Raw genomic sequence first — 57,671 nt, 5'->3', positions numbered from 1 at the left:
AACAGCAGGATGACGGCGACGGCCGACGATACCGGCCAGTCGCGATTGGCGAAGAACTCGTTCCACAGCGTCTTGCCGATCATCAGCGTCTGCGATCCACCGAGCAGATCGGGAATGACGAACTCACCGACGGCTGGAATGAACACCAGCAGGCAGCCGGCGATGACGCCCGGCAGCGACAGCGGGAAGGTGATCTTCCAGAAAGCGCTGGTTGGCGGACAGCCGAGATCCTTTGCCGCCTCGATCAGGGAATAGTCCATTTTCTCGAGAGCGGAATAGAGCGGCAATACCATGAACGGCAGATAGGAATAGACGATACCGATGAAGATCGCCGTGTAGGTGTTGAGGATGATCAGCGGCTGGTGGATGACCCCGGTGGCGAGCAGCAGCTGATTGAGCAATCCCTCGGGCTTGAGAATGCCTATCCAGGCGTAGACGCGGATCAGGAACGAGGTCCAGAACGGCAGGATCACCAGCATCAGCAAGGTTGGGCGGATCGTCGCTGGCGCGCGTGCCATTCCATAGGCGATCGGATAGCCCACGAGCAATGTCAGGACCGTCGAGATCGCGGCGATGATGACGCTGGTCACATAGGCGTTGAAGTAGAGCGCGTCCTGCGTCAGCCAGGTGTAGTTGTCGAGGCTGAGTTGTTTCAGCTGATCCAGAAATCCGGAAATGCCGCCGCTGAAATCGAGTGCCGGCGTATAGGGTGGAATGGCGATAGCCGTCTGCGACAGCGAAATCTTGAAGACGATGACGAACGGAATGAGGAAGAAGAACAGCAGCCAGACATAGGGGATGATGATGACCAGGCGGCCAACGAAGGCAGCGCCCAACCTGGCGAGGGCGGATTTGCCGGCATTGATTGCCGGAGAGGCTGATGTGGTGGTGACGGTGGCGCTCGACATGGTCGCCCCCTACCGCGTCAGCACGACGCCGGCGTCGGGCCGGAAGGAAACCCAGGCGCGGTCGTTCCAGCTCAATGGATCCTCGGTGATGCGAGCCGCGTTCATGGTGCTCGCGCGCACCACCTGGCCGTCGTCCAGCCTGACGTGATAGACGGTCATGTCACCGAGATAGGCGATGTCGTAGACCTCGCCCTCGATAGCGTTGACGGCCTCGGCCGGCTTTCTCGACGACACCTTGATCTTTTCCGGCCTGATGGCGAAGGTGACGGCCGTCCCGGCACTGGCAGCGCCGGCATTGTCGGTGCGGATGGTGATGCCATTGCCGGCATCGATGCTGGCGGCGCCAGCCTCGCCACGCGCGATCTTGCCCTCGAACATGTTCACATTGCCGACGAAACCGGCGACGAAGCGCGACCCCGGCGCCTCGTAGACTTCGGCCGGCGTTGCCACCTGCATCACCTCGCCCTTGTCGATGATGGCGATGCGATCGGCCATCGTCATCGCCTCTTCCTGGTCGTGGGTAACGACGACGAAGGTCAGGCCGAGGTTCTGCTGCAGGTCCATCAGTTCGAACTGCGTCTCTTCGCGCAGCTTCTTGTCGAGAGCGCCAAGCGGCTCGTCGAGCAGCAGCACTTTCGGCCGCTTGGCGACCGAGCGGGCGAGCGCGACGCGTTGGCGCTGGCCGCCGGACAGCTGGTGCGGCTTGCGCTTGGCGAACTGCTCGAGCTTGACCAGCTTCAGCATCTCGGCGACGCGCGACGCGATCTCGGGCTTCGGCATGCCGTCCTGCTTGAGGCCGAAGGCGATGTTGTTCTCGACCGTCATATGCGGGAACAGCGCATAGGACTGGAACATCATGTTGACCGGCCGGCGATAGGGCGGGATGCCGCGCAGATCCTGGCCATCGAGCAGGATGCGGCCGGCCGTCGGCTCCTCGAAACCGGCGAGCATTCTGAGCAACGTCGACTTTCCGCAACCCGACGCGCCGAGCAGCGCGAAGAACTCGCGCTCGAATATGGTCAGCGACAGTTTGTTGACGGCGGTGAAATCACCGAACTTCTTGGTGACATTGTCGAACTGGATGTATGGCTTGGCGTTCGGGTCGTTCCACGGCGCAAAATCCCTGCGGATGCTGCCAAGCGATTTCATGTCCCACTCCGTGCTGATTCCTGCTTCTTGCCCCAGAAAAGAATGGTCCCGGCAGGTGGCTGCCGGGACCATGTCGGATTGCTTACTGGCCAGTGACGATCTTGGTCCAGGTGCGCGTGATGACGCGCTGGGTCTTGGGATCGTATGGCGAGACCGTGTAGAGCTTCTTTATCGTCTCGGCATCGGGATAAACCGAAGGATCATCCAACAGCGCCTTGTCGACGAATTGCTGCGAAGCCTTGTTGCCGTTTGCGTAGAGCACGTAGTTCGACGACTTGGCGATAACTTCCGGCTTCATCATGTAGTTGATGAACTCGAGCGCCTCGGCGACATGCGGCGCATCGGCGGGGATCGCCATCTGGTCGAACCACATCTGAGCGCCCTCCTTCGGCACGGAATAGCCGATCTCGACGCCCTGCTTGGCCTCGACCGCGCGGTTGCGGGCTTGGAACACGTCACCCGACCAGCCGACCGCCAGGCAGATATCACCGTTGGCGAGGGCGTTGATGTATTCGGAGGAGTGGAACTTTCGGATGTAGGGCCGGACCTTGAGCAAAGTCTCCTCGGCCTTGGCGATATCGTCTGATGACGTGCTGTTCGGGTCGAGGCCGAGATATTTCAACGCCGCCGGGATGATGTCGGCCGGGGAGTCCAGCACGTAGACACCGCAGTCCTTCAATTTGGCCAGGCTGTCCGGATTGAAGAAAACATCCCAGCTGTCGATCTTGTCGGTGCCGAGTGCTGCCTGCACCTTCTTGATGTTGTAGCCGATGCCAACCGTGCCCCACATGTAGTTGACCGAGTATTCGTTGCCGGGATCGTATTTGGCGGTGCGCTCGGTAACCGTGTCCCACATATTGGAGATGTTCGGCAGTTTCGACTTGTCGAGCTTCTGGAACACACCGGCCTGGATCTGGCGCGCGAGGAAATTGCCGCTCGGCACGACGACGTCATAGCCGCTGCCGCCGGCAAGCAGCTTGGTTTCCAGGATTTCGTTGGAATCGAACGTGTCGTAGACGACCTTGATGCCGGTTTCCTTGGTGAAATCGTCGATGATCGAACTGTCGATATAGTCCGACCAATTGAAGACGTTGACGACGCGATCCTCGGCATGACCGCCGACGGTGAAAAGCGTCAGAAATACCGAAGTCGCCGAAAGCCAGAGCGCTTTGCGGATCATGCTATTCTCCTTTGGTGAGTGTTCCTTCGCCGGCTCGTCGCGGTTCCAGCGCGGCCGGGCATTTGTTTCAGGCTATTGAGCTTTCCAAAAGGCGACAAGCGTGAACTGCCAACGCTATGCAGGCAGTTCGATAAGCGGCAGGCGTTGTGTCGTCGCTGGGACTCGTGTGGCGTGCAGATGCCGTCATAGGCTTTCGCCGTGGCGCAGGCAGAGATACGACGATGTGGTCCGGTCTCGATCTGACCGGCAGGGAGACTTGGCAAGATACGCCTGTCTTGTTGTTGCCGTAATCTCAGCCTGCCCGCGCGGCCGCGACATTGTCAATGGCAAAGCTGCGCGCCACATCAATTAGGCGATGGAACTCCGGTGACCCCTGCGCGCTCGGGCCGGGTCTGGCGCTTGAATTCGAGCCCGATATGAACGAGCAGCGCCGTGACAACCACCGCGCCACCGATGATGGTGCGCACCGATGGCACCTCGGAATGGATGAGCCAGACCCATATCGGGCCGAGGATCGGCTCGAACGTGCCGAGCAGTGCTGCTATTGCCGCCGGGATCAGCCGCGCGCCGGTGGCGAAGAAGGCGAGGCCGAGGCCCAGATTGACCACGCCGAAGACAAAGAGAAAGCCCATGTCACCGGTCGACACAGTGAATGTCGATGCCTGCGAGGCGGCAAAGCCGGCCGCAAGCATGGTGCCGAGGCAGGTCGCCGGCGTCATGCGCACGCTGGAAAACCGCCGGGTGATGACGGTGGCGATCGAGAACATCACCGCGATCAACAGCGCCAGCCCGTCGCCTATCGGCGAGACGGCGCCATCAAGCGATTCCGACACCATGATGGCGACGCCGGCGATGACGGCGGCAATCGCCAGCCAGGTCGCGACACCAACCCTTTCACGGAACAACGCCCAGGCAAACAGCGCCGCCAGCAGCGGCACGCCGGCCTGCATCAACAGGATGTTGGCGACGGTGGTGTAGGCAAGTGCCACGACGAACGCCGTCGATGCGGTGGCGAAGCAGACCCCGACGGCAAGGCCGGGCAGACCCATGTCGCGGAACATTTTCAACATGCCGCGCCAGCCGTCGCGCCAGACCATGAAGCAGATCAGGAAAGCCGCTGCCCAGACGGAGCGCCAGAAAATAACCGTCCAGCTGTCGCCGACCGTGATGAAGCGGGCGATGGTGCCGCCGAAACTCCACATCAGCGCCGACAGGAACACCAGCAGGAAGCCGATGCGCTCCTCCCGCTGTGGGACGGTCGAGGAAACAAGGATCGGCGACGATGCGGTGTCGGTCATGGGCGCGACTGTCGGGCTTTTGTGGACGGGACGATGCGCAAGGGACGACGAAAAGATGCTCTGTTCGCGTAACGCAAAAAATGCAGGCCGGGCGTGAGCCAGCGACCGGCGACAATTGTGGCACCCTGCCACGGCGTTACTGGAAGTCGAAGGCACTTAAGCCGGTCACCATCTCGTCGAGGCCGAGCGGACGCGTCACCGGCGGCTCGGCGCGCGCCAGGCAGCCGACGCGCTCGCAAAGCCGGCAGGCGGGCCCGACCGGCGTCGCCGCGACACTGCCGGCCTTTGCGGTGACTGCCGCGCCGGGCAGTGCGGCGCCATAGACGATGTCGTCGCGAAAGCCGATGTCGCAGCCAAGCAGCAGCGCCGTGCGGCGCGGGCGTTCCGAGAACGCGCCTTGCGGTCCTTCCAGCGTGCGGGCGATGCACAGGAACTCGGCGCCGTCGGGCATTTCCACCGCCTCGACGAAGATCTGGCCGGGCTGGGTGAAGGCGACATGCACCGGCAGCTTGGGACAGGCACCGCCGAAGCGGCTTTGCGGAAAGCCCTGGCTGCCGGCCTTGCGGAAGCGGTTGCCGGCATTGTCGACTTCCAGCATGAAAAACGGCACGCCCGAGGCACCCTGCCGCTGCAGCATGGTCAGCCGATTCGCCGCCTGTTCGAAAGAGACACCGAAACGCGAACGCAGGACGTCGATATCGTAGCGGGCGCGCACCGCAGCCGCATGAAAGGCCTGGTAGGGCATCATCAGTGCATGCGCCGCATAGCGGCCGAGTTCGAAGCGAGCGAGCCGGCGAGCCTCGTCGGTGGTCAGCTTGAGCGCCTGGATCTCGCCGGCGACCGCGACCGTCATGCGGATCAGACAGGCCTCCATCGCGACTTCGCGTAACTGGTCGAACGGCGACAACCGCTCGGACAGAAACAGGCGCTGCGAGTGGCGGTCATAACGACGACGCCAGTTCGGCATGGTGGAGACCGGCAGCACCTTGACCACGATGCCGTATTCGCGCTTCAGCCAGGACTTCAGCGCGCCGAACAGATCGTCGCCGGGGTCAAGCACCGAGGTGAACGCCGCGGCCTCCTCCTCGAGGGCTGCGAAATGGTTCGGCCGGCGCTCGAAAACCTCGCGCACCTCGTCTATCGGCAGGCGGGCTCCGGAAAGTGCGGTCGCCCGGCCCTCGCGCGCCAAAAGCTCGTTGAGGTCGGAGAGGCGCTCGGCCTGTTCGCGATAGGCGCGAAACAGCTTTATCACCGCTGCGGACGCGTTTGGCGCCGCCTCGGCAAGCTCGATCAGCTCCTGATCGCCCGGCAACTCGCCGACCAGCAGAGGATCGGTGAACACCTCCTTCAAGGCGGCAACAGACCCCCTTGCCTCGCCCTGCAACTCGTGCGGATCGACCTTGTAGACGGACGCCAATTTGAGGATCAGCTGCACCGTCAGCGGCCGCTGGTTGCGCTCAATCAGGTTGAGATAGGACGGCGAAATGCCGAGGCCCTCGGCCATTGCCGTCTGAGTCAGGCCCTTGGCGTTGCGGATGCGGCGGATGCGCGGTCCGGCAAATATCTTCTGGTCAGCCATCGACTGTCCTTGACAGGAATTTACACAAGTTTCGCGGCAATCTCACTGCGCCGCTCTTTACAATCATGACAAATTTACAGCGTGCCTCTGTCAAACGCAACACAGATTTTCCCTTATATTTCGCCGATTTCCTTGATTTTTCTGGCTCATTTCGCGCCGGAATGTAAATTCAGTCATATTCCGGAGCACAGATGGTTGATGCCCGGACACGAGTGCAGCAATCCTTCGGAGTGACCAATGACTGATTTTTACAACCTCGTCCCATCGGCGCCGGAAGGTCGCTTCGACGGTATCGAACGGCCCTATTCCGCGGAAGATGTGAAGCGGCTGCGCGGTTCGGTGCAGATCCGCCAGAGCCTTGCCGAAATGGGCGCCAACCGGCTGTGGAAACTCATCCACGAGGAGGACTTCGTCAACGCGCTCGGCGCCATGTCCGGCAACCAGGCGATGCAGCAGGTGCGCGCCGGACTAAAGGCGATCTACCTGTCGGGCTGGCAGGTTGCCGCCGACGCCAACACCGCCTCCGCGATGTATCCGGACCAGTCGCTCTATCCGGCCAATGCGGCGCCTGAACTGGTCAAGCGCATCAACCGCACGCTGCAGCGCGCCGACCAGATCGAGACGTCCGAGGGCAACGGGCTTTCGGTCGAGACTTGGTTCGCGCCGATCGTCGCCGACGCGGAAGCCGGATTCGGCGGACCGCTCAACGCCTTCGAGATCATGAAGGCATTCATCGAGGCGGGCGCCGCTGGCGTCCACTATGAGGACCAGCTGGCGTCGGAAAAGAAGTGCGGCCATCTTGGCGGCAAGGTGCTGATCCCGACCGCGGCGCATATCCGCAACCTCAACGCCGCACGCCTGGCTGCGGACGTGATGGGCACGCCGACCCTGGTCGTCGCGCGCACGGACGCGGAAGCCGCCAGGCTGCTCACCTCCGATATCGACGAACGCGACCAGCCTTTCGTCGACTACGGCGCCGGGCGCACCGTGGAGGGCTTCTATCACGTCAGGAATGGCATCGAGCCCTGCATCGCCCGCGCCATCGCCTATGCGCCTTACGCGGACCTGATCTGGTGCGAGACCTCGAAGCCGGACTTGGCGCAGGCCAAGAAATTCGCCGAGGGCGTGCGCAAGCATCACCCCGACAAACTGCTCGCCTACAATTGCTCGCCATCGTTCAACTGGAAGAAGAACCTCGACGACGCGACGATTGCCAGGTTCCAGAAGGAACTCGGCGCCATGGGCTACAAGTTCCAGTTCATCACGCTCGCCGGCTTCCACCAGCTCAATTACGGCATGTTCGAACTGGCGCGCGGCTACAAGGCACGGCAGATGGCGGCCTATTCCGAGTTGCAGGAAGCGGAGTTCGCGGCCGAGGCCAACGGCTACACCGCGACCAAGCACCAGCGCGAGGTCGGCACCGGCTATTTCGACGCCGTGTCGATGGCGATCACCGGCGGCCAGTCGTCGACCACCGCCATGCATGAATCGACCGAGCACGCGCAGTTCAAGCCGGCCGCCGAATAGCGAACAGAAGAACGCAGAGGAAACGCCCGACAGGGCTTGGGACACAAGGAGAAGAGCGATGGCATCGATAAGCCGTGTCAAGGAACGCGCCGAGGAACAGTCCACGACGATGAGCGTCGACCAGCAAGCGACGATCCGCATGCTGGCCAACGATCTGCACCGCCTCAACCAGTCGGTGATGAAGGCGGTCGAGGCAGGCGTCTCGGTGGAGCTCGTGCGCTCGGCACGTCATCACGGCGGCGACGGCAACTGGGGCGATCTGCTGATCCCGGTGATCGTCACTCAGCAGGGCCATGGCTGATCGCAATCCGTGCAACCGCCTCTTCACCTGCGCGCTCTGCGCAGGTGAATTTTCTTTTTATGAAACGCACGTATGGACAGTTCAGTACAGTAGCGTTGCTTGAAATTCACTGCTCCCAAGCATGATTTTGGGGTCTTTTATTTCAACTTGACATGGACCACGATCTCACGCCAATTGCTCCCCAGATTCAACTCTGCATTGAAATAGGGGCGAGCTTCTTGGTCGACTTGTGTGCCCAGTGAATCGTGAAGACGAGACTCCAAGACATCTGAATTGGGTGGCCCGCGACGCAAGCACCGAGGCGATCCGTGATCCGTCGCAGGTGCTTGTCGTCGGCAAATCGCCCATCAATCGCGTGGTGATTTCGAAGATCGTCGAGCGATCCGGGCTCAAGCCAATCTCAGAATCTCCCGACACCGCGGCAAGGATCTTGCGGTCCCTCATTCCCGGCGCGGTTGTCCTTGACGGCGGCGCCGACAACAAGGACTGCGACAATCTGATGTCCAGCATCGGCGCGTTGCGGCGCGCCTCGGGCAAATCGCTGCCACCAGTGATCCTGCTTTCGACCAAGAATGGCACTACGGAAAGCCTGGGCCTGTCTGACATCATCGACGTGGTGGTCGCCAAGCCGATCACGCCCGAACGGCTGCAACCGGTGATCGATCGCTTGGTCGGCCGCTAGAGCGTAGGGCGGTTTCCTGGGATCAGCCTGCGTTCACGATGCTTGCTACCAGCCCGGGCAGTTGTCCGAGATCGGATATCTGGCGGAATCTCGATTCGGCCACCGGGGCCTCGACATGCTCGAGCACCCAGGTCAGTTCATGCGGCACATGGACACCCCAACCGCCGGCCTCGATGGCCGGCACCACGTCCGACTTCAGCGAATTGCCGACCATCATGCTTTTTGCCGGACCATCGCCATGCCGGCTGAAGATCCTGCCATAGGTGGCGGCATTCTTGTCGCTGACGATCTCGATCGCGTCGAACAATTCGCCCAGGCCCGACCCGGCCAGCTTGCGCTCCTGGTCGAAGAGGTCGCCCTTGGTGATCAGCACAAGGCGGAATGCGCCGGCAAGCTTCTCGACCGTCTCGCGCGCATGCGGCAAGACCTCGATCGGATGGCTCAGCATCTCGAGGCCGGCATCGAGGATCTCCGATATGACCGCCGCAGGCACGAGACCTTGCGTGACCTCGATTGCCGTTTCGATCATCGACAGGGTAAATCCCTTGATGCCGAAGCCATAGACGGCAAGGTTGCGCCTTTCGGCTTCCAGCAATCGTGCCGAGATGTGCTCCGCTTCGGCATGATCGGCAAACATGGCGGCAAAGCGCTTCTCCGTCAGGCGGAAGAACTGCTCGTTCTGCCAGAGTGTGTCGTCGGCGTCGAAGCCGATCGTCGTCAGTTTGCCGTCGTACCTCATGCAATTTCTCGATTGGGATTGAAGGCCGAAACTAAGCCGATCGGCGTGATTTTCAACCGTGTCAGCCAAAGCCCGACGCGGCTCCCCTTCCCTTCCATGGGAGGGCACGGCTATACTCCACAATCCGCAACCCAATCTGGTGAATGATGCCGCCTGCAAAAAAGGAAGTCCGTCCGTCGAGCCGCGGAGGACGTGCCCGCACGCCTGCCTTCGTGAAAAACCAACGGGGCGTCAAGAACTGGAAGGAAGTCAGCGCCTGGCTGGAATGGCGCGGCATCGAGGACATCGAGTGCATCACGCCTGATCAGGCTGGCGTCGCGCGCGGCAAGATGATGCCATCGAAGAAATTCACCTCCAACACCTCGCTGGCACTGCCGTCGGCTGTGTTCATGACGACGATTTCCGGCGGCTACCCCGAGGATGGCAACGGCTTCCACTACCCGGAAGACGACGGCGACCTCAAACTGATGCCGGATCTGTCGACACTGACGGTAGTGCCCTGGGAAGAAGACCCGACGGCCGCGGTCATCTGCGACCTCGTCCACCAGGATGGCCGCTCGGTCGAGTTCACGCCGCGCAATGTGCTGAAGCGCGTGGTTGCCGCCTATGACAAGCTCGGCCTGAAGCCGGTGGTGGCGCCCGAGATCGAATTCTATCTCGTGCGCAAGAACCCCGATCCGGACTATCCGCTGACCCCGCCGGTCGGCCGGTCCGGACGCGCGATCGGCGGCGGCGCCGGTTATTCGATCGCCGGCGTCAACGAATTCGACGAACTGATCGACGACATCTACCATTTCTCCGAAAGCCAGGGCCTGGAGATCGATACGCTGATCCATGAGGAAGGTGCCGGCCAGTTGGAGATCAATCTGCGCCATGGCGACCCGATCGAACTGGCCGACCAGGTGTTCATGTTCAAGCGCACCATTCGCGAGGCGGCGCTGAAGCACGAGATCTATGCCACCTTCATGGCCAAGCCCATCCAGGGGCAGCCTGGCTCCGCCATGCATATCCATCAGTCGATCATCGACAAGAAGACCGGACAGAACATCTTTTCGGCCGCCGACGGTTCGGAAACCGACGATTTTTTCCACTTCATCGGCGGCATGCAGAAGCATGTGCCGAACGCGCTGGTGATGTTCGCGCCCTATGTCAATTCCTACCGCCGGCTGACACAGGCGGCGTCGGCGCCGGTCAACAACAAATGGGGCTATGACAACCGCACCACGGCGTTTCGTGTGCCACGCTCGGATCCGGCGGCACGGCGCGTCGAAAACCGTATCCCCTCCTCTGACGCCAACCCCTATCTGGCGCTGGCGGCATCGCTTGCCTGCGGGCTGATCGGCATCACCAACAAGGTCAAGGCCGAGCCTCCCGTCCTGACCACCGCCAACGCCGATGAGATCGACCTGCCACGCGGCCTGCTCGAAGCCGTCGACCTGTTCGAGGGCGATGAGGAACTCTGCGCGCATCTGGGCAAGTCCTTCGCCGCGACCTATGCGGCCATCAAGCGCGCGGAATTCGAGACGTTCATGGAAGTGATCAGCCCGTGGGAGCGGGAATATCTGCTGCTGAATGTCTAAAGGAATAGCGAATAGCGAATAGCGAATAGCGAATAGAAATGATGAGACAGGCGACACCAGTCTCGATCAACCCTCACTCCTCAATTCTCCCTATTCGCTATTCGCTACTCCCTACTCGCTATTCGCTTTCTCACTCCCTTCCAAATCTCCGAGTCTTCACCGCATCATGGCCTACCAATCCCCAATTTCTCCCGGCCGCTCCTGGTATGAGGACAGCGCCGGACCAAGACCCGAATACCCAAGCCTCGATGGCGACCGGACTTGCGACGTCGTTATCATCGGCGGCGGCTTTACCGGTCTGTCGGCGGCAGCGCATCTGGCCAAGGCTGGCACCAATGTCGTGCTGATCGAGGCGCATCGCTTCGGTGATGGCGCTTCCGGGCGCAATGGCGGGCAACTTGGCACCGGCCAGCGTTCGTGGGTGGAGGATCTGGAGGCCGAGTACGGTTTTTCCCGGGCCAAGGCGCTGTTCGATCTCGCCGAAGAGGCGAAGGCCCATCTCCTCGAATTCGCTGCTGCCAACCAGATCGACATCGACTATATGCCGGGCCAGCTCTCGGTGGCGCACAAGCCGCGCTACGTCGACGATTACAAGGCGCATGCCGAGATCATGGCGAGCCGTTTTTCCTACCCGCATATCTCGTTCATGGATGCCAGGGAGACGGCGGAGCGGCTGGGATCCACCGCCTATTTTGGCGGGACGCGCGACACCGGCACTGGCCACATCCACCCGATGAAGCTGGTGATCGGTACGGCGCGGGTGGCAGCGCTTGTGGGCGCGCAGTTGTTCGAGGGGACGCCATCGACCGGCATCATTTCCAGTGGCGGCAAGGTCAAGGTTTCGACGCCGAGAGGCACGGTGACAGCGCAGAAGTGCCTGATCGCGGTCAACGCCCATGGCGGCACGCTCGAGCCGGTGAGTGCGGCGCACATCATGCCGATCGGGTCGTTCATCGGCGCAACCGTTCCTCTGGGAGCGAACTCGAACGTGTTGCCGGGCGGCGAGGCGGTCGACGATTCCCGCTTCGTCGTGCGCTATTTCCGCAGATCGAAGGACGGGCGGCTGCTGTTTGGCGGACGCGAGATCTATGGCGTCAACGATCCGAAGGATATCCACATCCATATCCGCCGCCAGATCGCGGAACTCTACCCAACGCTCAGGGATGTCGAGATCACGCATGGCTGGGGCGGCTATGTCGGCATCACGGTTCCGAGAAAGCCGTTCGTGCGCGAAGTGATGCCCAATGTCATCTCCGCTGGCGGCTATTCCGGCCACGGCGTCATGCTGTCGAACTTCTTTGGCAAGCTCTATGCCGAAACCGTTGGCGGCAACCGCGACCGGCTAAAGCTGATCGAGGACCTGAAAATCCCGCCGTTCCCCGGCGGCCGGCGCTTCCGCACGCCGCTGCTGTTCCTGGCGCTCAACTGGTTTGCTCTGCGCGACAGGATCTAGCGCCTTCTCCGTTCCAATGGAATCGGGACCGGTTCCATCTGTCGGCTGAAGCGTGATCTCTGACGAAGCTGAATGCCATTGCGCTCCGGGCTGGATAGGATCGCTCTGAATTCATGTAATATTCCTGTAATATTTGTTGCCGTGGCGGCACATTGCGGAATCCCCGGCAAAGGTGCAGAATCGGGTGGGAAGGCGTAGTGATGCCACAATCGCCGGCAACAGATGCCGGTTGTGGGCGACTGACGGGGAATTCCGCGGGCTTTCCCGCTTTGGTTTCTTGGGACCGATGCAGATCTGGCGCCAGATTCTTGGCATTCGATTGAAAGAACATCGGCCCGCTTATGGAGGTGGCAAGAGTGAGAGAGCCCTTCAGTTTCGGTACGCCGGAACGTCGGCGCTTTGCCATGCAGTTCGGATACGACATGCGGCCGTCCTTCTGGCAGGAGGTCCGTTCGAACTCGCATCTGGTGATCGCCGCGATCGGCACCGCCGCACTGCTTGGCGTCGCCGCCGTGGCGTTATGGCTGACATTGCCGGCCAGCGACAGGCAAGCGGCAGCGAGCTCCGAGCAGACCATTCCAACCATTCCGGTGAAGACGACGAAAATAGCCCCGGTGGGGGCCGCGGTCGCCGCGGCAGCCGTGCCGCAGACGCACAAGTCCGACACGGTTTCACCGACCGTCACGGCCGCGGAAGCCAACGTACAAGCGCTCGCGGCCAATGATCCGCGCTGGACCGGTTCGCAGCCGAAGGCTGCATCCGCTTCCGACTCGACTGCTCCGAGCCAGGTGGCGAACCAGGCTGAACAGGCACCGGACAAGCCGGCGGCGGCATTCGCGCAGCCGGCAGCCGATACCGATGCCACCGCTGAACTTGCCAAGGTTGCCGCGCCCTCCGCGGCGGCGGGCAGCCATCCCGATGGCGCACAAACCGCCGCCATCCCCGCGGTGAAGCCGCCAGTGCCGGCTCAGCAGCCAGCGGCAACAGAAGGCGACGGCAGCCGGGCCAAGGCGAAGCCTGGGAAGGTCGCAGCCGCCGGAACGGGGCGCATCCTGAGGGCCGTGACCATGCGGAGCGGCCCGAAGAAGAATGCCGCCGCCATCGGCACGGTGCCCGCCAGAACCTCGGTGCAGGTGATGAACTGCAAGCAATGGTGCCAGATCACCTACAACGGCAAGACCGGCTGGGTCTACAAGAGCTACATCAAGACCGGCGCCTGACGCCCCACCGCTCCGCGCGGGGCATGTCCGTTGTTCTGGTGCATGTCACTCTCCCAAAACCGGGGCCACTTTCGGGCCACATACACCAGGCTTTCAGATGCAACGGCCGCCGTCGACCTCCAGCGCCACACCGGTGATGAAGGCGGCTTCGTCGGAGGCCAGCCAGAGTGCGGCGTTGGCGATGTCGAGTGGCGTCGAAAGCCGCCCGAGCGGGATCGATGCCCGGAACTTCTCACGGATTTCGGGTGTGTCGGCGCCCATGAATTTCTCCAGCATGCCGGTCTCGCCGGCAACCGGGCAGAGGCAGTTGACGCGGATGTTCTTCGGCGCCAGTTCCACCGCCATCGATTTGGTGGCTGTGATCGCCCAGCCTTTCGACGCATTGTACCAGGTGAGGCCGGGCCGCGGCCGCAGACCCGCGGTGGAGGCCGTGGTCAGGATGACGCCGCCGCCTTGCCGCTCCATGATTGGCACCACGGCGAGTGCCGCGTGATAGATCGCCTTCATGTTGACCGATGTGATCAGGTCGAAGGTTTCCTCGTCGACATCGAGCATGTCGCCGTTACGGTGGGTGTAGCCGGCATTGTTGACCATGATGTCGATGCGGCCGAAGGCGCTTTTGGCGGCATAGACCATCTCGTCGAATTCGGAGCGCAGCGAAACATCTGTCTGGGTCCAGATCGCCGCTTCACCGATCTCGCTGGCGACGCGCTCGGCGCCCTTGGCATTGAGATCGGCGACGACGACCCTGGCGCCCTCCTCGGCAAAGCGCCTGGCGATGCCCTCGCCAAAGCCCGACGCAGCACCGGTGATGACGGCAACCTTGTTTTCCAGACGCATGTTTTTACCGCTCATGATTGGTGACGATCGACCGGCACGCCAATAATGCACATCCGTGCAATGCCATGGCTTCTGACCGGGTTGGTCGAAAGATGTGCGGCCATCGCCGATTTCTCCTTTGGCTTTCGCCTCGATCCCGCTCTATGCTGCAACTGCGAAGGCTTCCGGAGCCGCGCCTGTCGACAAGCCTCCAGGTCATCGGACTGTCAAGGGGCAGGCGCATACACCCAGATGTGACACCATGGCACTGGAAAATTTAAATCGATTAGATTATATCAGCCGCGTCAGAGCGACCGGCGTCAAAGCGGACAGACCATGACCAGCCAGATCATCCCCGTCGACCCTTTCGACTTCATCATTTTCGGCGGCACCGGCGATCTGTCCGAGCGCAAGCTTCTGCCGTCGCTCTACTATCGCCAGCGCGACCATCAGTTCTCCGAGCCGACGCGCATCATCGGCACGTCGCGCTCGAAAATGAGCGACGAGGAATTCCAGGCGTTCGCCAGCCAAGCGATCTCCGAGCACGTCAAACCGGCCGATATCGACGCCAAGGAACTGAAGACCTTCCTGGCGAGGCTATCCTACGTCTCGGCCGATGCAACGACCGGCGCCGGATTCGACAAACTGAAGAAGGCGATAGGCGACAGCGACCGTATCCGTGCCTTCTACCTGGCGGTGGCGCCGGCGCTGTTCGGGGATATCTCGCACAAGCTGAAAGAGTACAATCTGGTCACGCCGAACTCCCGCATCGTGCTGGAAAAGCCGATCGGCCGCGACCTTGCCTCGGCGCGAGCGCTAAACGATCTGGTCGGCGACGATTTCCACGAAAGCCAGATCTTCCGCATCGATCACTATCTCGGCAAGGAGACGGTGCAGAACCTGATGGCGCTGCGCTTTGCCAACGCGCTCTACGAGCCGCTGTGGAACTCCGCCCATATCGACCACGTGCAGATCACCGTGGCCGAGACCGTGGGACTGGAAGACCGCGTCACCTATTACGACAAGGCCGGTGCGCTGCGCGACATGGTGCAGAACCATATGCTGCAGCTGTTGTGCCTCGTCGCCATGGAAGCGCCGTCGTCGATGGATGCCGACGCGGTGCGCGACGAGAAGCTGAAGGTGCTGCGGGCGCTGAAGCGCATCAACGGCAACGAGGCGCCGAAGCAGACCGTGCGTGGGCAGTACCGCGCCGGTGCCTCGTCCGGCGGAGCTGTAAAGGGCTATGTCGAGGAGCTTTCCCACGACAGCAACACCGAGACCTTCGTCGCCATCAAGGCCGAGATCGGCACCTGGCGCTGGGCGGGCGTTCCGTTCTACCTCAGGACCGGCAAGCGGCTGGCAACCCGGGTTTCGGAAATCGTCATCGAATTCAAGCCGATCCCGCATTCGATCTTCGGCGACAGCGCCGGTCCGATCTTCGCCAACCAGTTGGTCATCCGGCTGCAGCCGGACGAAGGCGTCAAGCAGTTCATCATGATCAAGGATCCGGGTCCGGGCGGCATGCGGCTGCGCCAGATCTCGCTCGACATGAGCTTCGCGCAATCCTTCGATGGCCGCGCGCCGGATGCCTATGAGCGGCTGATCATGGATGTCATCCGTGGCAACCAGACCCTGTTCATGCGCCGCGACGAAGTCGAGGCGGCGTGGAAGTGGATCGACCCGATCCAGAACGCCTGGGAAAGCGCCAGACAAGAGGCGCAGGGCTATACGGCGGGCACCTGGGGACCCTCGGCCTCCATCGCACTGATCGAACGTGACGGGCGGACATGGCACGAGAGCAATTGAACAGCGCCGCTTACAGCTGGAACGGCTTCGCCGGGCGCCAGGAATTGGCGGCCGCCCTTGCCGGTCATGTCGCCGGCCGCCTGACCAAGGCAATCGCCGAGCGCGGCACGGGGCTGCTCGCCGTCTCCGGCGGCACCACGCCGGCAAAATTCTTCGCCGCTCTTTCGGCGATACCGATTGCCTGGGACAAGGTGATCGTGACGCTGGTCGACGAGCGCTTCGTGCCGGCCTCCTCGCCACGTTCCAACGCCGGGCTGGTGGCCGCCAATCTCTTGCAGAACGCGGCCAAGGTGGCGCGCTTCGTGCCGCTCTATCACGAGGCCACCAGCATCGAGGATGCGGCTTCCTCCGACAATGCGGCGCTCCAGTCATTGCCCTGGCCGCTCGACGTCGTCGTGCTCGGCATGGGGCCGGACGGCCATACCGCCTCGTTCTTTCCCGATGCCGACGACCTGGAAAAATTGCTCGATCCGTCCTGCGACAGGATCGTGCTGCCGGTTCATGCGTTGAGTGCGGGAGAGCCGCGGCTGACCCTGTCGCTGGCGCGCATCGTCGATGCCGGCTTCATCGCGGTGCACATCGAAGGCGAGGACAAGCGCACCGCCTTCGACGGCGCGGTTGCACCCGGACCGCGGAAACCAATCCGCGCCGTGCTCGACGCCGCGCATAAGCCCGTGGAGATTTTCTGGGCGCCCTGATTTGAACTTGCTGAGGGTCCCGGCGGACAGCCGGATTGTGTTCCGGGACCTCGCCTGAAAGGACCGACACCATGACCGCCAGACGCGACATCGAAGCCATCACCGAGCGCATCCGCGAGCGTTCGAAACCAGGCCGGGAGCGGTATCTTAGCCGCATAGCCGAGGCGTCGAACCGCACCGCCAACCGGGCCGTGCTGTCGTGCGGCAATCTCGCCCACGGCTTTGCGGTGTGCAGCCCCTCGGAAAAGCTGGCGCTGGGTGCGGATAAGGTCCCAAACCTCGGCATCATCACCTCCTATAACGACATGCTGTCGGCGCATCAGCCTTTCGAGACTTTTCCGGCGCTGATCAAGGACGCGGCGCGCGAGGCCGGCGGCATCGCGCAGGTGGCCGGCGGCGTGCCGGCTATGTGCGATGGCGTGACGCAAGGCCAGCCCGGCATGGAGCTGTCGCTGTTTTCGCGCGACGTGATCGCCATGGCCGCGGCGATCGGCCTGTCGCACAACATGTTCGACGCCGCCGTCTATCTCGGCGTCTGCGACAAGATCGTGCCGGGGCTGGTGATCGCCGCCCTCACCTTCGGCCATCTGCCGGCGGTGTTCATTCCGGCCGGGCCGATGACCACCGGCCTGCCGAACGATGAAAAGGCCAAGGTCCGCCAGCTCTATGCCGAGGGCAAAGCCGGACGCGCCGAACTGCTGGAGGCCGAGTCCAAGTCCTACCATGGGCCGGGCACCTGCACCTTCTACGGCACGGCGAATTCCAACCAGATGCTGATGGAGATCATGGGTTTGCACACGCCGGGCGCTTCCTTCGTCAATCCAGGCACGCCGCTGCGCGAGGCCTTGACGCGCGAGGCGACGAAGCGGGCACTGGCGATCACCGCGCTCGGCAACGCCTATACGCCGGTCGGCCGGATGATCGACGAGCGCTCGATCGTCAACGGTGTCGTCGGCCTGCATGCCACCGGCGGCTCGACCAATCACACCATCCACCTGATCGCCATGGCGGCGGCGGCCGGCATCGCCATCACCTGGCAGGATATTTCCGACCTTTCGGAAGCGGTGCCGCTGCTGGCGCGGGTCTATCCCAACGGTCTCGCCGACGTGAACCATTTCCACGCCGCAGGCGGGCTCGGCTTCCTGATCCGCGAACTGCTCGACGAAGGCATCCTGCATGAGGATGTGCAGACGGTCTGGGGCGAAGGCCTGCGGCCCTATGCGGTCGAAGCAAAGCTCGGTGCCGACGGCAGCGTCGTGCGCGAAGCCTCGCCACGCCAAAGCGGCGACGAGAAAGTGCTGGCGCCGTTCAGCAAGGCGTTCCAGGCGACCGGCGGTCTTAAAGTGCTGTCGGGCAATCTCGGCCACGCCGTCATCAAGACTTCCGCGGTGAAGCCGGAGCGGCGCATCATCGAGGCGCCGGCCAAGGTTTTCGACAGCCAGCAAGGGCTGAACGAGGCGTTTAAGACCGGCACGCTGACCGGCGATTTCATCGCCGTCATCCGCTTCCAGGGGCCGAAGGCCAACGGCATGCCGGAACTGCACAAGCTGACTACCGTGCTCGGCATCCTGCAGGATCGCGGCCAGCGCGTGGCGCTGGTCACCGACGGGCGCATGTCTGGAGCCTCCGGCAAGGTGCCGGCGGCGATCCATGTGACGCCGGAAGCAGTCGAGGACGGGCCGATCGCCAGGATCCACGAAGGCGACATCATCCGGCTCGACGCCGAGGCCGGGACACTCGAGGTGCTGGTGCCGGCCGGGGACTTTGCACTGCGCCGGACGGCCGATGCCGACCTGATCGGCAATGAATTCGGTTTCGGCCGTGAGCTGTTTGCCGGCTTCCGGCAATTGGTCGGCCGCGCCGACCATGGCGCCAGCGCCTTCGGCACGGCTTGACGGAATCACCATCCTGTCCATGAAAAAGGGCGGCTCATGGCCTCGGCTCATGGCCGCCCTTTTTTGCTGCCGGTCAAATGGCGGTCACGGCGTAACGGTGATTTCGCTCCGTTCGCCGGCCTTGACCGTCACCGGCATTTCCTTCTCATGCCCCGCATCGGACATGTGTCGGACAACCACATAGTCGCCGGCCGGAACGGTCTGCTGCCAGGTATCGCCATAGTTCAGGCCAAGCGCCTTGCGCTTGCCCTCAATGTCCTTTTTCGGCGACAGGATCTCGATCGAGTAGGCACCGGGGGCCGACATGGCCAGAACGCCGGCATCGAGCGGCACCTTGATATCCATGACATCACCGACCTTGATGCTGAACGGCTGCTCGACGACCGCCAGGTCAAGCGTGGTCAGCGCGACATAATCGTCCGGCGGCAGCCAGAACTTGCTGTCCGGTCCATAGGAATGCTCGACGCTGTCACGCGTGCCATCGATTTTCTTCTTCGCCTTGACGATCTCGAAACCGAGGCCGGGACTGTCGGCCTTGTCACCGCCGGCGATATAGACGGCGTTGAGCATGACATGGCCGACACCAACGATGACGTCCTTCTCGATCTTCTGCCCGGCGGCGAGCTGGATGGTTTCGGTGACGCTGCCGGCGCCAATCTGGACCGTGACCTTCTGTTCGCCCGCCGGCACGATGATTTTGGTGTCGCCATAGTGGGTGGTGCTGCCGCCCGGATAAGCGAAATTGAGGCTGGCCGCGTCACTGATGTCGGCGCCCTGGCTCGGCCGCGGATGAATGAGCATGGTGCCCGCGTTCAAGGTGAACAGCGGCTTGTAGACCTGACCGGCCTCGATCTTGACCTTCTGCTCCACCTTGGCATCGTCGTCGCGTGCGACGACGATGTAGTCGCCCGGTTCGAGATTGCCATTGTAGGTGCCATATTCGGTGGTGACGGAACCGCCACGCGAGCCATCGGCGTCCGCCTTGTAGATCTCCCAGGCGTTGCCGTCGGTGATAGGCTCGCCACCTTCGGCCATCACCACCGTCGGCTGGAAATTGAATTCAGGCTTGGCCGGTTCCGGTGCGGGCGCAGGAGCGGGAGCCGGTTCTGGAGCGGGTGCCGGCGCTGGTGCCGCCACGGTCTCGACAAGCGCCTCCTGCAACGCCTTCTCGTCGGAGGCCTGGATGTATTTGCCGCCGGTGTTGTCGGCGAGGCAGGCGATCTGCTTGCCTTCGTCGGCGGTGAGGCCGAAGCCGACGACATCGGCGGTGAAGTCGACGCCGGATGCCTCAAGCTCCTTGCCAAGCGCGCAGGGGTCGCCACCGCATGTTTCGAGACCATCGGTGATCAGCACGACGGTGGCCTTGTCCTCGGTGTATTTCAACGCCTCGGCTGCTTGCTTGACGGCAGAGGTCAGTGGCGTCTTGCCGAGGAATTTCAGGCTGTCGGCGGCGGCCGAAATGGCACTTGCCGAACCTGCCTGTGGCGGCACGATCAACTGGATATCGTCGCAGCTGCCCTTTTCGCGATGGCCATAGGCCATGAAGCCGATTTCGTCGTCGGTGGGGACCGATTGAAGCACGGTTCGCAGCGACTCGCGGGCGATTTCGAGCTTGGGCTTGCCGTCGATCTGGGCCCACATCGAGCCGGAGGCATCGAAAATGACGATGACCTTGTTCGCGGCAAAGCCGAATGTCGTCATCGACAAAAGGAGGATCGCCGCAGCGACGCTCCGTGCAAGTCCCGCCATCGATATCTCCTCAAATCCGCCCTGATCCGGGCGGCAAAGCTATTTGACGCCGCGCCGGGACACAAGCCCGCGCACCTATGCGTAGGGCTCCGAACTCAGGTTGACAAAGGACCTGACGACAGCCAGTTCGGCGGTGTTGGCAGCTTTTGTGCCGGATAGGAATTTTTTCTTGATTCCGTGACCTCAGCTGTGGTACATGTTCGTCCATGGTGCTGATTTGCGCCAGCGACCCGCCGCACAGGCGGGTTTTTCGTTTGATGCTCCGTCAGCCAATGCGCCGGCGAAGGCTGGGAGGGAACCCGTTAACCCGGGTTCGTTGCCCTGGCCCGGTGCGCCGGGGCCGAATGCCAAACTTTTCAACGGAGCGAAAACCCGCTCAGTAGGTCGTGCGGCGCTCTTCCGAGGGCGGCCTGCCGAATTGCAGCCGGTAGCTCTGGGCAAAGTAAGAATGCGAGGTGAAGCCGGTCGCGATCGCCACGTCGAGGATCGGCATGTTGGTCTGGCGCAGCAGTTCGCGCGCCCGTTCCAGCCGCAGCCGCATATAATAACGGCCGGGCGTGACGCTGAGATGGCGCAGGAACAGGCGCTCCACCTGGCGCACCGACAGGCCGGCGGATTTTGCCAGCTGCACCGCCGACAGCGGCTCGTCGAGGTGGTCGGCCATCAGTTCGACAATGCGCCTGAGCTTCTCCGACTTGCCGGTCAGGTCGCGTTCCGGGCCGACACGCTGGCGGTCTCCGGCCGAGCGGATGCGTTCGTGCTGAAACTGGTTGGCGACGCCATTGGCGAGGTTCGAGCCGAAATCGCCGCGCACGATCTCCAGCATCAGGTCGATCGAGGTGGTGCCGCCGGCGCAGGTGTAGCGCTTGCGATCGATCTCGAAGACATTGCCCGTGCAGTTGATGTCGGGGAAGCGCTCGACGAAGCCGGCGCGGTTTTCCCAATGGATGGTGCAGCGATAGCCTTCGAGCTGGCCGGCCTCGGCAAGCAGGTAGGAGCCGACCGACAAGGCACCCAGCGCATTGCCGCGCCGGCCCCAGCTGCGCAGCGCCGCCAGCACCTTGCTCTTGCCGGGAAATTCCGTCGTCAGCCCGACGGAAACGAAGAGGATATCGACCGGCGGCAGGTCGGCGACGGCGTAGTCGATCTTGAGCGGCAGGCCATTGGAGGCCATCACCGGATCGCCGTCGGCCGACACCGTGGTCCAGCCGTAGAAGTCGCGGCCGAGCAACCGGTTCGCCGACCGGAACGTATCGATCGCCGCGGCCAGCGAGAACATGGAGAACTTGTCGACCAGCAGGAAAGCGAACTGCCTGCCGCCTTGAACGGGATCAGTCATGACCGGCCGTTCTGAGGGAACACTGGGGTTCGGCAAAGTTGCGGCTTTCTGGCGGGTCAGAAGGACGGCCGTTTCAATCCGGCCGCAAGGTAGGCCGAGGCTAACGTATTGGCCATCAGCATGGCAATGGTCATCGGCCCGACGCCGCCGGGCACCGGCGTGATGGCGCCGGCGGCCTTGGCCGCTTCGGCATAGGCGACGTCGCCGACGAGGCGCGACTTGCCCTCGCCCTTTTCGGGTGCGGGAATGCGATTGATGCCGACATCGATGACGGTGGCGCCGGGCTTCACCCAATCGCCCCTGATCATCTCCGGCCGGCCGACGGCGGCGACAAGAATGTCTGCGGTGCGGGCAAGTGCCGGCAGGTCTTTGGTGCGGCTGTGGGCGACTGTGACGGTGCAGTTGGCGGCAAGCAAGAGGTTGGCCATCGGCTTGCCGACGATGTTGGAGCGGCCGACGACGACGGCATTGAGGCCGGACAAATCCTTGCCGCGCACCCGCTCGATCAGAAGCATCGAGCCGGCCGGCGTGCAGGGCACGAAGGCAGTCTCGAGTTCACCGGTGCCGAGCTTGCCGACATTGATGAAATGGAAGCCGTCGACATCCTTTTCCGGCGCGATGGTCTGGATGATCTTGCCGGCGTCGATATGGGCCGGCAGCGGAAGCTGCACCAGGATGCCGTTGATGGCCGGATCGGCGTTGAGGTCGCCGATGATGTTCAGCAATGCCGGTTCGGAGGTTTCGGCCGGCAGCGTGTGCTGCACGGAATGAAAGCCGCATTCCTTGGCGGTGCGCGATTTGGAGGCGACATAGACTTGGCTCGCCGGATCCTCGCCGACGATGACCACGGCAAGACCGGGTTTGGCCTTGCCTTTGGCGACAAGTTCGGCCGTCAGGGTCTTGACCGTCCGCACAACGTCTTCGGCAACGCTCTTACCATCAATCACTTCGGCCATGGACCACCCTCAACACCAAAATGCCCAAGCGCGCCGCTTCCGGAAGCGACGCGCTTTTTGATCTTTCACAGCGTGGCATCTTCACGAAAATTCCAACACGCAATCCCGCCAAAGCGCCGTCCCATGCCGTTTACGCGAAACCGGCATGTTTTTGTACGACAGCGCGAAGAATTTTGTGGCTCAGAAGTACCGGCGGCGCGCTCGGCTCTCGGTGAGTTCGCGGACCGCTTCGCGGAATTCGCGCAGGCTGGCGCGGATTTCCTCGATTGGCGCTTGCGGTTCGACGTCCTGCTCGGCCTGCCGCGCCTCCACAGATGGCTCGCGAGGCTGGGTCTCCTGCTGCGGCGAGGTGGGATGTTGCGGATAGAGCGCGGAAGCAGGCTGAGGCGGATAGGGCAGCTGCCCGGCATTGGGGGCCGACATGGACTGCGGGTAGCCCGGCTGCTGCGTGTAGGCCAAAGGCTGCGCGTAGGGATAGAGTTGCGGGCCCGAATACGCTCGCGGCGGCACCATGTGCGCAGGCTGAGGCGGCTGCGCCATCTGCTGGGCATAGGGAACAGGATTACCGGACCGGACGGGCGGCGGCGGCGGGTAGGCCGCCGCGACCTGCTGCCGAGGCGTAAAGGCCGGCGCCGACTGGGGATAGGGGGAGTACGCCGGATCTTGCGTTGGCTTCCCGTTTTCAGCGGAGACCCACTCGGTATCGAAGGGCTCTTCCGGGGACGGCTTGCGGGACACGGCCTTGCGCAGCCTCGACAGCAGCGCGCTGACTCTGCCGGGGCCTTCGTCCGGCGTGATCTCGGTCTGCTGGACAGGCGGTGGTGTTACGGGCGGTGGCGGCGCAGGTGGTGGTGTCGATGGTTGCGGAGCAGGTGGTTGCGGCGCCGGCGGGGGTGCTGCCCGATATGGCTTGTCCTCGTAGGGCGTCCGGCGCTGGTCCGCGCCGCGGTCGCGGCGCGAGCGCGAATTGGCGGTGTCACGCAGGCTCTCATAGGCGCCACGCATGGCGCCGAGGCCAATGCCGGAGGCAAAGCCCAGCAACAGGCCGGCAAGCGCCACCACGACCCGCGACGGCCCGTTCGCCTCGAGCGGCGCGAAGGCCTTCGAGATCACGTTGATGTTGGCGGTGTTGATGTCCTTCTGCTCGCCGGTCTCCTTGGCGCGCAGCAGGTACTGTTCGTAGACGGAACGCTTGGCGGTAGCCTCGCGCTCCAGTTCGCGCATCGACACCAGATCGCCGTTGACGTCGCCGCTGCGAACCTTGAGCTGCGCCAGACGAGAGGCGAGATCCTGTTCGAGCTGGACCGCGCGCTTGAGGTCGACCTGCAGCGACGAGCCGATGCGGCGCAGCTCGGCTGCGATGCGGTCGCGTGCACCGGCAAGCTGGGCATTGAGCGCCTGGAGTTCGGGGTGGCGCGGGCCGAACCGGATGGCGGCGCGATCAGCCTCCTGCTTGAGCGACGCATATTGCGAACGCAGATCGCTCATCGTGTTGGAGTTGATCTCCTCCGGCAAGGTGCCGGTGAGAACAGAGTTGACGTCGACCGAACGCGCCGAAGCGGCCCGGGCATTCAGTTCCAGCGTGCGGGCGCGGGCAACCGATAGCTGCTCGTTGAGCTTCAGCATCTCGTCGTCGCTGATGAGGTGGCCCTGCGCGTCGACAAGGTCGTGCGAGGCCCTGAAATCCTCGACCTTGCGCTCGGCCGCCTCGACGCCCTTGCGCAGTTCGTCCAGCCTGGCCGTCAGTTCGTCGGTGGCGCGGCCTGCGGTATCCGACTGGATCTGGCCGAAAGTCTGCAGGAAGACATCCGTCATCGTGTTGGCGATCAGTGCCGATTTCTCGCCATTCTGCGTGGTGGCGCTGACGGTGATGACGAAGGTCTTGCCGCCGCGTTCCACCGAAAGGCTCTCGGCCAGATTGCCGACGGCAAGCGCCCGGCGACGGGTGTCGTCGACACCACCTGGCCCGTCATTGCGTGACAGGACGGAGCGGATGAGCGACATGACGCCGAGGCCGCCGCTGCCCTGCCCATTGAATTCCGGGTCGTTGACGAGATTGAGCTTGTCGACGACCTTGTTGAGAACAGTGCCTGATGTCAGCACCCGGACCTGGTTTTCGACGATGGCCAGCGTCGCGTCGGAAGCGACGACCGACTGGGTGAGGTCGCGATCGGTGAGCTTCAGGTCGCGCGGATCGACGATCAGTTCGGTGGTGGCTTCGTATTTCTTCGGCGTCGACAGAGCGATGGCAATGCCGAGGGCGGCACCCAGTATCGTCGTCGTCACGATCAGCGCCTTCGACTTGCCAACACCACGGACGACCTGCATCGGATCGATCAGCGGCTTCCACTGCTGGCTGTCGGCGCCGTCGTTGTGGGATGCCGGCGCATTGCCTGAACGATAAGGTTCGGATGCAGGATCGGGGCTATAGGCGCCCGCGGTTTCCGCCGATTGTGTCCGTGGCGTGGTTTGCGCAGGGGTCACCGACGAGGCCGTCTCATAGCCAGCCTGATACCCGTCCGTTGCGGCCGGATCCGACAGCTTCAGGTTCGTCCGCGTTTCGCGTTGTGAACGGGCGAGACGATGACGCGTGGCGGCATCCTCGCGCCATGACGGGTCTGCCCGGTCCCCGATCGAGACCAGGGACGCGTCGGGTTCGTCGCCGCGCACAGCCTGGCCTAGCGCCAGCAACGAGCGCTCGCGCTTCCAGTCTTCGCGGTTTTCCCTGTCGACCATCGTCCGGAACTTTACCCTTGGCGACCTGCGAACGGCGATTGGCCATTCGTTAGCCCACGCTAAACTTACAAGCCCAGAATTCCGCGAAGTGGGAACTTCTTTTGGCGTCAAATGGGCAGAAATAGGCGAACTGGGCAGTTCGTTTGGCCATGGACTCGTTGGTTTGGAACTTGGCACTGGTATGGTTAAGGGGCCGTTAAGCCAGGCCACCCAGAATGCTGTCCCGCTGCGAAGTCAGAGGTCGGCTGGCGTATTCTCTTCCCAGAAGGCGGGCGTGAGTAAAATTGGATATCTTGGCGTGCCGTCATGCAACCAACGATCAGTATGTGATCGTCACGACCACCGTATCCGTATAGACGCCGGCCGAGGGCGTCGTCTGCGGCGGCACCCGGCCATACACCGTCAATGCTTGGACGAGACCGTTTCCGGTACCGGGCACCGTGCTTCCGGGCGTCGCCGCATCGCCCCATGGTTGCGAGCGTGCCGTGTCCTTGTAGAGGCCATAGGTAACGGTCTCGGCACCCTTCGACATTTTGCGCGCCGTCGGGGCCGAATTTGTGGTGCCACCATTGAGGGATACGGTGTAGGCCGTGCCCGAGGTACAGGTGACGGAAACCCCGCCGGTGGCGTCGACATTGGCGCTTAGCACCCCTTTGGCGCCGAAGTCGATGTTCTGGACCGTGACGAGACAGTTCGCTGCCACGGACGCGTTCACCGTAAAATTGGTGGTGGTTGCGGTGCCCGCCGACGTCGTACAGTCACTGCCGAGACTATAGCGATAACGAAACGGTGTGTTCGCACCGGAAAACGTCGAAAGATAGCTTCCGGGAACAGCCGTCGACTGTCCGCCCAGAACAGCGCCGTAGATGGTAATTGCCCCCGATCCTGATCCCAGAGCGTTCAGCGTCAGGGCATAGGCCGGCGAACGGGCGGCATAGGGCCAGCTGTACGAACCCCAGATAACGCTGCGCGTCGAATCCGAATAGATCTGATAGTTGAGTGGATTGGCTCCGCTCAGCATCTGACGCGCCGCAGCGGACGTTGCTCCGCCGCTGCCCTCAGCGAGATTGGGACAGATCAGGATGCGCTGCAGGCCAATCCCGGTGCAGTCTACGCTGATCGAAGCTGTTGAGTTAGTCTGGCTGCCAGATAGGGTGTCGACGCTTCCGAAATTCAGGTTGGAACTGCTGAAACTGCAACTTTGCGCAAAAGACAGCGAGGGCAACACCAAGAAGAGGACAAAACCGACGGCACGAAGCATGGTTGATCCTTGTCTCACAAGCATTTCAGATCGTTGATCACGACCTGTTTTCCCGGCACTGGCTTGTAAGGAAACTCGGCGCGACAGGTCTTTCCGTCACTCAGATCGATGACGATTGCGTTGTGCGCCCTCAGCCCGCGAATGTAGGCTTGGCCGTCATAACCGACGAAGAAGTCTTCAGAGCTGCCCTCAAGCTTGCCGGAAAGGCCGGCTTGCAATGGCGCCCCGCCCTTGTCCGCAATGGTAACCAGCGCGGCCCGCGGCGTTTCCGAGACTCCGAATTTCACAACCACGCCGCTACGGTCGGCGGGCACGACCGTTTCCCTAGTGGCCGGAACATCGGCGTCGACCGGCAGATTCTTCGGATCGATCGAAATCGTGTTCAGTTCGTAGGAATTGAGATCAGGCACAAGAATACGGCCACGACGGTCGGTCTTGCCGACAGGTCTGTTCTGACGTTCAACCTCCACTCCCGGCGTGCCAACATCCACGACGGCAAAGGCGTCGTCGATCCGGTTGGCTGCGAATACGCTGCCGCCGGCCACCGCGATTGCGCCATCCATCCGCGCCGTCGCCCGAACATCGTGATCATACTGCTGGACGCCGGCCTCGAAGCGCGCGAACGGAGCGCGATAGCTGACCGCCGCCGAGCGGTTGGGAACGTCTCCTTCCGATGTCCGCGCACGCCAGCCGATGCTTCCGTTCTCAAGCCGCTCTGCCTTGGCGACGTCGGCCACGACGTTCACACCATTGGGGCCTTGCTCTACTCCCGTGGAGGCGGTGATACCTTCGCCGAAGGGGATCGAAACGCCGGCAAAAACACCAAAACTTTTGCGATCCTCAAGATCAGTGAACGCCGTAGCGTAGAGCGTGCTCCGCTTGAATATCTGCTGGCTGTAGGAGAGCCCGACAATCTGGCTCTGCTCGCCTTCGGCATCCTCCAGGTGGGTGTAGGAAAGGTTGAGACTCGACAGATCGAGCGGCATCGGCACGCTCAGCGTTACCTGATCGATCGCACGCGGAACGCCGGGACTGAAGATCGGAAGACCATCCGGTCCCGAGAATTCTGGTTCGGCCGTCACCGAGGCGATGTCCTCATAGTCTCCGAACGCCCTTTGAACCCTGCCGTACAGCGACCATCCCTCGTAGGTGAGTTCCAGCGACGCGTTCACCAACGAGCCGGTGTCTCCGTCGTGGTGGCTTCCCGCAACCGCAACCGAAGCAGCGCCATACGGTCCGAGCGGAAAGGCAACACCCAATCCCCCGTTGAGCAGCTCTTGACCGCCCTCGAAATGGCCCTCGAGCGTCAGCCAGTTGGTAAGCCCGTAGCGGGCGGTGGCGACGCCCATGACGCGCTGGTCGTAGTCGTTGGATTCGACGCCGAAATTTCGGCGCGGAAGTCCGGCCTCGGCCGAAAAATCAAGCAGGCCCTGTCGCAGGAGCATACTGGATGCGTAGAACGGAAGCGTTGCCGTGGTTTCCCTTCCAAGACTGTCTCGCAGCACCACGCGTGCCTCTCCGGCTCCCGTGAACACCGGCACGTTGATGACCTGGAATGGCCCTGCCGCCACGTCGCCAGCGTAGGTGCGCACGTTTTGGGTATAGACCTCTAGGGTCGAAGGCACGGCTGCCGTGCCTTCAAACGAGGGGAGTGGAAGGGTGACCAAATCCGAACGAAGGGAAAAATTGCGCTGTGCCTGGATGCCGCCGAGAAAAACAGGTCGGGTCCATGACAGGCCACCGGAAACGAAATCTCCCGCCCTGTAGGTGACCATGCGGTCAGGGTCCGAATAACTCCAGGTGGTGTTCAGCCGGGTGAAGTCCTGGAGCTCGCCGTCGGAATAACCGGTGATGAATGACTGGGCCAGCGTTCCGTACGGGCTGAAGGCGCGTGCATCGAAGGCGCCGGAGACGCCCTGAAACAACTCGACGTTATCATCGAACAGCGTGTTGGAGCTTGCAAAGAGGGAATAGTTGAGGACGGCCCCGTAGTCCGATTGCGGCTTCAGCCGATCCTGCTTTTCGGCCGGGCCGACATCGATCGTGCGGGCGGCGCGACCGTCATTGGTGGTGGTGACATAAAGCCGCTGCGCCGTCTCATCGACGCGAAAGGAGATGCCCGGCAAGCGATCAAGCCTGGCGAGGCCATCGGCGTCGATCGCCTCCTCGCGTGGTTTGAGGCCGACCTCCTGCAGTTCCCCTGGGGCGGCCGCAAGGCCGCCATCGGGCAGTTCCTTGAAGTTGCCGATCATCTTGGATGAAATGTCGTTGATGAACACTTCCAAATAGAGATCGCGCCCAGCGGGCCGAGCCGAATTGGAGATGTCTTGTGCCGGTGCGTCCGGAATCTCTTGCGAGTTCACCTGCGACGAAGAGCAAATCACAAGAACGCCGGCAGCCGCCGTGCTAGCGACCCTGAACGGCGACTGTGGCATCGAATGGTCCAAAATCGCTCTGCGCCTTAAGCGTCACGGAGCTTCCGGACAGCGATTTGCCGCTGCCGATCGGCCATTGCATTGATGCCCCACCCAAAACGTAGCCAACAAGTCCGCTGCGGCTCGCTAGTTTTTTACCTCCCTGGTTGAGAGTGATGTTTGACAGTCTCAGTCGGCTATCACCGTCGTTGCGTGCCTTGAGGATCAGCCCACCGCCGGCGCGCGAAAGACTGAACGACACGTTCGGCGTCGAAGCGTCGGGACTGCGGAAGAAGACCGGGATCGAATACCGCAGGACCAGGGTCACGGTCCCGGCCTGTCGGCGCGAAGGGTCCGGCAGCTCATCGACGACAACGCGATAGCTTTCCTCGGTTCGAACCGGCGCCTTGCCGACCCGCAGGACCCGGACCACGTAGTCGGCGTCGGGGCCGAGTTTGGTTGAAGGCGGGCTGGCCACCACGTCCGACGTCGGCTCCAGCCGTTCAACGCCATCCACCTGCGTCCATCTGAAGACGCGGACTTGTACGTTGATCGGCCGCTTCGCGTCATTGTGGAGGTTGAGAACCGCAGCACTGTCTGGTGCAATCAGTTCGAGATTGGTCGGGGCTACCCTCAGCGAGGCGGCTTGTGAAAATCCGGCGCACAGCAGAACAAGGGCCGCCGCGCCAATGCTTGAAAGCATGGTTCGCATGTCGTTCTCGCTTCGCTGTTGTCAGTAGGTAACGGTGATCGCGACGGTGTCGGTATAAACGCCGGCCGCCGGTGTGGATTGCGGCGGCACCCGTCCGTAAACGGTCAAGTTCTGGACACTGCCGTTGCCGGTTCCCGCGACTGTGTCGGTGCCGACCGTAATACCCCAATTTTGTGTGCGAGCCGTGTCCCGGTAAAGCGCGTAACTGATTGTCGCCGCCGCCGGGCCGGTCATTTTGCGAGTTGTAACGGTCGCGCCGGCGCCGCCACCGGCACTCAACCCGACATTGTAGGTTTGTCCGGTCGTGCATTGCACGCCTATCGTGCTGGTCAGATCGACATTGGCATCGATGACGCCCCTCGTGCCGAAATCCAAATCGCTGGCGGTCTGAACTTTGCATTCGGCCTGGATGGTGATGCGAACGGTCATGTTGCCGGTCGCCGTCGCGGCGAACGCCGGGCCCGGCGGCACGATCGCGGCAAGCGCCGCAATACTCGATGCGAGAGATCTCCTAAGCATGCACGGTTCCCTTCTTCAGAGTGCCCTTAACGCATGCCACTACGCCCCTTTCACCTGTCGCGGGTGCCCCCCAACGTGATGACCAAGCGTTGGTCAAAGCATATCGGAAGGGCTTTTCAATACAACCGCTTATTGAGACGCTGACTTTTTGACTTCCTTTGCATTAGCAATACCTAAATTATTAACAAATGAAACTTTCAAAGCGGAAATTAGGAACTTGATTCCGCGCCGCTAGCGTTGGATGAGCCGCAACGGAGGCGTCGAACCAGCCTATTAACTGATTGGTCTAATCAAGCTGAAGGGCGGGACAATGCGTGGTCACTGGTACCCGCGCCCGAGCCTGGGAGATCGCGCTTTGGATCCTCGACCGGAAGTACGAGGAGAAACGCGACGGATAATCTTCACGGCCGGGCCGATCAAGTCCGAAACCGATTTTGCCAGATCAGCGGGCGCGGATAGACCGGCAAAAAGCCCGCCGCTTGCCAACAACACAGCCTTAAGCTCCAGAACGGCACGTTAAGCTTTCCGGCCTAGGCTCTGTTTGAGACATGACGCAGGCCAGTGACATACCGCAAAGGCGGCCCCTCGCCCGGATCGGCAGCTTTTTGGCCGAACGACGGGGGCTGCTTCGCGACTATTTCTCGGCGATCAGCGGCGCCGGTGGGCGACTGGTGTTTTCACTCGCCTATTTCATCGCGCTGGCCAACACGCTGTCCATTTCCGAGTTCGGCATGTTCGCCACGGCGTCGGCGGCCGGCGTCATGCTGTCGCGCATCCTCGCCTTCGGTTTCATCTCGGCACTCTACCGCACCGCCACTATCCGCCCCAGTCTGATCGGCACCTTCACCGCCGGCTTCCTGCTGCTCGGCCTGCTGTCGTTGCCGCTCCTGGCGGCCGCCTCGTTCGGCGTCTATCTGATCTTCTTCGCCAGCACCGTGCCGCTGGCGGTGTTTGCGGCAATCGTCTTTGCCGAAGCGCTGTTGTGGCGGCCGGTGGAGGTGGCGCTGATCGTCAACAACGGTCTGGGCAAATTCGGCCGCGCCGCGGTGCTGGCCATCCTGGCGACGGCGCTGCGGGCGCTCGGCGCGGTGCTGTTCATGTTCTCCGCGCAACACAGCGTCTGGATATGGTCGTGGTTCTACATCGGCTCCAATGCCGCCTCCTTGATACTGGCATTCGGCTGGTTCTATCCGCGACAGCGGCTGCGGCTGCGCATCGAGCCGTATCTCCGGCGGCTGGCCGATTCCATCTATGTCGCCGGTGCAGAAGTGCTGTTCTACCTGCAGATGGAGTTCGACAAGCTGCTGGTTCTGGCGATCGGCGGCCCGCATCTGGCCGGTATCTACGCCATCATCATGCGGCTGGTCGACTTGACCGCCATTCCGATCCGAACCTTCTCGATGATGCTGGTGCAGCGCATGATGCGCGCGCCGGAAATGCTGTCACGGCTGGCGGTCAAGAGCGGCATCGAAGGCGGCGTGTTCGCGGTCTCGACGCTGGCGCTGCTGGCGCTCGGCATCGTGCTGCACTTCTTCCCCAATGCGCTTGGCAAGAATGTCGCCGAGGCCGCGCCGCTGGTGCTGCTGGCGATCTGCGTGCCGGGGTTGCGCAATCTGGTCGAATACCAGGCCGAGCTTTTGTTTGCACGCGGCCAGACCTTGGTGCGGGCGCTCAATCTCGGCCTGCTTGCCGCACTGAAGGCGCTGTTGCTGACCTATGTGCTGACGACCATCCTCGACACGCCGAACCTGGTGCTGTCGCTCAATGTCGTCTTCCTGCTTCTGTACCTCGCCTCGACGCTGCTCACCTATTCGGCGATGCGCAAGCCGGCGAAGCCGGTCTAAGACTTCCGGTTCCCACTTTTCGGGATCATGCTTCGTTAAGCCCAATCAAACGGCGGATGCGGCCGATATCGGTGCCGATAAAGGACTGCATGCCGATCGCCACCTGCTCCGGCGCCATGGCGGCGACGAAGTTGCGGAACTCGTCGTCCGATAGCGCCTCGCCGGTCCAGTGCACCCGGCAGAACTCTTCCGAACCGTGGAAGTGGCCGGCGCCCTCCAGCAGATCGTCGACGTAGCGGCCGTAGATCATGCATTCGGAGAATTTGCGCGCCGAGCCGACGACCTCGACCCAGTTTCGGCCATGGACCTTTTCGATCTGGCCGCACATGGCCAGCACGGTGTCGCGCCGCCAGGCGATCAGCGTCGAGATGTAGTCGTGGTTCGATGTCCGGGATGGGTCGATGCCAAGCGCCGCACCCGCGTTGCGCGACCAAATGCGATGCTCTTCATGACCTTCGTGCGCCAGCGCACCGTCGCGGCGGAACAGCCGCGCCTTGCCATCATGCCAGAAAGTGCCGCAGTCGAAAGGTTTGAGGAAAGCGACGTCGGAATCGCAGAAGATCAGCACATCCTCGGATGCATGCGCCGATATCGCGATGCGGCGCAGCTGCTGCACATGCCAGCCGCGCAGCCGCTGGGTCTTCAGGCTGAGCCAGATGCGCCGACGAAACAGGCTGAGCGGGTCGTCGAAGGCGTGCAGCCAGCGCGGCAGCAATTCCCGCTCGTCGACGATGGTACGCCAGCTGGTCTCCAACTGACGGAAAAGCGAGATATCGCGATGTTCGACCAGGATATAGTGGTGCGCCGCGCCGGAAACATGGCGATCGAGTGTCTCGCACAACAGGCGGCAGCGCTCGAAATCGGGCGCGTAGCTTGCCGTCACCAGTGCCGCCGTCGGCATCCGCCGAAGCGGGCTAGGCTCGACAGCGGCACCCGGAACGAACCTGCTGTTCAACGGATGTCTCCCGCAGCTTCGGGTGCATGCGAGAATCTCTGCCTGACGACGCGCAGCAGGAACAGAGGATTGCCGACCACATAGCGGCGCCACAGGCGGCCCGGTTCGACAGCCAGCCGGAACAGCCATTCGAGCCGCAGCCGGCGCATCCACAAGGGTGCCCGGGGCACCGAGCCGCTCAGGAAGTCAAGCAGCGCGCCGACGGCGATCGGCAGCGTGCAGTGGCGTGCGTCGATGTGGCGTTCGATCCACAATTCCTGGCGCGGCACACCCATGGCGACGAGCAGCACGTCGGGCCGCAGGGTTGCAATCCGTTCGACGATCTCCGGCTCCTGCGCGGCGGAGAAAAAGCCGTCATGGATGACGACGAAACGATGTTGGACGGCAATCGCCGCCAGTTTCTTCGACGCCGCTTCGGCATTGACGCGGGTGGCCCCGAGCAGAGCCACAGTCAGCGGCTGGGGCGAGGCCTGCAGGAAGGCCGGCACGAAATCGGTACCATTGAGATTGTCCGGGAAAGGCGCGCCGTAGAGGACTTTCGCCGCGAGATCGACACCGATGCCGTCGGGCAGGATGAGAAAGTCATCCAGCGCCTTGGCGAAGACCGGATCCGTGCAGGCCATGTTGGCATTATGGGCGTTGAGGAAAGTGACCTTGGTAAAACGACGCTCTCTGGTCAACCGCGTCAACAGGGCCATGGCCTCATCCCAGCGAATCGCGAGCACCGGGATGCCGAGGATCGTTCTCAAGGTGTCGCGCCCCGAGGCGGCGCGGGTGGAGTGCATGTTCATGCAAACGCCTCCTGCCTGACGGACCCGAGTTTTTCGAGGCCGAGCCGGATGGCGGCGTCGAGCGCCTGGACCTGCGAACGCCGGAATGTGCTGCCGTCGACGTCGCGGACGTCGGCCGCCGCGGCTTCGAGAGCCCTGGCGAAGGCGGCGGGATCGTCGGTGACGACGCAATTGGACGGGCGATGGTCGATGCCGCGCAGCGAGCGGCTGGTGGCGACGGACGGCAGGCCGAGCTCGAAGGTTTCGATGGTCTTCAACTGGACGCCGCTGCCCGCGGTGCTGATCAGCGGGATGACGGCAGCGCTACGCACGAAGGCCTGTGCGTCCGGCACGCGGCCGACAAATTCGACACCCGGATGCTTCGACGTGACGCCCGCGGGCATGCTGCCGGCGATGCGGATGCGGAAGTCGCGCCGAAGATGCGGCACCACCTTGCCCAGGAACCAGTCGAGGCCGATGCGGTTCGGCTGCCAGGTCCAGGTGCCGATCAGCGCCGCATCGCAGTCGATGTGACGCGACCCTTTCCGGGTCGGTGCCTCGACGCCGGTCACCAAAGGCAGCACCGCCGAGCGGTCGTCGGAGGCGACACCGAGTGCCGCGCGGTCTTCCTCGGCGAGCGTGAAGACGAAACGCGCACGGCGACAGAGGCGCTCTTCCACGATCTTGAGCAACCTCGCCTCACGGCGAAACAACTGGCGCTGAAAGGGGCCGCCGGCGGCAGCGGCGTTCTCCCGCGCCGATAGATGCTCGACATTGTGGGCGACGAAGATCGAAGGCCGGTCAGCGAACAGTTTTTCGAAGGCGCCGGCGAACTGCACGGAATTCAAGACATAGCCGTCAACCGGACCGGCGCTCTCGATGGCGGCGAGAACAGCGCCGTCGGACACGGCGCGCAACTTGGCCGACGCGAAGGTGAGGCCCGAAAGCAGTGCCTTGCCGACCCAGGCCAGCTTTTGCCGTGCGGAGGCATTGTCCGTGCGCACGTCGATCGCACCCAGCACCATGGTGTTGTCGGGATCGGCCGCGGGTTTCCCCGGCCAGGTGAAGCCGATGACCGTGACTCGCGCGCCAGCGCGCCGCAAGGCGGCGATGATCGCGGCGTTGGCGATCTCGTAGCCCGAGGCGAGAGCGCCGTCGGGCACGATCGATGTGGCGAACAGCAGATGCATCTCACCTATCCTGTGGTGCAGCCGGTAGCAAAGTGCGGTGAACCCTTGATTAAGCCAGCACATTCGACGACCGAAAGCCCCTGTCTGCGGGGCTTCTCCGTGCAAGGTGATTAACGAAACCTTATCACCGTGGTGCTACCCAGAACCCAACTCACCATGTGGCTGGACACGGATGATCCCTTTGCCATCGGACGGTTCGGTATCGATCGCGGGACGCTCGCCGCGGCTTGACGTCGAGGCCATCGAAGCGGTCGTCACTTTGCCAACTTTCAAGCGGCCCGAGCAGGTGCTGGAAACGCTGGCGTCGCTGCGCGCACAGCAGACCGGCAGGCGCTTTGCCGTCATCGTCATGGAAAACGAGGCCGAGGCGCGGGCCGGCGCCAAGGCGGCACTGCCGCTGTTCGAGCGCGGCGAGATACCGGGTCTGGTCATCATCGCGCATGAGCGCGGCAATTGCAGCGCCTACAATGCCGGCTGGCAGACAGCGATCCTGCAGTTCCCGAACTTCCGGCATCTGCTGGTCATCGACGACGACGAGATCGCCGATCCGCGGTGGCTGGAACGGATGTGCAAGGCGGCCGAGACGCTCGGCGCCGATATCGTCGGCGGCCCGCAGGTTCCCGTGTTTGCCGATCCCGCCCATGCGGGATGGGCAGACCACCCGGTGTTCGCGCCCCCCTACCGGGAGACGGGACGCGTGCCCGCGCTCTATTCCTCCGGCAATCTTCTGGTCGGACGCAACGTGCTGACCGCCATGGGGCCGCCCTTTCTCGACCTCAAATTCAATTTCATGGGCGGCGGTGATTCCGATTTTCTGAGCCGGGCGGCGCAAAGCGGCTTCGTGCTTGGCTGGTGCGCCGAAGCGGAAGTGCAAGAAACCGTTCCGGCCCGGCGTATCGAAGCCGACTGGATCCGCGCCCGCAGCCTGCGCAACGGCGTGATCTCGACACTGGTCGAAAAGAAGAAACGCGCCGGCAGGCCACTCGCCGGCGCCAAGGTGTTGCTGAAGAGCCTGGCGCTGCTTGCAGCCTCGCCGTTTCGTGGCCTGATCCGGCTGGCGCGAACCGGATCACCGGCGATCGCCATCTACCCCGTCCATGTGGCGCTGGGCCGCGTGCTGGCCGAATTCGGATATGCCAATGAGCAATACCGCCAGCCTGAGAAAAACTGAGCGCGCCGCGTTCACGCGCGAAGGCGTGGCCACCGCCATCGCGGCGCTGCTGTTCACCGTCATCATGGTGTCCTTCCGGCCATTCCAGCCGGCCGGCGCCGAACTCACGGACCAAGGCGGCGACATCGTCAACCAGCTTGGCTTCAGTTCGCTCGGCGCCATGTCGATCTTCTCGCTGATGGCCTTTGCCGATCCGCGCGTGGTGCGCTCGCTGCTCAGCTCGTCCTGGATGCTGATGCTGGGTTTCTTTTTCCTGTCGGTGATCCTGGCGACCGATCCGCCGTCTGCGATGCGCGCCGCCTCCTTCACGCTGATCGGCATCCTGACGGTGGCGACGATCCTGGTGCTGCCGCGCGACGCCGAAGGTTTTTCAAAAGTCATCATCTTCACCGCCGTCGTGGTCATGGTCCTTTCCTATCTCGGCCTCATCGTCTTTCCGCACGAGGCGATGCACACCGCCGACTCACAGGAGCCCGAACATGCCGGCCTGTGGCGCGGCGTGTTCACCCACAAGAACATCGCCGGCCCAATCATGGCCTGCCTCAGCTTCGCGGGCCTCTATCTCTACCGGCGCGGGCAACGGTACTGGGGTGCCGGGATCTTCTTCGCGGCGATGATCTTCATGCTGCACACCGGCTCAAAGACAACAGCCGGCCTGGTGCCGTTCTCGATCCTGATCGTGATGTTCCCGAGCCTGATAGGCATGCGGCTCGGCACGCCGATTCTGTTTGCCCTGGCGATCATCGCCACGGCGGTCGGCACGCTAGGCATCGTCTTCCTGCCGCCGGTGAAACATCTGGCGGCGATCTATTTCCCCGACATGACCTATACCGGCCGCACGACGCTGTGGGAGTTCGCCGGCAGCATGCTGGCGAAGAAGCCATGGACCGGCTACGGCTATGAAAGCTTCTGGGGCACGCCGCTCTTGCTCAACCAGGACCAGCCCTTCGACCGGCCGTGGGACATCAGAACCATCGTGCACGGCCATAACGGCTATCTCGATATTGCCGTGCTGATGGGCATTCCGGCCCTTTGCGTGGCGGTTTACACCTTCCTCATCGCGCCGCTGCGCGACTACATGCGCATACCGCTGCGCAGGGAGAATATCTTTCTCGGCGACTTCTTCATGATGGTGGTGCTGTTCACGGCGCTGAACGCTTTCCTCGAAAGCTTCTTCTTCCATCGCGGCGACCCGGTCTGGCTGTTCTTCGTGCTCGGCGTCCTTGGGCTGAGGCAAGTTTCGCTGCGGCCGATGGCCGTGCGTGACCCCGATCACGGTGCACGATCTTCCCGTTCCTCCTGACGGGGGCTTCCCCACGGAACAGCCAGCGTCTATGTGAAGGCCTTCCTTGGGAGGCTTTCGATGACGATCAGGCTTGTTCTCGCCGGCTGCGGCAATATGGGTTACGCCATGCTCTCGGGCTGGCTGAAATCCGGCAAGCTTGCGCCGTCGGCGGTTTTCGTGGTCGAGCCCAAAGCCGATCTGCGCAATCGCGCGGAAACGCTAGGCTGCGCGACATCAGCCGATGCCAGCGGCATTCCGGCAGATGCCGTGCCCGATCTCGTCGTCATCGCGGTGAAGCCGCAGGTGATCCGCGACGTCACCGCCGCCTACAAGCGCTTCGCCGATGGCCGCACCACCTTCGTCAGCATCGCCGCCGGCACGCCTGCCGCCACCTTCGAGGACATCCTGGGCAATCGCGCGCCAGTCGTGCGCTGCATGCCCAACACGCCGGCGGCGATCGGCAAGGGCATGATGGTGGTGTTCTCCAACAGACTGGTTTCCAACGACACCAAGCGTTTCGTCGCCGACCTTTTGTCGGCGAGCGGCGAAGTGGCCACCATCGACGACGAGGGTTTGATGGACGCGGTGACCGCCGTGTCGGGGTCGGGCCCGGCCTACATCTTCCATTTCATCGAAGCGCTGACCGTGGCCGCCGAGAAGGCCGGCCTGCCGACGGCAACCGCCAAGCTGCTCGCCAAGCAGACCGTCTACGGTGCTGCCTCGCTTGCCGCCGAAAGCGGCGAGGAGCCGGGAGTGTTGCGCCAGCAGGTCACCAGCCCCAATGGCACGACGGCCGCGGCGCTAGACGTGCTGATGGGCGAGGACCGGCTGACGCGCCTTCTCACAGAGGCGGTGGAGGCTGCGCGGCTGCGATCGATCGAACTGGGGAAGTAAGGCACTAGCTCCTTATGTTGACGGCTTGGCGGAAATGCACATGGTTTTCGTCATCCTGGGGCGCAGCAAGGAGCGAAGCGACGCAGCGCAGACCCCAGGATCCATGCCGCGACTTTAAACGCGTCACCACGGTGCAGAATTCTGCTCCGCTGCACCCTTCGGCCAAGGGCACGGAATGGATCCTCGGGTCTCCGCGACGTCGCTTCGCTCCTGCTCCGCCCGTGGATGACGAAGGAGGTAAGGCTTCGACCAATCCCGAATATTTATGCTGATCCATCCAAACGAACGACGAAATCCGGGCTGCCAGTAGGCCGTCCAACCGATCAACCCTGTGTGCACCTAGTCAGGCGTCATTCTGGCCGCCGCCCCACATGGCGCCGATCTCATCCTTGCTCACGGCCTGACCACCCTCGCCTGCTTTCGCCCTGAGATCGGCGGCGATGACAGCCAGCCGCTCCGCCAAGGGGGCGCGGCCTCTTTCCCATTTCAGTTCTGATTCAAGCGCTTCGATAACCGCTTTAGTCATGGAAGTGTTGCGTTTGGCCGCAAGCTCAAGAGCGAGTTCGCGTGCGCGCGGATCCCTTATCCGAAGGTTCATGTGACCGATCCTTGGCGATACCTGTCACAACAATCTAGACTTTTGTAATGACCGCGCCAGCGTGGTCATCACATCCCATACAGCATCTCGTCCTGCAGCCGGCGCAAGGCGAACAGCCTCGTCGTCTGGTCGGGTATGGCATTGTCGCCGGTCAGCAATTCGCCTTTCCGGACCGGCTTCAGCACCTTGCCGCCCTCGAGCAGGCCGACCGGCACGGCGCGCTGCGCACGGGCCTCGCCGACGGTCATGGTCCAGGAGCGGTAGCAGGTCTCGCCGATCGCATCGAAGGTCTCGCCGGCGGCAAGGTCGCGCTTGGCGACGGCGCACACTTCGGCCACCGGCCTTGGCAGCGGCACCATATCAGGCTTGCCGAACAGCACGATGCGGGCGGCGGTCAGCGGCACTTCCAGCGAGGTCAAATGATAAGGCCGGAACAGGCTGTAATAGGGGCCGTGGCCGATATGCAGATCGTCCATGCGTTCTATGATGCGCGGATGCGTCGCCTCGACGATGACGAAGACGCCGGGCGCGACGCCTTTGCCGACCGTGTAGTCGACGACGCCTTTCTTCGTGAGCAGGCCGCCATCCTCGCGCGGGATGAGCACCTTGGCGAGATCGTCGCGGTCGGCCTTTGGGCCGTGCATGCCGGGCACATCGGGCGCCAGCCCGGTTGCATTGGCGATGGCGCACATTTCGACCATGGTCTTGGAACCGTCCACGAACTCGACCAGCATGCGCGGGTTCATGTTGCGGCGGACCGCTTCCTCGCGATAGTCGTCCGGCACGGCGTCGTGGTTGAGCGGGTTGTTCTTGCCCTTGCCGGCCGAGACGATGGTTAGCCCAAGCGCCGACGCAAACTCGATCAGTTCCATGCAACTCGACGGCTCATCGCCCGCACCCACCGAATAGACGACGCCAAGCCGGTCGGCCTGCTGCTTAAGATAGCAGCCGATGGTGACGTCGGCCTCGACGTTCATCATCACCAGATGCTTGCCATGCTCCATCGCCATCAGGTCGAAATCGGCGGCAACGCCCGGCTTGCCGGTGGCGTCGATGACGACGTCGATCAGCGGGTTGGTGACCAGCATCTCGTTCGAAGTGATGGCGATCTTGCCGTTCTCGATCGCCGCGGTGACTTTCGACGCGGTGTCGGCTTCGACCGCCATGGCTTCATCGCCATAGGCGATGCGGATGGCCTCGCGCGCGGTGTGCGGACGGCGTGTCGAAACGGCGCAAACCGAAATGCCCTTCATCAGCATGCCTTGCGTCACCAGATCGGTGCCCATCTCGCCCGAGCCGATGACGCCGATGCGCACAGGGCGGCTCTCGGCGGCGCGCCTGGCAAGATCGCGGGCAAGCCCGGTCAGGGCGACATTGGTCATGCAGGAATGTCCCATGGTTCTTGAGTTGGAGGCGGCAATAGCAGGGAAACGCCCCCTTTTGCCAACGAAACCGTCCGGCGCGGCTTCAGACCACCCTGAGATAGCTCGTCATTCCCGATTTCTGGTGCTCGATGACGTGGCAGTGCAGAAGCCAGTCGCCGAGATTGTCGGCGACGAGGCCCAGGCTCACCTTCTCGTTGGGCTGGATGAGATAGGTATCCGAAATCATCGGCTCAACCTGGCGCGTCGAGGACGACAACACCTTGAAGCTCATGCCGTGCAGATGCATCGGATGGGATTGCGGCGTCAGGTTTTCCATGTCGATAACATAGCTCCGGCCGAGCTTCAGTTCGGCCAGCGGCGCGGTTGGATCCGGCGTATCGCCTGACCACGGCACCTTGTTGATCGCCCAGAAGCTGTAGCCAAGCGAACCACAGATGCCGTCACTCGGGACGTTTTCCGCCGTGGCGCTGAGCGCCAGGGAAATATGCTTGGCACTGGTGAGGTCCACTTCCGCCACCGGATTGACCTCCAGGGGTGCAACATCACGAATGGCACGCTTGAGCGAGCTTCCCGTCGCGCGAAGGGTCGCGAGCACTTTGGGCTTGGTGCCCCTGACGTCCCGCAGGCTGACGATCGCGCCCTCGTCGTCGGGCATGCGGATGGCCAGCTCCACGCGCTGGCCGGGTCCAAGCAGCAGGGCGTCGGGAGAAAAACGCCGCGGCACCGGATTGCCGTCGAGCGCCATCACTGTCGCCTCGGCGCCGTCGACGCGAAAGGCATAGATGCGTGTGACATCGGTGATGGCGACCCTGAGCCGCACCAGCCCGCCGGCCGGCGCGTCATATTGCGGCTGATCGAGCCAGTTGGCGGTGCGCACCGTGCCGTAAGTGCCGGTTCTCGCGGCATCGCGCGGGCGGAACAGGTCTATGAACTGACCGTCGTCGCCGAGGCGCCAGTCGCGCAGATTGAAGACAATCTCGGCATCGAATTCCGGATCACCGGGGTTCTCGACCACGATCACGCCCGTCAGGCCGTGGCCCATCTGGGTCAGCGTGTTGCAATGCGGGTGGTACCAGAAGGTGCCGGCGTCGGGCGGAGTGAAGGCGTAGTCGAAATGATCGCCGGTGTAGACATAAGGCTGGACCAGAAAGGGCACGCCGTCCATCTTGTTTGGAACGCGAATACCGTGCCAGTGGATGGTCGTCGGATCGTCGATGGCGTTGACAAGACGCGCGGCAAAGGGCTCGCCCTTTTTCATTCTGAGCACGGGCGGCATTCCGGCGTTGCCGTAGGTCAGTACATCCCTGGTCTGGCCGATATCCATCAGCTTTGCCTGGATCTTTGCCGTCTGCAAAACCACCGGCTCGGGCGTGGCAGAGGCCCAGCCGCCAAGCCGACCGATGGCCGAAAACCCTATCCCGCCCACGCCGGCAACCGCGGCCGTTTTCAAAAGCCCGCGGCGTGTGAGTAGGGTCATTCGGCGTTCCAACTGCAAAGACGACTGCTTGGGTCTATCGCTATCCTGGATCAGAGGCCAGTCACCGGCGCGGATGCCGATATTGGCACATTGCATCTCGACGATGCCATGGCGATGTGTGGTTGTCGCTTGGCTTGGCCGACAACAGAACCTGCCGCTGCTATTCAGCCGCCTTGGCATGGTGTGCCGGCACGTAGTTGAGGATGGGGCCAAGCCAGCGCTCGACCTCGGCCAACGGCATAGCCTTGCGGCGCGCATAATCCTCGACCTGGTCGCGTTCGACCTTGGCGACGCCGAAATAGTAGCTTTCGGGATGCGACAGATAGATGCCTGACACGGACGAGCCCGGCCACATCGCATAGCTCTCGGTCAGGCGGACCCCGGCATTGTTCTCGCCGTCGAGCAACCGGAACAGCGTCGCCTTCTCGGTGTGGTCGGGTTGCGCCGGATAGCCGGGGGCCGGGCGGATGCCGCGATAGGGTTCGCCGATCAGCTCGTCGGGCGCCAATGATTCCTCTGGCGCGTAGCCCCAGAACTCCTTGCGCACCTTCTCATGCATGCACTCGGCAAAGGCCTCGGCGAAACGGTCGGCCAGCGCCTTGACCATGATCGACGAATAATCGTCATTCGCCCGCTCGAAACGCTCCGCGATCGCCACCTCCTCGATTCCGGCGGTGACGATGAAGCCGCCGATATGGTCGGGCTTGCCGCTGTCCATTGGCGCGACGAAATCCGACAGCGCGACATTGGCCTTGCCGTCGCGCTTGGTCAGTTGCTGGCGCAGGGTGAAGAAGGTCGCCAGTTCCTTTGAGCGCTTGTCATCCGTGAACAGCCTGATGTCATCGCCGACGGTGTTGGCCGGCCAGAAGCCGATGACGCCGCGCGGCGCAAACCATTTTTCGGCGATGATCTGCTTCAGCATCGCCTGCGCATCCTCGAACAACTGGCGGGCGGCGGGTCCTTGCGCTTCGTCTTCGAGGATCCTGGGATAGCGCCCCTTCAGCTCCCAGGTCTGGAAGAACGGCGTCCAGTCGATGTAGCGCGCGATTTCGGTCAGGTCCCAATTCTCGAAGACCTTCACGCCTGTGAAGGACGGCTTCGGCGGCTCATATTCAGACCAGTCGAGCTGATGCGCATTTGCCCTCGCCTTGGCCAGCGGCAGCCGCTGCTTGTCGGCTTCGGAGCGGGCATGCGCGTCGGCGACCCTCTTGTATTCGGCGCGCACCGTGTCGACATAGCCGCCCTTGGTCTCGTTCGACAGCAAGGACGAGACCACGCCGACCGCACGGCTGGCGTCGGTGACGTAGACCGTCTGGCCCTTGGTGTAGCGCGGGTGGATTTTCACCGCCGTATGCACGCGGCTGGTCGTCGCGCCGCCGATCAGCAGCGGGATGTCGAAGCCTTCGCGCTCCATCTCGGCGGCCATATGCGCCATCTCATCGAGCGACGGCGTGATCAGGCCCGACAGTCCGATGATGTCGACATTTTGGTCGCGCGCCGTCCGCAGGATCCTTGCCGCCGGCACCATGACGCCGAGATCGATGATCTCGTAATTGTTGCAGGCCAGCACGACGCCGACGATGTTCTTGCCGATGTCGTGGACATCGCCCTTCACCGTTGCCATCAGGATCTTGCCCGCCGTCTGGCGCTCGCCATTGTCGATGCCGTTTGCGGCGTTGGCCAGCTTCTCGGCCTCCATGTGCGGCAGCAGTCCGGCCACTGCCTGTTTCATTACCCGCGCCGACTTCACCACTTGCGGCAGGAACATCTTTCCCGCGCCGAACAGGTCGCCGACGACGTTCATGCCGGCCATCAGCGGGCCTTCTATGACATGCAGCGGGCGCTCGGCGGCCAGACGCGCTTCCTCGGTGTCGGCGTCGATGAATTCGGTGATGCCGTTGACCAGTGCATGGCTGATCCGCTGTTCGACTGGCAATTCGCGCCAGGCGAGATCGCGCTCCTTGGCTTCTTGGCCCGCCGTGCCCTTGAAGCGTTCGGCGATCTCCAGCATGCGTTCGGTGGCGGTGCCGCCGGCCTTGGGCACGCGGTTGAGCACGACATCCTCGCAGGCCTCGCGCAGCGCCGGTACGATCGTGTCGTAGACGGCGAGCTGACCGGCATTGACGATGCCCATGTCCATGCCGCGCTGGATGGCATGGTAGAGGAACACGGCATGCATGGCCTCGCGCACCGGCTCATTGCCGCGGAACGAGAAGGACAGGTTCGACACGCCGCCGGAAATGTGGACATGCGGCAGCGTCCCGGTGATCTCTCCCGTCGCCTCGATGAAGTCGACGCCGTAATTGTCGTGCTCCTCTATGCCGGTGGCGATGGCGAAGACATTGGGGTCGAAGACGATGTCCTCGGGCGGAAAGCCGGCCTGTTCGGTCAGGAGCTTGTAGGCGCGGGTGCAGATCTCGACTTTGCGCGCTTTGGTGTCGGCCTGGCCGTCTTCGTCGAAGGCCATGACCACCACCGCCGCGCCATAGGCGCGCACCAGCCTTGCATGATGCAGGAACGCCTCTTCGCCTTCCTTCATCGAGATGGAGTTGACCAGCGGCTTGCCCTGCACGCATTTCAGGCCGGCCTCGATGATCTCCCATTTGGAACTGTCGACCATGACGGGAACGCGGGCGATGTCCGGCTCGGCGGCGATCAGGTTGAGATATTCCACCATCGCCTTCTTCGAATCGATCAGTCCCTCGTCCATGTTGATGTCGATGATCTGGGCGCCATTGGCGACCTGGTCGCGCGCCACGTCGAGCGCGGCGACATAGTCTCCCGCCGTGATCAGCTTCCTGAACTTGGCCGATCCGGTGACATTGGTGCGTTCGCCGACATTGACGAAGGGAATCTCGTCGGTCAGCGTGAACGGCTCCAGCCCGGACAGGCGCATCTTGCGCTCGATGTCGGGAATGGCGCGCGGCGGATATTTCTTCACCGCTTCGGCGATGGCGCGGATGTGATCCGGGGTCGAGCCGCAGCAGCCGCCGACGACATTGACCAGCCCCTCGCGGGCGAAATCCTCGATCTGCGCGGCCATGAATTCCGGGCTCTCGTCATAACGGCCGAATTCATTGGGCAGGCCGGCGTTGGGATAGGCGCAGGTGAAGGCGTCGGCGACGCTTGATATCTCGGCCAGATGCGCGCGCATGGCGTTGGCGCCGAGCGCGCAGTTGAGGCCGATGGTGAAGGGGCTGGCATGGCGCACCGAATGCCAGAAGGCGGTCGGCGTCTGGCCGGACAGCGTGCGGCCAGAAAGGTCGGTGATGGTGCCCGAAATCATCACCGGCAGGTGCACGCCCTTCTCGTTGAAGATCTCTTCTGCCGCGAAGATAGCCGCCTTGGCGTTCAGCGTGTCGAAGATGGTCTCGATCAGGATGATGTCGGCGCCACCGTCGATCAGGCCGCGCAGCTGTTCGCCATAGGCCAGGCGCAGATCGTCGAAGGTCACCGCACGATAGCCGGGATTGTTGACGTCGGGCGACATCGAGGCGGTGCGATTGGTCGGCCCCAGCGCGCCGGCAACGAAACGGCGCTTGCCATCCTCCTGCTCGGCACGAACAGCGGCGCGCCGTACCAGCCGCGCGCCATCGCGGTTGAGCGCATAGACGGCGTCGCCCATGCCGTAATCGGCCTGGGCGATCGAAGTCGAGGAGAAGGTGTTGGTTTCCAGAATATCCGCGCCTGCGATGGCGTATTGATAGTGGATTTCCTCGATCGCCTGCGGCTGCGTCAGGATCAGAAGATCGTTGTTGCCTTGCTGGTGGCAGGCGCAGCCGGCGAAGGCTTCGCCGCGGAACTGGTCTTCATCGAAACCCAGGCCTTGGATCTGTGTGCCCATGGCGCCGTCAAGGATGAGGATGCGTTCGCGCGCCGCCGCCGTCAGCGCCGCAAGCACTTCCGACCCGTCGGGCCTTGCCGCGACGGGGCCGAACAATGCGTCCAGCGATGCAGAATCCTGCGACATTTTTTATCCCTTTGGCGACAAGCCTTTTCATGTCACATAAGGATATCTTTATGTCAATATACGGCAAGCGCTCGTCATTGTCACGCGTCATTGCTTTCGCCTGGCTCACGAGCGCAATCCTTCTGTCAGCGCAGGTGGCTGGACGAGGAGAAGGTCGGACAAGCATTCCGTTAGGGCAATGGATTGGGTTGGCACGACCATGGCATCTGCCTGTTCCGCGGCACGAACGAGTATCACGGAAGCCGTTTCGGGCCGGTCGTTGCGGACGGTCGCGCCCGCTTTCACCGTTCTGATGGTGCCCGGTAGTTGTTTCCAAACAAGGGCTTGGAATGGTGCTGCGAGAGAGGATTGAACTCTCGACCTCTCCCTTACCAAGGGAGTGCTCTACCACTGAGCTACCGCAGCCGCTGATGGCGGGGCTTCTGCCATATCGAACCGGCAAGCGCAAGGCCAAGTGCAACGCTTCTGTGAAAGCCTTTGCCGGATAGCTTTTATCGACATGGCGGCGCCACAATGTTGGCTATCCCTGATTGACGGGTTGGCTGGTCGCCGGCCGGGACGGGACGATGAACGACAAGACAATTCCACTGAAAAGGGCTGGTCCAGCTAAAAAGAGCGGCGCCAACCGCAAGGACCGGCTGGCCGAGCAATTGCGCGCCAATTTGCAGAAACGCAAGGCGCAGTCGCGCTCGCGGCGCGCCGGCGATGCGGATCAGCGGCCGGACGGGCTCGGCGCGGCAAAGGAAATACAAAAAGATTAACTCAAATCGGCCACTCTTGGCCCGGGATGGGGCGAAATCCTATTTCTTCAACCAGCCAATTCCTTGAACCAGATTGGCCAATGGTCTAGACGGGCCGCTACTCAAACGATTGAACCGGCTTTTTCGAGCCGAGAGGGACGTTCTTCCATGGATCGCATCAGAATTGTCGGGGGCAACAAGCTCTCCGGAAGCATTCCGATCTCGGGCGCGAAAAACGCGGCCCTGCCCCTGATGATCGCCTCACTTTTGACCGACGACACGCTGACGCTGGAAAACGTGCCGCATCTGGCCGATGTCGAACAGTTGATCCGCATCCTGGGCAATCACGGCGTCGACTATTCGGTCAATGGCCGCCGCGAGAAGCAGAATGAGGGCTATTCGCGCACCATCAATTTCTCCGCCCGCAACATCGTCGACACGACGGCGCCCTATGAGCTGGTGTCGAAGATGCGAGCGTCGTTCTGGGTCATCGGGCCGCTGCTGGCCCGCATGGGCGAGGCCAAGGTGTCGCTGCCTGGCGGTTGCGCCATCGGCACGCGCCCGGTCGATCTGTTCCTCGAAGGCTTGCAGGCGCTGGGCGCCGATATCGACGTCGACACCGGCTATGTCATCGCTAAAACCCGAAATGGCCGCCTTGTCGGCAACCGCTATGTGTTCCCGAAGGTCTCTGTCGGCGCCACCCATGTGCTGATGATGGCCGCGGCCCTGGCCAAGGGCGAGACGGTGCTGGAAAATGCCGCCTGCGAACCCGAAATCGTCAACCTCGCCGAGTGCCTCAATGCCATGGGCGCCAAGATTTCCGGCGCCGGCACGCCTGTTATCACCATCGATGGCGTCGAATCGCTGTCGGGTGCCCGCGTGCGCGTCATTCCCGACCGTATCGAGACCGGCACCTACGCAATGGCGGTGGCAATGACCGGCGGCGACGTCGTGCTCGAGGGCGCACGCCCCGAACTGCTGCAGACCGCGCTCGACGTGATCTCGCAGACGGGTGCGGAGATCACGCAAACCAATTCCGGCATTCGGGTGAAGCGCAACGGCGCGGGCATTTTGCCGGTCGACGTGACGACAGCGCCGTTCCCGGCCTTCCCGACCGATTTGCAGGCGCAGTTCATGGGCCTGATGACGATGGCCAAGGGCAAGTCGCGCATCACCGAGACGATTTTCGAAAACCGCTTCATGCATGTGCAGGAACTGGCCCGGCTCGGCGCCCACATCACGCTTTCGGGCCAGACGGCAATCGTCGACGGCGTGCCGAAGTTGAAGGGCGCGCCGGTCATGGCGACCGATCTTCGCGCCTCGGTCTCACTGGTCATCGCCGGCCTGGCGGCCGAAGGCGAGACGACGGTCAACCGCGTCTACCATCTCGACCGCGGCTTCGAGCGGCTGGAAGAAAAGCTGTCCAACTGCGGCGCGGTGATCGAGCGGATTTCCGCATAGGCCAATCGCAAGGCCTTGCGGTGTGGTTGCGCGGACGGGAAAGACCGCCTAACAGAAGGTTCAGTTATCAACCTTCAGGTGCGAAATCCGCATGACTGCCCTTAAGCTTATCGCGCTCGACGACCAGGATCTGAGCATCGTTTCGGCCCATGTCCAGGATGCCGTGATGAAGGTCAGTGACCTCGAATTCCTGCCCGCGGCCAAGCGTTTCCTGCTGACCATGAACCGTTTCGTCTGGGAGGCCAAATCCGGCCTGTTTCGCCAGCACAATGAGCGGCGGCAGGCGGTGCTGCATTTCGACCGGGTGCTTGGTGCCAAGACCAACGGCATCGCCCGCGACAAGCCGGCTGAGGTCCTGTCCCTGCTGGCGATCAGCTTCATCGAGATCAGCAAGCCGGCCGGTATCGTCGAGCTGATCTTTGCGGGCGGCGGCACCATCATGCTCGATGTCGAGTGCATCGAGGCCCGCCTTGCCGACATCGGCGGCGCGTGGGAAGCCAGCTCGCGCCCGATCCACAAGGCCTGAACATCCGATGGCCATCACGCTTCGTCAGTCCGACGCCGATTTCGAGCAGCGTTTCGCCGCCTTCCTCCTGACCAAGCGGGAAGTGTCCGCCGATGTCGATGCCGCGGTGCGCGACATCATCGCGCGCGTGCGCGCAGAGGGCGACGCGGCGTTGATCGACTATTCGCAGAAATTCGATCGCGCCGATCTGGCTGGATTAGGCATCGCCGTCTCGAAGGACGACATCGCCCAGGCTTACAAGGCCGCTGACCCAAAAACGATCGAGGCACTGGAATTCGCGCGCGACCGCATCCGCTCGCATCACGAACGGCAGCGGCCGAAGGACGATCGCTATACCGATGCCGCCGGTGTCGAGCTCGGCTGGCGCTGGACGGCTATCGAGGCGGTCGGGCTCTATGTGCCGGGCGGCACGGCGAGCTATCCAAGCTCGGTGCTGATGAACGCCGTCCCGGCCAGGGTGGCCGGCGTCGAGCGCATCGTCATGGTCGTGCCGGCGCCAGGCGGCATCATCAACCCGCTGGTGCTGGTGGCCGCGGATATATCAGGCGTGTCCGAAATCTACCGCGTCGGCGGCGCCCAGGCGATCGCAGCGCTTGCCTATGGCACCGAGACTATAAAGCCGGTCGCCAAGATCGTCGGTCCGGGCAATGCCTATGTCGCAGCGGCCAAGCGCCAGGTGTTCGGCACCGTCGGCATCGACATGATCGCCGGGCCGTCGGAAGTGCTCGTCGTGGCCGACGGCAGCAACGACCCGGACTGGATTGCCGCCGATTTGCTGGCCCAGGCCGAGCACGATGCGTCGGCGCAGTCGATCCTGGTCACCGACGACCCGGCCTTCGGCATCGCCGTCGAACAGGCGGTCGAACGCCAGTTGCAGAACCTGCCGCGCGCCGAAACGGCAGCGGCAAGCTGGCGCGATTTCGGCGCTGTGATCCTGGTGCCGACGATCGAGGCAGCGCTGCCGCTGGTCGACCGTATCGCCGCCGAACACGTCGAATTGGCAATCGACGATGCCGAGGGTTTCCTGTCGCGGATGCGCAATGCGGGTGCCGTCTTTCTCGGCCGCCACACGCCGGAAGCCATCGGCGACTATGTCGGCGGCTCCAACCATGTGCTGCCAACGGCACGTTCGGCTCGTTTCTCGTCCGGGCTGTCCGTGCTCGATTTCGTCAAGCGCACCTCGATCCTCAAGCTTGGGCCGGAGCAGTTGCGGATCTTGGCGCCGGCGGCGATCGCGCTGGCCAAGGCGGAAGGCCTTGAAGCACATGCACGTTCCGTCGCCATACGGCTGAACATGTAGGCCGCCATGTCCGACTCCGATCAAACCCGCGCCAGGCTGATCGATGTCGAACTCGATGAATCGATCGGCCGTTCGACACCCGATGTCGAGCATGAACGCGCGGTGGCGATCTTCGACCTGATCGAGGAAAACAGTTTTCAACCCGTCAATGACGGCGGCGCCGGCCCTTATCGGCTGAAACTGTCGCTGGCCGAGAAGCGCCTGGTCTTTGCCGTGGCGCGAGAGGATGGGGCCCCCGTCGTCACCCATATCTTGTCGTTGACGCCGCTCAGGCGCATCGTCAAGGACTACTACATGATCTGCGAAAGCTACTATGACGCCATCCGCTCCTCGACGCCAAGCCACATCGAGGCGATCGACATGGGCCGCCGCGGCCTGCACAATGAAGGCTCGCGGACGCTGATGGACCGGCTTTCCGGCAAGATCGACATCGACTTCGATACGGCGCGCCGGCTGTTCACGCTGGTCTGCGTGCTTCACTGGCGGGGCTAGCCCTGGCACCCGGCGTCCTTCCCCGTTCGATCCTGTTCCTGTGCGGCATGAATGCCGTGCGCTCGCCGATGGCGGAGCAACTGGCGAGGCGGATGCTGCCTGCCACCATCTTCGTCGCCTCGGCCGGCGTTCGCGCGGGCGAGCGCGATCCGTTCGTCGATGCGGTCCTTGCCGAGGAGGGTCTCACACTGGGCGAGCGTCACCCAAGGACGATGGACGATCTCGAGGACGACTATTTCGACCTCATCGTCACGCTGTCTCCGGAAGCGCACCACGCGGCTCTCGAACTCACCCGCTCGCTCGCCGTCGAGGTCGAATACTGGCCGATGCCGGACCCTACCGATGCCGGCGGCACGCGCGAACAGATCATGGCCAGTTATCGCGACGTGCGCGAGCGGCTGAAGTTGCGCATAGGCCGACGTTTTTTTCTTCCGGAAGCAAAAAACGCGACGGATTAAGCGTGTTCACAAGCGGGCGATTATCATATAGGTTCCGCCGAAATTCCGGCAGAGTCGGATGATTTCAGGTCTGTTCGACCTGAAATCTGAATCCGCCTCTAAATCAAGAAGTAGAGCATGATGTCGTCCGAAAACCGCTCCACACTTTTCGGCATCATGCTCTAAGCGCCGGAACTGCCATCCAAGCAAAGGTATCGAATGCCGAAGGAAGAAGTCCTCGAGTTTCCGGGTGTCGTGACGGAATTGTTGCCCAACGCGATGTTCCGGGTAAAACTCGAAAACGAACATGAGATCATTGCCCATACGGCCGGCCGCATGCGCAAGAACCGCATCCGCGTGCTGACCGGCGACAAGGTTCTGGTCGAGATGACGCCATACGACCTGACCAAGGGCCGCATCACCTATCGTTTCAAGTAAGCCAAGCCCGACTGGTCCGCGATGAGCATTTTGCAGAAGCTGGTGCTTGCCTCGGGTTCGCCGCGCCGGATCGAGCTCTTGCAGCAGGCCGGCATCGAGCCGGACCGCGTGCTGCCGGCCGATGTCGACGAAACGCCGCTGCGTGCAGAGCATCCGCGCTCGCTGGCCAAGCGGCTGTCGAAGGAAAAGGCCGAGAAGGCGTTCGCGTCGCTGAAGACCGAAGCCGACTACGCGCCGGGCTTCGTGCTGGCCGCGGACACGGTGGTCGCCGTCGGGCGGCGCATCCTGCCCAAGGCAGAAACCCTCGACGACGCCGCCAACTGCCTCGGGCTGTTGTCCGGCCGTTCGCACCGGGTCTATTCCGGCATCTGCCTGATCACGCCGGGCGGCAAACTGCGCCAGCGGCTGGTCGAGACGCGGGTGCGCTTCAAGCGGCTGCCGCGCGAGGAAATCGACGCCTATGTCGCCTCGGGCGAATGGCGCGGCAAGGCCGGCGGCTACGCCGTCCAGGGTCTCGCCGGCGCGTTCGTCGTCAAGCTGGTCGGTTCCTACACCAACGTCGTCGGGCTGCCGCTCTATGAGACGGTGGCGCTGTTGAGCGGCGAAGGCTTCAAGGTGCATGGCGGCTGGCTGTCAGGCGCACGGCTATGAGTTCCGACCCCAAAGTCACGCCCTTGCGCCCCAAGCGCCCCTGCCCCGAATGCGGCAAGCCATCGGCGCGCGACACTTTTCCGTTCTGCTCGACGCGCTGCAAGGACATCGACCTCAACCGCTGGCTGAAGGGCGCCTATGTCATCAAGGCCCGCGACGACGAGGAAGAGACCGACCCCGACGCTCCTAAATAAGGCGTCAGGCGGCCTCGGTCTTGCGCGCCACGCGCGCCCAGGCCGGCAGCCAGTCGCCGTGAGCGGCGAGAAGGTCGTCGACCAGTGACCAGATCTGGTCGAGATCAAGCTCGGCGGCGGTATGCGGGTCCATCATCGCCGCATGGTAGATGTGCTCGCGGTTCTCCGTCATCAGCGCCCGCACCGTCAGTTCCTGCACGTTGATGTTGGTGCGGATCAGCGCGGTCAATTGCGGCGGCAGCTCGCCGATATAGGTCGGCTGGATGCCGGAGGCATCGACCAGGCACGGCACTTCGGCGGCGCAATCCCGGGGCAGCGAGGTGATGCAGCCATTGTTGCGGACGTTGCCGTAGATCACCGACGGTTCGCCCGTCCAGACCGAATTCATGATCGAGGAGGCATATTCCTTCGACTGCTCGACTTCGATGCGATCGGCCGAACGATAGGCTTCCGCCTGCCCCTTCCAGCGCTCGATCTGCTCGATGCAGCGCTTGGGATATTCATCCAGCGGGATGCCGTACTTCTCGATCAGGTCCGGGCGGCCGTCCTTGATGAAATAGGGCGTGTATTCGGCGAAATGTTCCGAGCTTTCGGTGACGAAATAGCCGAGCCTGGTCAGCATCTCGTAGCGCACCTTGTTAGGGCAGCGCGGGTTCCAGCCAGGCTTGGGCGCACGGCCTTCGCGATAGGCGCGCACCAGATCTGGATAGAGATTGCGGTAGGAACCGTCCGGCTGGCGATGCTCGAAGCTGAGATAAAAGGCCATGTGGTTGATGCCGGCCGAGCGATAGCGGATTTCTTCGTAAGGAATGTCGAGATCGTGCGCCAGCTCCATTGCCGTGCCCTGCACCGAATGGCAGAGGCCGACCTGCCTGATCTCGGGATATTTCTCTGATATCGCCCAGGTGTTGATCGCCATCGGATTGACATATTGCAGCATGATCGCCTGCGGGCAGACGGCGAGCATGTCCTCGCAGACCTTCCACAGATGCGGCACGGTCCGGAGGCCCCGCATGATGCCGCCGACGCCGAGCGTGTCGGCGATCGTCTGGCGCAGGCCGTATTTCTTCGGCACTTCGAAATCGGTGATCGTGCAGGGCTCATAGCCGCCAATCTGGAAGGCGACGACGACGAAGTCGGCGCCGGCCAGCGCCGTGCGCTGGTCCGAATGGGTCTCGGTCTTTGCCTTGACGCCGAGTGTCGCGATCAGCTTGTTGACGACGATGGCGCTCTCTTCCAGCCGCTGCGGATTGACGTCCATCAGCGCGATCGTCGCGCCCGAAAGCGACGGGCGCTGCAGCACGTCGCCGACAATGTTCTTCATGAACACCGTCGAGCCGGCGCCGATGAAAGTGATCTTGGGATTTCTTGCCATGCTAACCTCCGGCATATGTTCAGGCCACGTCGAAAGCGGCCCTGACGAGCCGTTCGGTGTAGGCGGTCTTGGGATTGGACAGGACGTCGTCGACGGGGCCCTGCTCGACGATCTTGCCGTTCTGCATGACGATGACGCGATGGCACAGTGCACGCACCACCTTGAGGTCGTGCGAGATGAAGAGGTAGCTGAGGCCGCGCTCGTCCTGCAGCTTGCGCAGCAGGTCGATGATCTGCGCCTGAACGGACAGGTCCAGCGCCGATGTCGGCTCGTCGAGCAGGATGAATTCAGGTTCCAATGCGATGGCGCGGGCGATCGCGACGCGTTGCCGCTGGCCGCCGGAGAATTCGTGCGGAAACCGCGACAGTATATCGCCGGGCATGCCGGCGCTGACCAGCGCCTCGCGCACCCGATCGACCCGCTCGCGCCGTGTCGCCCCTATGCTGTTGACGATCAGCCCTTCCTCGATGATCTGGCCGATCGTCATGCGCGGGTTGAGCGAGGAGAACGGATCCTGGAAGACGATCTGCATGCGCGAGCGCAGCGGCCGCATCTCGGCCCGCGACAGGCCGTGGATCGGCCTGCCATCGAAGCGTATCTCGCCGCGCTTGGTATCTATCAACCGGAGCAGGGCCTGGCCGAAGGTGGTCTTGCCGGAACCGGACTCGCCGACCAGCCCCAGCGTCTCATGGCGGCACAGGCTAAGGCTGAGATCGTCGACGGCGACCAGTTCGCGCCAGTCCGGTTTCAGGAAGGTGCCGTGGCGCAGCATGAAGGAGACACGCACGCCGCTGGCCTCGAGAATGGTGCCGCAGCCCTCAGGCAGCGGTTTCGGCTGTCCGCGCGGCTCGGAAGCCAGCAGCCGCCTCGTGTAAGGATGCCGCGGATCGGCGAAGAGCCGTTCGGTGACGTTGTGCTCGCACATTTCGCCATGCTGCATGACATAGACGTAGTCGGAGAACTGACGCACGACGGTCAGGTCGTGGGTAATCAGGATCACCGCCATGCGCAGCTCTTTCTGCAGGCTGCGGATCAGGTTCAGGATCTGCGCCTGGACGGTGACATCGAGCGCCGTGGTCGGCTCATCGGCGATCAGCACATCGGGATTGTTGGCCAGTGCCATGGCGATCATCACGCGCTGGCGTTGTCCGCCCGATAGCTGGTGCGGATACTGCTTGAGCCGCGCGACAGGATCGGGAATCTGCACGTGCTGCAGAAGTTCCAGTGCTCGCGCCCAGGCCCGCTTGCGGCTAACCTTGCGATGCACCCTGATCGCCTCGACGATCTGGCTGCCGACCGTATAGATCGGGTTGAGGGAGCTCATCGGCTCCTGGAAGATCATCGAGATGCGGTTGCCGCGCAGCTTGCGCCGGGCGCTCTCGGGAAACTTCAGGATGTTTTGCCCGTCGTAACAGACGCTCGACCCGGGCGACACCGTGGCGCGCCGCGACAGCAGGCCCATGACGGTGCGCGCCGTCACCGACTTTCCGGAACCGGATTCGCCGACGATCGCGATCGTCTCGCCGCGATAGAGCTGGAATGAGATGTCCTTGACCGCGTCGACGACGCCATGCTCGACCTTGAAGGCCACGGCGACGTTGCGGGCGTCGATGATGGGCTGGTCCCGACGTCCGTCATGGTCGTGACGGACGGTTGGTGCAAAGGTTTCGGCGAGCGCGACTGTCATCTGTTCCACCTCAATAGGGATCGACGGCGTCGCGCAGGCCGTCGCCGAGCGCGTTGAAGGCAAAGACGGTGACGAGCACGAAACCGACCGGCGACAGGATCCAGGGATAGGTGCCGATGACGGAATAGGTCGCGGTGTCCTGCAGCATCAGGCCCCACGAGATCAGCGGCGGCTTGACGGCGAAGCCGAGGAAACCGAGGAAGGATTCAAGCAGCACCACCGTCGGGATCGCCAGCGTTACGGCGACGATCACATGGCTCATCACATTGGGGAAGATGTGCTGCATGATGATGCGCCGGTCGGTGGCGCCGACCGCCATGGCGGCGCGCACATACTCGATCCGTGCCAGCGCCAAAGTCTTGCCGCGCACCTCGCGCGACATCTGCGCCCAGCCCAATGCCGACATGACGATGATGACGAAAGCGAGGAAGACGTTGGTAGGCGCGGTAACCGGGATCAACGTCGTCAGCGCCAAATAGAGCGGCAGTTGCGGGAAGGCGAGCACCAGTTCGACGAAACGCTGCATCCAGACATCGAACCTGCCGCCGAAATAGCCGGAGACCATGCCGACGGTGGTGCCGATGACGGTGATGATGAAGACGACCGTCAGCGCGATCATAAGCGAGACGCGCGAGCCATGGATGGCGCGCGACAGCACGTCGCGGCCGAACTTGTCGGTGCCGAGGAAATGCACCGGCTGGCCGTCCAGCGAGCCGAACAGATGCCGGTCCGCCGGCAAAAGCCCGAACAGCTTGTAGGGCGCGCCATGCACGAAGAAACCAAGCAGCCTTGGATGGTCATAGTCGGGGCCGACGACGGGCTGGAAGGTGACCGGATCGAGATCCGCCGAATCGGCCAGCGCATAGACCCTCGGCCGCGCGGTGAAACCGCCGTCCTTGTCATGGAAAACAGGCACCTGCGGCGGAGCGAAGCCGACATCCGTGACCTTCGGGTCCATCGGCGCGATGAACTCCGCGAACACGGCCATCACCAACAGGAGCACGACAAGCCAAAGTCCGGCCATGCCGGTCCAGGAGCGCTTCAACCGGCGCCAGACAAGGGCGATATAGCTCTCATTGCCGCGCTGCGGCTTCTCGATGACGCCTTCGGCGGGCAGCGGTGGTGTTAGATTGTCGAAAGCCAGCATCTAACCCTCCCCGAACTGGCGCACGCGCGGATCGAGCAGCACGAGCAGCATGTCGGCGATGATGTTGCCGACGATCAGCGTCGCCGACAGCACCATCATGAACGTGGCGGTGACATAGACGTCGCCGACAGCCATGGAACCGACGATCGCCGGGCCAACGGTCGGGAGCGCGAAAATGATCGCGGTCTCGATCTCGCCGGTTAGCATGTAGGGCAGCACCACGCCCTGATACATGACGAGCGGGTGCAGCGCGTTGGGCACGGCGTGGCGCATGACGACGGCGGCACCGGTCAGCCCCTTGGCCCTGGCCGTCTCGACATATTGCGCGTTCAGCGTGTCGAGCAGATTGCCGCGCATGATGCGCATGTTGTAGGCGAGGCCGCCGAAGGTGGCGATCGCAACGACCGGCCAGACATGCTTGACCAGGTCGACGAATTTGGCCCACGACCACGGCGCGCCGCCATATTGCGGCGAGAAGAAGCTGCCGATCTCCGACACGTTGAACTGGAAGACCAGGAGATAGACGATGATCAGCGCCATCAGGAAGCGCGGCACCGTCATGCCGAGGAAAGAGATCGCGGAAAGTGTCGAGTCGATCCAGGTGTATTGCCGGGTCGCCGCCCATATGCCGAATGTGATGCCGAGCACCGAGGCGAGCAGATGGCAGACCAATGCCAGAATGAGCGTGCGCGGCAGGCGCTCGCCGACCACATCGGCGACCGGCTTGTTGTAGTAGAGGCTGTAGCCGAAATCACCGCGGGTGATGATGCCGCCGATCCAGTTGAGATACTGGACGGGCAGCGGCTTATCGAGGCCATGCTCGATGCGATAGGCGTTGGCCTGCGCGTCGGCCTCGGCGAAGGAAGCTCCACCCTGGTTGATCGCCTGCGAGCGGATGTAGTCGGCATAATCGCCGGGCGGCGCCTGGATGATGGCAAAGGTGACCAGGCTCAAAATGGCTAGGACCGGTATTGCCGACGCTATGCGCGTGAGCAGGAATCGCAACATGGACGGTCCGTTTCTTGTCTCGCCGATCGCGCCTTTGGTTGCGTCCGGAGGTTGACTTTGTCGGGGGGGGGCCCGCCCCCCGCCCGCCCGCGAGAAAGAGAAAATTAAAAAAAAAAAAACACCCACACAAAACCGACAGGGGGTGAAGGAGGTGGT

The 57,671-nt window shown here is 62.9% G+C and carries 48 protein-coding genes and 1 tRNA gene (1 of these 49 running past the window's edge); 22 read left to right on the top strand and 27 right to left on the bottom strand.

Going from position 1 to position 57,671, the window contains the following annotated elements; translation table 11 throughout:
- The 5 genes from NKH19_RS23135 to NKH19_RS23115 form a co-directional block, all read right to left on the bottom strand.
- Window positions 1-908, bottom strand: partial view of an ABC transporter permease subunit gene (locus NKH19_RS23135; RefSeq protein WP_352982853.1) — the 5' portion only. Its footprint begins 67 nt before the window's first position; 908 of the gene's 975 nt are visible here — the first part of the coding sequence; its start codon is at window positions 906-908; the stop codon falls past the left edge of the window.
- A gap of 9 nt (window positions 909-917) precedes the next feature.
- Complete coding sequence (locus NKH19_RS23130) at window positions 918-2,057, bottom strand: ABC transporter ATP-binding protein (RefSeq protein ID WP_352982851.1); 1,140 nt, start codon at window positions 2,055-2,057, stop codon at window positions 918-920.
- Window positions 2,058-2,139: 82 nt separating this feature from the next.
- Window positions 2,140-3,237: a polyamine ABC transporter substrate-binding protein gene (locus NKH19_RS23125; RefSeq protein WP_352882751.1), complete on the bottom strand. Its 1,098-nt coding sequence runs from the start codon at window positions 3,235-3,237 to the stop codon at window positions 2,140-2,142.
- A 344-nt stretch (window positions 3,238-3,581) separates the two neighbouring features.
- Window positions 3,582-4,535, bottom strand: a complete 954-nt coding sequence (locus NKH19_RS23120; RefSeq protein ID WP_352972300.1) for a DMT family transporter — start codon at window positions 4,533-4,535, stop codon at window positions 3,582-3,584.
- A 136-nt stretch (window positions 4,536-4,671) separates the two neighbouring features.
- The gene (locus NKH19_RS23115; RefSeq protein ID WP_352982848.1) at window positions 4,672-6,114 is read right to left on the bottom strand and encodes a helix-turn-helix domain-containing protein; all 1,443 of its coding nucleotides are present in this window, start codon (window positions 6,112-6,114) and stop codon (window positions 4,672-4,674) included.
- 237 nt (window positions 6,115-6,351) lie between these two features.
- Here NKH19_RS23115 and aceA point away from each other — a divergent pair, with 237 nt between their 5' ends.
- The 3 genes from aceA to NKH19_RS23100 all read left to right on the top strand — a co-directional run bounded on the left by aceA (window position 6,352) and on the right by NKH19_RS23100 (window position 8,624).
- Window positions 6,352-7,641 carry an isocitrate lyase gene (gene aceA / locus NKH19_RS23110; protein ID WP_352982846.1) on the top strand — a complete coding sequence of 430 codons (1,290 nt, stop codon included), beginning with the start codon at window positions 6,352-6,354 and terminating at the stop codon, window positions 7,639-7,641.
- 58 nt (window positions 7,642-7,699) lie between these two features.
- On the top strand, window positions 7,700-7,942 hold the full coding sequence (locus NKH19_RS23105; protein WP_352629639.1) for an SMc00767 family acetate metabolism repressor: 243 nt from the start codon (window positions 7,700-7,702) through the stop codon (window positions 7,940-7,942).
- Between the two features lie 277 nt (window positions 7,943-8,219).
- Entirely contained in the window at window positions 8,220-8,624 is a 405-nt protein-coding gene (locus NKH19_RS23100; protein ID WP_502911007.1) for a response regulator, read from the top strand.
- Window positions 8,625-8,646: 22 nt separating this feature from the next.
- Here NKH19_RS23100 and NKH19_RS23095 read toward each other — a convergent pair whose 3' ends face one another.
- Window positions 8,647-9,363: an HAD family hydrolase gene (locus NKH19_RS23095; RefSeq protein WP_352982844.1), complete on the bottom strand. Its 717-nt coding sequence runs from the start codon at window positions 9,361-9,363 to the stop codon at window positions 8,647-8,649.
- A 143-nt stretch (window positions 9,364-9,506) separates the two neighbouring features.
- Here NKH19_RS23095 and NKH19_RS23090 point away from each other — a divergent pair, with 143 nt between their 5' ends.
- The 3 genes from NKH19_RS23090 (at window position 9,507) to NKH19_RS23080 (ending at window position 13,616) form a co-directional block, all read left to right on the top strand.
- Entirely contained in the window at window positions 9,507-10,943 is a 1,437-nt protein-coding gene (locus NKH19_RS23090) for a glutamine synthetase family protein (RefSeq protein WP_352869640.1), read from the top strand.
- A gap of 166 nt (window positions 10,944-11,109) precedes the next feature.
- A complete protein-coding gene (locus tag NKH19_RS23085) occupies window positions 11,110-12,396 on the top strand; it encodes an NAD(P)/FAD-dependent oxidoreductase (protein ID WP_352982842.1) in 1,287 nt (428 codons plus the stop codon).
- A gap of 356 nt (window positions 12,397-12,752) precedes the next feature.
- Window positions 12,753-13,616 carry an SH3 domain-containing protein gene (locus tag NKH19_RS23080; RefSeq protein ID WP_352982840.1) on the top strand — a complete coding sequence of 288 codons (864 nt, stop codon included), beginning with the start codon at window positions 12,753-12,755 and terminating at the stop codon, window positions 13,614-13,616.
- 93 nt (window positions 13,617-13,709) lie between these two features.
- Here the strand turns inward: NKH19_RS23080 and NKH19_RS23075 are convergent, their stop codons facing one another.
- Window positions 13,710-14,456, bottom strand: coding sequence for an SDR family oxidoreductase (locus NKH19_RS23075; RefSeq protein WP_352982861.1), 747 nt, complete (start codon window positions 14,454-14,456; stop codon window positions 13,710-13,712).
- Window positions 14,457-14,771: 315 nt separating this feature from the next.
- On the opposite strand from NKH19_RS23075, the gene zwf reads away from it, so the two are divergent.
- The 3 genes from zwf (at window position 14,772) to edd (ending at window position 18,834) form a co-directional block, all read left to right on the top strand.
- Window positions 14,772-16,241: a glucose-6-phosphate dehydrogenase gene (zwf, locus tag NKH19_RS23070; protein WP_352869646.1), complete on the top strand. Its 1,470-nt coding sequence runs from the start codon at window positions 14,772-14,774 to the stop codon at window positions 16,239-16,241.
- Complete coding sequence (gene pgl, locus NKH19_RS23065) at window positions 16,223-16,939, top strand: 6-phosphogluconolactonase (RefSeq protein WP_352971440.1); 717 nt, start codon at window positions 16,223-16,225, stop codon at window positions 16,937-16,939. Before zwf ends, pgl begins: the two co-directional genes overlap by 19 nt.
- Window positions 16,940-17,010: 71 nt before the next feature.
- Window positions 17,011-18,834: a phosphogluconate dehydratase gene (edd, locus tag NKH19_RS23060; protein WP_352869649.1), complete on the top strand. Its 1,824-nt coding sequence runs from the start codon at window positions 17,011-17,013 to the stop codon at window positions 18,832-18,834.
- Window positions 18,835-18,918: 84 nt separating this feature from the next.
- Here edd and NKH19_RS23055 read toward each other — a convergent pair whose 3' ends face one another.
- The 8 genes from NKH19_RS23055 to NKH19_RS23020 form a co-directional block, all read right to left on the bottom strand.
- A complete protein-coding gene (locus tag NKH19_RS23055; RefSeq protein WP_352982838.1) occupies window positions 18,919-20,583 on the bottom strand; it encodes a vWA domain-containing protein in 1,665 nt (554 codons plus the stop codon).
- 376 nt (window positions 20,584-20,959) lie between these two features.
- The gene (locus tag NKH19_RS23050) at window positions 20,960-21,922 is read right to left on the bottom strand and encodes a GlxA family transcriptional regulator (RefSeq protein ID WP_013530232.1); all 963 of its coding nucleotides are present in this window, start codon (window positions 21,920-21,922) and stop codon (window positions 20,960-20,962) included.
- A gap of 56 nt (window positions 21,923-21,978) precedes the next feature.
- A complete protein-coding gene (gene folD / locus NKH19_RS23045; protein ID WP_352869653.1) occupies window positions 21,979-22,878 on the bottom strand; it encodes a bifunctional methylenetetrahydrofolate dehydrogenase/methenyltetrahydrofolate cyclohydrolase FolD in 900 nt (299 codons plus the stop codon).
- Between the two features lie 180 nt (window positions 22,879-23,058).
- Complete coding sequence (locus NKH19_RS23040) at window positions 23,059-25,614, bottom strand: GumC family protein (RefSeq protein WP_352869712.1); 2,556 nt, start codon at window positions 25,612-25,614, stop codon at window positions 23,059-23,061.
- 319 nt (window positions 25,615-25,933) lie between these two features.
- Window positions 25,934-26,875 (bottom strand): Csu type fimbrial protein, encoded by a 942-nt coding sequence (locus tag NKH19_RS23035; RefSeq protein WP_352869655.1) that lies wholly within the window; start codon window positions 26,873-26,875, stop codon window positions 25,934-25,936.
- A gap of 14 nt (window positions 26,876-26,889) precedes the next feature.
- A complete protein-coding gene (locus tag NKH19_RS23030) occupies window positions 26,890-29,310 on the bottom strand; it encodes a fimbria/pilus outer membrane usher protein (protein WP_352869657.1) in 2,421 nt (806 codons plus the stop codon).
- A complete protein-coding gene (locus NKH19_RS23025) occupies window positions 29,282-30,001 on the bottom strand; it encodes a fimbrial biogenesis chaperone (RefSeq protein WP_352869659.1) in 720 nt (239 codons plus the stop codon). The genes NKH19_RS23030 and NKH19_RS23025 overlap by 29 nt, the downstream gene beginning before the upstream one ends.
- Window positions 30,002-30,022: 21 nt before the next feature.
- Entirely contained in the window at window positions 30,023-30,520 is a 498-nt protein-coding gene (locus NKH19_RS23020) for a Csu type fimbrial protein (protein ID WP_352869661.1), read from the bottom strand.
- 548 nt (window positions 30,521-31,068) lie between these two features.
- On the opposite strand from NKH19_RS23020, the gene NKH19_RS23015 reads away from it, so the two are divergent.
- Complete coding sequence (locus tag NKH19_RS23015) at window positions 31,069-32,364, top strand: lipopolysaccharide biosynthesis protein (protein ID WP_352869663.1); 1,296 nt, start codon at window positions 31,069-31,071, stop codon at window positions 32,362-32,364.
- Between the two features lie 25 nt (window positions 32,365-32,389).
- Here NKH19_RS23015 and NKH19_RS23010 read toward each other — a convergent pair whose 3' ends face one another.
- From NKH19_RS23010 to NKH19_RS23000, 3 genes are read right to left on the bottom strand one after another with little or no spacing between them, the layout of a single operon-like run.
- Complete coding sequence (locus NKH19_RS23010; protein ID WP_352869665.1) at window positions 32,390-33,319, bottom strand: DUF6492 family protein; 930 nt, start codon at window positions 33,317-33,319, stop codon at window positions 32,390-32,392.
- Window positions 33,316-34,110: a WecB/TagA/CpsF family glycosyltransferase gene (locus tag NKH19_RS23005; RefSeq protein WP_352869667.1), complete on the bottom strand. Its 795-nt coding sequence runs from the start codon at window positions 34,108-34,110 to the stop codon at window positions 33,316-33,318. Before NKH19_RS23005 ends, NKH19_RS23010 begins: the two co-directional genes overlap by 4 nt.
- A complete protein-coding gene (locus NKH19_RS23000) occupies window positions 34,107-35,279 on the bottom strand; it encodes a glycosyltransferase family 4 protein (protein WP_352869669.1) in 1,173 nt (390 codons plus the stop codon). The genes NKH19_RS23005 and NKH19_RS23000 overlap by 4 nt, the downstream gene beginning before the upstream one ends.
- Window positions 35,280-35,451: 172 nt before the next feature.
- On the opposite strand from NKH19_RS23000, the gene NKH19_RS22995 reads away from it, so the two are divergent.
- From NKH19_RS22995 to proC, 3 genes are read left to right on the top strand one after another with little or no spacing between them, the layout of a single operon-like run.
- Entirely contained in the window at window positions 35,452-36,450 is a 999-nt protein-coding gene (locus NKH19_RS22995) for a glycosyltransferase family 2 protein (protein WP_352869671.1), read from the top strand.
- Complete coding sequence (locus NKH19_RS22990) at window positions 36,419-37,753, top strand: O-antigen ligase family protein (protein ID WP_352869673.1); 1,335 nt, start codon at window positions 36,419-36,421, stop codon at window positions 37,751-37,753. The genes NKH19_RS22995 and NKH19_RS22990 overlap by 32 nt, the downstream gene beginning before the upstream one ends.
- 60 nt (window positions 37,754-37,813) lie before the next feature.
- Window positions 37,814-38,629 carry a pyrroline-5-carboxylate reductase gene (gene proC / locus NKH19_RS22985; RefSeq protein ID WP_352869675.1) on the top strand — a complete coding sequence of 272 codons (816 nt, stop codon included), beginning with the start codon at window positions 37,814-37,816 and terminating at the stop codon, window positions 38,627-38,629.
- 343 nt (window positions 38,630-38,972) lie between these two features.
- On the opposite strand, the gene NKH19_RS22980 is transcribed toward proC, so the two are convergent.
- From NKH19_RS22980 to NKH19_RS22960, 5 genes are all read right to left on the bottom strand, one after another.
- Window positions 38,973-39,227 carry a type II toxin-antitoxin system VapB family antitoxin gene (locus NKH19_RS22980; RefSeq protein WP_352982834.1) on the bottom strand — a complete coding sequence of 85 codons (255 nt, stop codon included), beginning with the start codon at window positions 39,225-39,227 and terminating at the stop codon, window positions 38,973-38,975.
- Between the two features lie 68 nt (window positions 39,228-39,295).
- The gene (locus NKH19_RS22975) at window positions 39,296-40,609 is read right to left on the bottom strand and encodes an NAD(P)H-dependent oxidoreductase (protein ID WP_352869679.1); all 1,314 of its coding nucleotides are present in this window, start codon (window positions 40,607-40,609) and stop codon (window positions 39,296-39,298) included.
- 85 nt (window positions 40,610-40,694) lie between these two features.
- Window positions 40,695-42,089 carry a multicopper oxidase family protein gene (locus NKH19_RS22970; protein WP_352869681.1) on the bottom strand — a complete coding sequence of 465 codons (1,395 nt, stop codon included), beginning with the start codon at window positions 42,087-42,089 and terminating at the stop codon, window positions 40,695-40,697.
- A 160-nt stretch (window positions 42,090-42,249) separates the two neighbouring features.
- The gene (gene metH, locus NKH19_RS22965; protein WP_352982832.1) at window positions 42,250-46,059 is read right to left on the bottom strand and encodes a methionine synthase; all 3,810 of its coding nucleotides are present in this window, start codon (window positions 46,057-46,059) and stop codon (window positions 42,250-42,252) included.
- A gap of 330 nt (window positions 46,060-46,389) precedes the next feature.
- Window positions 46,390-46,464 (bottom strand) — tRNA-Thr (locus NKH19_RS22960).
- Window positions 46,465-46,625: 161 nt separating this feature from the next.
- On the opposite strand from NKH19_RS22960, the gene NKH19_RS22955 reads away from it, so the two are divergent.
- The 9 genes from NKH19_RS22955 to yacG all read left to right on the top strand — a co-directional run bounded on the left by NKH19_RS22955 (window position 46,626) and on the right by yacG (window position 52,298).
- Window positions 46,626-46,820 (top strand): hypothetical protein, encoded by a 195-nt coding sequence (locus tag NKH19_RS22955; protein ID WP_352869684.1) that lies wholly within the window; start codon window positions 46,626-46,628, stop codon window positions 46,818-46,820.
- 147 nt (window positions 46,821-46,967) lie between these two features.
- Window positions 46,968-48,260, top strand: coding sequence for a UDP-N-acetylglucosamine 1-carboxyvinyltransferase (murA, locus tag NKH19_RS22950; protein WP_352869686.1), 1,293 nt, complete (start codon window positions 46,968-46,970; stop codon window positions 48,258-48,260).
- Window positions 48,261-48,351: 91 nt separating this feature from the next.
- Window positions 48,352-48,786: a DUF2948 family protein gene (locus NKH19_RS22945; RefSeq protein ID WP_352869688.1), complete on the top strand. Its 435-nt coding sequence runs from the start codon at window positions 48,352-48,354 to the stop codon at window positions 48,784-48,786.
- Window positions 48,787-48,793: 7 nt separating this feature from the next.
- A complete protein-coding gene (hisD, locus tag NKH19_RS22940; protein WP_352869690.1) occupies window positions 48,794-50,086 on the top strand; it encodes a histidinol dehydrogenase in 1,293 nt (430 codons plus the stop codon).
- Window positions 50,087-50,092: 6 nt separating this feature from the next.
- Window positions 50,093-50,578, top strand: a complete 486-nt coding sequence (locus tag NKH19_RS22935; RefSeq protein ID WP_352869692.1) for a UPF0262 family protein — start codon at window positions 50,093-50,095, stop codon at window positions 50,576-50,578.
- Entirely contained in the window at window positions 50,566-51,036 is a 471-nt protein-coding gene (locus NKH19_RS22930) for an arsenate-mycothiol transferase ArsC (RefSeq protein WP_352982860.1), read from the top strand. Before NKH19_RS22935 ends, NKH19_RS22930 begins: the two co-directional genes overlap by 13 nt.
- A gap of 198 nt (window positions 51,037-51,234) precedes the next feature.
- Complete coding sequence (gene infA, locus NKH19_RS22925; RefSeq protein ID WP_006200926.1) at window positions 51,235-51,453, top strand: translation initiation factor IF-1; 219 nt, start codon at window positions 51,235-51,237, stop codon at window positions 51,451-51,453.
- A gap of 21 nt (window positions 51,454-51,474) precedes the next feature.
- Window positions 51,475-52,104, top strand: coding sequence for a Maf-like protein (locus tag NKH19_RS22920; protein WP_127296630.1), 630 nt, complete (start codon window positions 51,475-51,477; stop codon window positions 52,102-52,104).
- Window positions 52,101-52,298, top strand: a complete 198-nt coding sequence (gene yacG, locus NKH19_RS22915) for a DNA gyrase inhibitor YacG (protein ID WP_352628423.1) — start codon at window positions 52,101-52,103, stop codon at window positions 52,296-52,298. Before NKH19_RS22920 ends, yacG begins: the two co-directional genes overlap by 4 nt.
- A gap of 4 nt (window positions 52,299-52,302) precedes the next feature.
- Here the strand turns inward: yacG and NKH19_RS22910 are convergent, their stop codons facing one another.
- From NKH19_RS22910 to NKH19_RS22895, 4 genes are read right to left on the bottom strand one after another with little or no spacing between them, the layout of a single operon-like run.
- Entirely contained in the window at window positions 52,303-53,673 is a 1,371-nt protein-coding gene (locus NKH19_RS22910; protein WP_352869695.1) for an alpha-glucosidase/alpha-galactosidase, read from the bottom strand.
- A 19-nt stretch (window positions 53,674-53,692) separates the two neighbouring features.
- Window positions 53,693-55,360 carry an ABC transporter ATP-binding protein gene (locus NKH19_RS22905; protein WP_352869697.1) on the bottom strand — a complete coding sequence of 556 codons (1,668 nt, stop codon included), beginning with the start codon at window positions 55,358-55,360 and terminating at the stop codon, window positions 53,693-53,695.
- A 10-nt stretch (window positions 55,361-55,370) separates the two neighbouring features.
- Entirely contained in the window at window positions 55,371-56,507 is a 1,137-nt protein-coding gene (locus NKH19_RS22900; protein WP_352869699.1) for an ABC transporter permease, read from the bottom strand.
- Window positions 56,508-57,515, bottom strand: a complete 1,008-nt coding sequence (locus tag NKH19_RS22895) for an ABC transporter permease (RefSeq protein ID WP_352869701.1) — start codon at window positions 57,513-57,515, stop codon at window positions 56,508-56,510.
- Between the last annotated feature and the right edge of the window lie 156 nt (window positions 57,516-57,671).

Origin of the sequence: Mesorhizobium sp. M1338 (genome assembly GCF_040318045.1) — a bacterium.
In the GTDB taxonomy this organism is placed as follows: domain Bacteria; phylum Pseudomonadota; class Alphaproteobacteria; order Rhizobiales; family Rhizobiaceae; genus Mesorhizobium.
This window is presented reverse-complemented; position numbering and strand designations above follow the sequence as displayed.

Bases quoted from the DNA above. Each gene is read 5' to 3' on its own strand.
- NKH19_RS23130 (WP_352982851.1), bottom strand. From the start codon at position 2,057: ATGAAATCGCTTGGCAGCATCCGCAGGGATTTTGCGCCGTGGAACGAC.
- NKH19_RS23125 (WP_352882751.1), bottom strand. From the start codon at position 3,237: ATGATCCGCAAAGCGCTCTGGCTTTCGGCGACTTCGGTATTTCTGACG.
- NKH19_RS23120 (WP_352972300.1), bottom strand. From the start codon at position 4,535: ATGACCGACACCGCATCGTCGCCGATCCTTGTTTCCTCGACCGTCCCA.
- NKH19_RS23115 (WP_352982848.1), bottom strand. From the start codon at position 6,114: ATGGCTGACCAGAAGATATTTGCCGGACCGCGCATCCGCCGCATCCGC.
- aceA (WP_352982846.1), top strand. From the start codon at position 6,352: ATGACTGATTTTTACAACCTCGTCCCATCGGCGCCGGAAGGTCGCTTC.
- NKH19_RS23105 (WP_352629639.1), top strand. From the start codon at position 7,700: ATGGCATCGATAAGCCGTGTCAAGGAACGCGCCGAGGAACAGTCCACG.
- NKH19_RS23095 (WP_352982844.1), bottom strand. From the start codon at position 9,363: ATGAGGTACGACGGCAAACTGACGACGATCGGCTTCGACGCCGACGAC.
- NKH19_RS23090 (WP_352869640.1), top strand. From the start codon at position 9,507: ATGATGCCGCCTGCAAAAAAGGAAGTCCGTCCGTCGAGCCGCGGAGGA.
- NKH19_RS23085 (WP_352982842.1), top strand. From the start codon at position 11,110: ATGGCCTACCAATCCCCAATTTCTCCCGGCCGCTCCTGGTATGAGGAC.
- NKH19_RS23075 (WP_352982861.1), bottom strand. From the start codon at position 14,456: ATGCGTCTGGAAAACAAGGTTGCCGTCATCACCGGTGCTGCGTCGGGC.
- zwf (WP_352869646.1), top strand. From the start codon at position 14,772: ATGACCAGCCAGATCATCCCCGTCGACCCTTTCGACTTCATCATTTTC.
- pgl (WP_352971440.1), top strand. From the start codon at position 16,223: ATGGCACGAGAGCAATTGAACAGCGCCGCTTACAGCTGGAACGGCTTC.
- edd (WP_352869649.1), top strand. From the start codon at position 17,011: ATGACCGCCAGACGCGACATCGAAGCCATCACCGAGCGCATCCGCGAG.
- NKH19_RS23055 (WP_352982838.1), bottom strand. From the start codon at position 20,583: ATGGCGGGACTTGCACGGAGCGTCGCTGCGGCGATCCTCCTTTTGTCG.
- NKH19_RS23050 (WP_013530232.1), bottom strand. From the start codon at position 21,922: ATGACTGATCCCGTTCAAGGCGGCAGGCAGTTCGCTTTCCTGCTGGTC.
- folD (WP_352869653.1), bottom strand. From the start codon at position 22,878: ATGGCCGAAGTGATTGATGGTAAGAGCGTTGCCGAAGACGTTGTGCGG.
- NKH19_RS23040 (WP_352869712.1), bottom strand. From the start codon at position 25,614: ATGGTCGACAGGGAAAACCGCGAAGACTGGAAGCGCGAGCGCTCGTTG.
- NKH19_RS23035 (WP_352869655.1), bottom strand. From the start codon at position 26,875: ATGCTTCGTGCCGTCGGTTTTGTCCTCTTCTTGGTGTTGCCCTCGCTG.
- NKH19_RS23030 (WP_352869657.1), bottom strand. From the start codon at position 29,310: ATGCCACAGTCGCCGTTCAGGGTCGCTAGCACGGCGGCTGCCGGCGTT.
- NKH19_RS23025 (WP_352869659.1), bottom strand. From the start codon at position 30,001: ATGCGAACCATGCTTTCAAGCATTGGCGCGGCGGCCCTTGTTCTGCTG.
- NKH19_RS23020 (WP_352869661.1), bottom strand. From the start codon at position 30,520: ATGCTTAGGAGATCTCTCGCATCGAGTATTGCGGCGCTTGCCGCGATC.
- NKH19_RS23015 (WP_352869663.1), top strand. From the start codon at position 31,069: ATGACGCAGGCCAGTGACATACCGCAAAGGCGGCCCCTCGCCCGGATC.
- NKH19_RS23005 (WP_352869667.1), bottom strand. From the start codon at position 34,110: ATGAACATGCACTCCACCCGCGCCGCCTCGGGGCGCGACACCTTGAGA.
- NKH19_RS23000 (WP_352869669.1), bottom strand. From the start codon at position 35,279: ATGCATCTGCTGTTCGCCACATCGATCGTGCCCGACGGCGCTCTCGCC.
- NKH19_RS22995 (WP_352869671.1), top strand. From the start codon at position 35,452: ATGATCCCTTTGCCATCGGACGGTTCGGTATCGATCGCGGGACGCTCG.
- NKH19_RS22990 (WP_352869673.1), top strand. From the start codon at position 36,419: ATGAGCAATACCGCCAGCCTGAGAAAAACTGAGCGCGCCGCGTTCACG.
- proC (WP_352869675.1), top strand. From the start codon at position 37,814: ATGACGATCAGGCTTGTTCTCGCCGGCTGCGGCAATATGGGTTACGCC.
- NKH19_RS22980 (WP_352982834.1), bottom strand. From the start codon at position 39,227: ATGAACCTTCGGATAAGGGATCCGCGCGCACGCGAACTCGCTCTTGAG.
- NKH19_RS22975 (WP_352869679.1), bottom strand. From the start codon at position 40,609: ATGACCAATGTCGCCCTGACCGGGCTTGCCCGCGATCTTGCCAGGCGC.
- NKH19_RS22970 (WP_352869681.1), bottom strand. From the start codon at position 42,089: ATGACCCTACTCACACGCCGCGGGCTTTTGAAAACGGCCGCGGTTGCC.
- metH (WP_352982832.1), bottom strand. From the start codon at position 46,059: ATGTCGCAGGATTCTGCATCGCTGGACGCATTGTTCGGCCCCGTCGCG.
- NKH19_RS22955 (WP_352869684.1), top strand. From the start codon at position 46,626: ATGAACGACAAGACAATTCCACTGAAAAGGGCTGGTCCAGCTAAAAAG.
- murA (WP_352869686.1), top strand. From the start codon at position 46,968: ATGGATCGCATCAGAATTGTCGGGGGCAACAAGCTCTCCGGAAGCATT.
- NKH19_RS22945 (WP_352869688.1), top strand. From the start codon at position 48,352: ATGACTGCCCTTAAGCTTATCGCGCTCGACGACCAGGATCTGAGCATC.
- hisD (WP_352869690.1), top strand. From the start codon at position 48,794: ATGGCCATCACGCTTCGTCAGTCCGACGCCGATTTCGAGCAGCGTTTC.
- NKH19_RS22935 (WP_352869692.1), top strand. From the start codon at position 50,093: ATGTCCGACTCCGATCAAACCCGCGCCAGGCTGATCGATGTCGAACTC.
- infA (WP_006200926.1), top strand. From the start codon at position 51,235: ATGCCGAAGGAAGAAGTCCTCGAGTTTCCGGGTGTCGTGACGGAATTG.
- NKH19_RS22920 (WP_127296630.1), top strand. From the start codon at position 51,475: ATGAGCATTTTGCAGAAGCTGGTGCTTGCCTCGGGTTCGCCGCGCCGG.
- yacG (WP_352628423.1), top strand. From the start codon at position 52,101: ATGAGTTCCGACCCCAAAGTCACGCCCTTGCGCCCCAAGCGCCCCTGC.
- NKH19_RS22910 (WP_352869695.1), bottom strand. From the start codon at position 53,673: ATGGCAAGAAATCCCAAGATCACTTTCATCGGCGCCGGCTCGACGGTG.
- NKH19_RS22905 (WP_352869697.1), bottom strand. From the start codon at position 55,360: ATGACAGTCGCGCTCGCCGAAACCTTTGCACCAACCGTCCGTCACGAC.
- NKH19_RS22900 (WP_352869699.1), bottom strand. From the start codon at position 56,507: ATGCTGGCTTTCGACAATCTAACACCACCGCTGCCCGCCGAAGGCGTC.
- NKH19_RS22895 (WP_352869701.1), bottom strand. From the start codon at position 57,515: ATGTTGCGATTCCTGCTCACGCGCATAGCGTCGGCAATACCGGTCCTA.